The sequence below is a fragment of the Methylobacterium sp. genome (genome assembly GCF_019745455.1).
In the GTDB taxonomy this organism is placed as follows: domain Bacteria; phylum Pseudomonadota; class Alphaproteobacteria; order Rhizobiales; family Beijerinckiaceae; genus Methylobacterium.
This window is the reverse complement of record NZ_JAIETD010000050.1, coordinates 56,273-111,943: the sequence shown is the minus strand read 5'-3', so window position 1 is coordinate 111,943 and position 55,671 is coordinate 56,273. Positions and strand designations below refer to the sequence as shown.

Annotated in this window: 53 protein-coding genes (2 of these 53 only partly in view); 25 read left to right on the top strand and 28 right to left on the bottom strand. The window is 67.6% G+C overall.

What is annotated here, in order from left to right; translation table 11 throughout:
- From K2Y56_RS12560 to fliL, 6 genes are all read right to left on the bottom strand, one after another.
- On the bottom strand, positions 1-89 hold the 5' portion of the coding sequence (locus tag K2Y56_RS12560; RefSeq protein ID WP_292507719.1) for an invasion associated locus B family protein. Its footprint begins 595 nt before the window's first position; only the first 89 of its 684 coding nucleotides appear in the window; it begins with the start codon at positions 87-89; its stop codon lies off the left edge, out of view.
- A gap of 91 nt (positions 90-180) precedes the next feature.
- The gene (locus K2Y56_RS12555) at positions 181-438 is read right to left on the bottom strand and encodes a hypothetical protein (RefSeq protein WP_292507718.1); all 258 of its coding nucleotides are present in this window, start codon (positions 436-438) and stop codon (positions 181-183) included.
- A 164-nt stretch (positions 439-602) separates the two neighbouring features.
- The gene (locus K2Y56_RS12550) at positions 603-1,412 is read right to left on the bottom strand and encodes a hypothetical protein (protein WP_292507717.1); all 810 of its coding nucleotides are present in this window, start codon (positions 1,410-1,412) and stop codon (positions 603-605) included.
- Entirely contained in the window at positions 1,409-1,960 is a 552-nt protein-coding gene (locus K2Y56_RS12545) for a DUF6468 domain-containing protein (RefSeq protein ID WP_292507716.1), read from the bottom strand. The genes K2Y56_RS12550 and K2Y56_RS12545 overlap by 4 nt, the downstream gene beginning before the upstream one ends.
- 22 nt (positions 1,961-1,982) lie before the next feature.
- Positions 1,983-3,200 carry a flagellar motor switch protein FliM gene (fliM, locus tag K2Y56_RS12540; protein ID WP_292507715.1) on the bottom strand — a complete coding sequence of 406 codons (1,218 nt, stop codon included), beginning with the start codon at positions 3,198-3,200 and terminating at the stop codon, positions 1,983-1,985.
- Between the two features lie 95 nt (positions 3,201-3,295).
- Positions 3,296-3,799 carry a flagellar basal body-associated protein FliL gene (gene fliL / locus K2Y56_RS12535; protein WP_292507714.1) on the bottom strand — a complete coding sequence of 168 codons (504 nt, stop codon included), beginning with the start codon at positions 3,797-3,799 and terminating at the stop codon, positions 3,296-3,298.
- A 295-nt stretch (positions 3,800-4,094) separates the two neighbouring features.
- On the opposite strand from fliL, the gene flgF reads away from it, so the two are divergent.
- Genes flgF through flgH form a run of 4 tightly spaced genes read left to right on the top strand, consistent with a single transcriptional unit; the run spans position 4,095 to position 7,488 of the window.
- Positions 4,095-4,835 (top strand): flagellar basal-body rod protein FlgF, encoded by a 741-nt coding sequence (gene flgF, locus K2Y56_RS12530; RefSeq protein WP_292507713.1) that lies wholly within the window; start codon positions 4,095-4,097, stop codon positions 4,833-4,835.
- Positions 4,836-4,847: 12 nt separating this feature from the next.
- Positions 4,848-5,639: a flagellar basal-body rod protein FlgG gene (gene flgG, locus K2Y56_RS12525; RefSeq protein WP_292507712.1), complete on the top strand. Its 792-nt coding sequence runs from the start codon at positions 4,848-4,850 to the stop codon at positions 5,637-5,639.
- 23 nt (positions 5,640-5,662) lie between these two features.
- Complete coding sequence (gene flgA, locus K2Y56_RS12520) at positions 5,663-6,706, top strand: flagellar basal body P-ring formation chaperone FlgA (RefSeq protein ID WP_292507711.1); 1,044 nt, start codon at positions 5,663-5,665, stop codon at positions 6,704-6,706.
- A gap of 32 nt (positions 6,707-6,738) precedes the next feature.
- Positions 6,739-7,488 carry a flagellar basal body L-ring protein FlgH gene (gene flgH, locus K2Y56_RS12515; RefSeq protein WP_292507710.1) on the top strand — a complete coding sequence of 250 codons (750 nt, stop codon included), beginning with the start codon at positions 6,739-6,741 and terminating at the stop codon, positions 7,486-7,488.
- Between the two features lie 107 nt (positions 7,489-7,595).
- Here the strand turns inward: flgH and K2Y56_RS12510 are convergent, their stop codons facing one another.
- From K2Y56_RS12510 to K2Y56_RS12490, 5 genes are all read right to left on the bottom strand, one after another.
- The gene (locus K2Y56_RS12510; RefSeq protein ID WP_292507709.1) at positions 7,596-7,772 is read right to left on the bottom strand and encodes a hypothetical protein; all 177 of its coding nucleotides are present in this window, start codon (positions 7,770-7,772) and stop codon (positions 7,596-7,598) included.
- A gap of 186 nt (positions 7,773-7,958) precedes the next feature.
- The gene (gene dksA, locus K2Y56_RS12505; RefSeq protein WP_292507708.1) at positions 7,959-8,378 is read right to left on the bottom strand and encodes an RNA polymerase-binding protein DksA; all 420 of its coding nucleotides are present in this window, start codon (positions 8,376-8,378) and stop codon (positions 7,959-7,961) included.
- A 233-nt stretch (positions 8,379-8,611) separates the two neighbouring features.
- Positions 8,612-9,607, bottom strand: a complete 996-nt coding sequence (locus K2Y56_RS12500) for a hypothetical protein (RefSeq protein ID WP_292507707.1) — start codon at positions 9,605-9,607, stop codon at positions 8,612-8,614.
- Between the two features lie 3 nt (positions 9,608-9,610).
- Positions 9,611-10,984, bottom strand: a complete 1,374-nt coding sequence (locus tag K2Y56_RS12495) for an MBOAT family O-acyltransferase (RefSeq protein WP_292507706.1) — start codon at positions 10,982-10,984, stop codon at positions 9,611-9,613.
- Between the two features lie 183 nt (positions 10,985-11,167).
- Positions 11,168-11,602 (bottom strand): flagellar assembly protein FliX, encoded by a 435-nt coding sequence (locus K2Y56_RS12490; RefSeq protein WP_292507705.1) that lies wholly within the window; start codon positions 11,600-11,602, stop codon positions 11,168-11,170.
- Positions 11,603-11,902: 300 nt separating this feature from the next.
- Here K2Y56_RS12490 and K2Y56_RS12485 point away from each other — a divergent pair, with 300 nt between their 5' ends.
- Genes K2Y56_RS12485 through K2Y56_RS12475 form a run of 3 tightly spaced genes read left to right on the top strand, consistent with a single transcriptional unit; the run spans position 11,903 to position 13,898 of the window.
- On the top strand, positions 11,903-12,988 hold the full coding sequence (locus K2Y56_RS12485) for a flagellar basal body P-ring protein FlgI (protein ID WP_292507704.1): 1,086 nt from the start codon (positions 11,903-11,905) through the stop codon (positions 12,986-12,988).
- 45 nt (positions 12,989-13,033) lie between these two features.
- Positions 13,034-13,423, top strand: coding sequence for a rod-binding protein (locus K2Y56_RS12480; RefSeq protein ID WP_292507703.1), 390 nt, complete (start codon positions 13,034-13,036; stop codon positions 13,421-13,423).
- Complete coding sequence (locus K2Y56_RS12475) at positions 13,413-13,898, top strand: hypothetical protein (RefSeq protein WP_292507702.1); 486 nt, start codon at positions 13,413-13,415, stop codon at positions 13,896-13,898. The genes K2Y56_RS12480 and K2Y56_RS12475 overlap by 11 nt, the downstream gene beginning before the upstream one ends.
- 12 nt (positions 13,899-13,910) lie before the next feature.
- Here the strand turns inward: K2Y56_RS12475 and K2Y56_RS12470 are convergent, their stop codons facing one another.
- From K2Y56_RS12470 to K2Y56_RS12455, 4 genes are read right to left on the bottom strand one after another with little or no spacing between them, the layout of a single operon-like run.
- Positions 13,911-14,222: a porin gene (locus tag K2Y56_RS12470; RefSeq protein WP_292507701.1), complete on the bottom strand. Its 312-nt coding sequence runs from the start codon at positions 14,220-14,222 to the stop codon at positions 13,911-13,913.
- A gap of 33 nt (positions 14,223-14,255) precedes the next feature.
- Positions 14,256-16,130: a hypothetical protein gene (locus tag K2Y56_RS12465; RefSeq protein ID WP_292507700.1), complete on the bottom strand. Its 1,875-nt coding sequence runs from the start codon at positions 16,128-16,130 to the stop codon at positions 14,256-14,258.
- Positions 16,131-16,134: 4 nt separating this feature from the next.
- Complete coding sequence (gene flgK / locus K2Y56_RS12460; protein WP_292507699.1) at positions 16,135-18,018, bottom strand: flagellar hook-associated protein FlgK; 1,884 nt, start codon at positions 18,016-18,018, stop codon at positions 16,135-16,137.
- Between the two features lie 44 nt (positions 18,019-18,062).
- On the bottom strand, positions 18,063-19,460 hold the full coding sequence (locus K2Y56_RS12455) for a flagellar hook protein FlgE (protein ID WP_292507698.1): 1,398 nt from the start codon (positions 19,458-19,460) through the stop codon (positions 18,063-18,065).
- A 262-nt stretch (positions 19,461-19,722) separates the two neighbouring features.
- Between K2Y56_RS12455 and K2Y56_RS12450 the strand changes: the two genes are divergently transcribed.
- The gene (locus K2Y56_RS12450) at positions 19,723-20,190 is read left to right on the top strand and encodes a BLUF domain-containing protein (protein WP_292507697.1); all 468 of its coding nucleotides are present in this window, start codon (positions 19,723-19,725) and stop codon (positions 20,188-20,190) included.
- Positions 20,191-20,262: 72 nt separating this feature from the next.
- Complete coding sequence (locus tag K2Y56_RS12445; protein ID WP_292507696.1) at positions 20,263-20,715, top strand: response regulator; 453 nt, start codon at positions 20,263-20,265, stop codon at positions 20,713-20,715.
- A 42-nt stretch (positions 20,716-20,757) separates the two neighbouring features.
- Here the strand turns inward: K2Y56_RS12445 and K2Y56_RS12440 are convergent, their stop codons facing one another.
- Positions 20,758-22,167: an amidase gene (locus K2Y56_RS12440; protein WP_292507695.1), complete on the bottom strand. Its 1,410-nt coding sequence runs from the start codon at positions 22,165-22,167 to the stop codon at positions 20,758-20,760.
- A 13-nt stretch (positions 22,168-22,180) separates the two neighbouring features.
- Positions 22,181-23,851 (bottom strand): ABC transporter substrate-binding protein, encoded by a 1,671-nt coding sequence (locus K2Y56_RS12435; RefSeq protein ID WP_292507792.1) that lies wholly within the window; start codon positions 23,849-23,851, stop codon positions 22,181-22,183.
- 384 nt (positions 23,852-24,235) lie between these two features.
- Between K2Y56_RS12435 and K2Y56_RS12430 the strand changes: the two genes are divergently transcribed.
- Together K2Y56_RS12430 and K2Y56_RS12425 are read left to right on the top strand one after the other, a co-directional pair.
- On the top strand, positions 24,236-24,442 hold the full coding sequence (locus K2Y56_RS12430) for a NepR family anti-sigma factor (RefSeq protein ID WP_292507694.1): 207 nt from the start codon (positions 24,236-24,238) through the stop codon (positions 24,440-24,442).
- Positions 24,439-25,005, top strand: a complete 567-nt coding sequence (locus tag K2Y56_RS12425) for a sigma-70 family RNA polymerase sigma factor (RefSeq protein ID WP_292507693.1) — start codon at positions 24,439-24,441, stop codon at positions 25,003-25,005. Before K2Y56_RS12430 ends, K2Y56_RS12425 begins: the two co-directional genes overlap by 4 nt.
- Here the strand turns inward: K2Y56_RS12425 and ada are convergent.
- The 5 genes from ada to K2Y56_RS12400 all read right to left on the bottom strand — a co-directional run bounded on the left by ada (position 24,974) and on the right by K2Y56_RS12400 (position 32,730).
- Positions 24,974-26,068 carry a bifunctional DNA-binding transcriptional regulator/O6-methylguanine-DNA methyltransferase Ada gene (gene ada, locus K2Y56_RS12420; protein ID WP_292507692.1) on the bottom strand — a complete coding sequence of 365 codons (1,095 nt, stop codon included), beginning with the start codon at positions 26,066-26,068 and terminating at the stop codon, positions 24,974-24,976. The genes K2Y56_RS12425 and ada overlap by 32 nt on opposite strands.
- A 114-nt stretch (positions 26,069-26,182) precedes the next feature.
- Entirely contained in the window at positions 26,183-28,576 is a 2,394-nt protein-coding gene (locus K2Y56_RS12415; protein WP_292507691.1) for an EAL domain-containing protein, read from the bottom strand.
- Positions 28,573-29,967, bottom strand: a complete 1,395-nt coding sequence (locus K2Y56_RS12410) for a cytochrome P450 (RefSeq protein ID WP_292507690.1) — start codon at positions 29,965-29,967, stop codon at positions 28,573-28,575. The genes K2Y56_RS12415 and K2Y56_RS12410 overlap by 4 nt, the downstream gene beginning before the upstream one ends.
- Positions 29,968-30,083: 116 nt before the next feature.
- Positions 30,084-30,755, bottom strand: coding sequence for a PilZ domain-containing protein (locus K2Y56_RS12405; RefSeq protein ID WP_292507689.1), 672 nt, complete (start codon positions 30,753-30,755; stop codon positions 30,084-30,086).
- A 103-nt stretch (positions 30,756-30,858) separates the two neighbouring features.
- Positions 30,859-32,730, bottom strand: a complete 1,872-nt coding sequence (locus K2Y56_RS12400; protein ID WP_292507688.1) for a sigma 54-interacting transcriptional regulator — start codon at positions 32,728-32,730, stop codon at positions 30,859-30,861.
- A gap of 260 nt (positions 32,731-32,990) precedes the next feature.
- Here K2Y56_RS12400 and K2Y56_RS12395 point away from each other — a divergent pair, with 260 nt between their 5' ends.
- From K2Y56_RS12395 to K2Y56_RS12375, 5 genes are all read left to right on the top strand, one after another.
- Positions 32,991-34,349, top strand: coding sequence for a CmpA/NrtA family ABC transporter substrate-binding protein (locus K2Y56_RS12395; RefSeq protein ID WP_292507687.1), 1,359 nt, complete (start codon positions 32,991-32,993; stop codon positions 34,347-34,349).
- A 178-nt stretch (positions 34,350-34,527) separates the two neighbouring features.
- Positions 34,528-35,370, top strand: coding sequence for a nitrate ABC transporter permease (gene ntrB / locus K2Y56_RS12390; protein ID WP_292507686.1), 843 nt, complete (start codon positions 34,528-34,530; stop codon positions 35,368-35,370).
- Between the two features lie 4 nt (positions 35,371-35,374).
- A complete protein-coding gene (locus tag K2Y56_RS12385; RefSeq protein WP_292507685.1) occupies positions 35,375-36,328 on the top strand; it encodes an ABC transporter ATP-binding protein in 954 nt (317 codons plus the stop codon).
- Between the two features lie 184 nt (positions 36,329-36,512).
- A complete protein-coding gene (cynS, locus tag K2Y56_RS12380) occupies positions 36,513-37,001 on the top strand; it encodes a cyanase (protein WP_292507684.1) in 489 nt (162 codons plus the stop codon).
- Between the two features lie 158 nt (positions 37,002-37,159).
- On the top strand, positions 37,160-37,567 hold the full coding sequence (locus K2Y56_RS12375; RefSeq protein WP_292507790.1) for a DoxX family protein: 408 nt from the start codon (positions 37,160-37,162) through the stop codon (positions 37,565-37,567).
- Between the two features lie 52 nt (positions 37,568-37,619).
- On the opposite strand, the gene K2Y56_RS12370 is transcribed toward K2Y56_RS12375, so the two are convergent.
- A complete protein-coding gene (locus K2Y56_RS12370; protein WP_292507683.1) occupies positions 37,620-38,918 on the bottom strand; it encodes an HlyC/CorC family transporter in 1,299 nt (432 codons plus the stop codon).
- 257 nt (positions 38,919-39,175) lie between these two features.
- Here K2Y56_RS12370 and K2Y56_RS12365 point away from each other — a divergent pair, with 257 nt between their 5' ends.
- Both K2Y56_RS12365 and K2Y56_RS12360 read left to right on the top strand, forming a co-directional pair.
- Complete coding sequence (locus tag K2Y56_RS12365) at positions 39,176-40,876, top strand: HAMP domain-containing methyl-accepting chemotaxis protein (RefSeq protein WP_292507682.1); 1,701 nt, start codon at positions 39,176-39,178, stop codon at positions 40,874-40,876.
- 392 nt (positions 40,877-41,268) lie between these two features.
- Complete coding sequence (locus K2Y56_RS12360; protein WP_292507681.1) at positions 41,269-42,174, top strand: MBL fold metallo-hydrolase; 906 nt, start codon at positions 41,269-41,271, stop codon at positions 42,172-42,174.
- A 5-nt stretch (positions 42,175-42,179) separates the two neighbouring features.
- On the opposite strand, the gene aroB is transcribed toward K2Y56_RS12360, so the two are convergent.
- Positions 42,180-43,295, bottom strand: coding sequence for a 3-dehydroquinate synthase (gene aroB, locus K2Y56_RS12355; protein ID WP_292507680.1), 1,116 nt, complete (start codon positions 43,293-43,295; stop codon positions 42,180-42,182).
- Positions 43,292-43,894, bottom strand: coding sequence for a shikimate kinase (locus K2Y56_RS12350; protein WP_292507679.1), 603 nt, complete (start codon positions 43,892-43,894; stop codon positions 43,292-43,294). Before K2Y56_RS12350 ends, aroB begins: the two co-directional genes overlap by 4 nt.
- A 256-nt stretch (positions 43,895-44,150) precedes the next feature.
- Between K2Y56_RS12350 and K2Y56_RS12345 the strand changes: the two genes are divergently transcribed.
- The 5 genes from K2Y56_RS12345 to K2Y56_RS12325 all read left to right on the top strand — a co-directional run bounded on the left by K2Y56_RS12345 (position 44,151) and on the right by K2Y56_RS12325 (position 47,259).
- Positions 44,151-44,303 carry a histidine kinase gene (locus K2Y56_RS12345; protein WP_292507678.1) on the top strand — a complete coding sequence of 51 codons (153 nt, stop codon included), beginning with the start codon at positions 44,151-44,153 and terminating at the stop codon, positions 44,301-44,303.
- Positions 44,300-45,256 carry a site-specific tyrosine recombinase XerD gene (locus tag K2Y56_RS12340; protein ID WP_292507677.1) on the top strand — a complete coding sequence of 319 codons (957 nt, stop codon included), beginning with the start codon at positions 44,300-44,302 and terminating at the stop codon, positions 45,254-45,256. Before K2Y56_RS12345 ends, K2Y56_RS12340 begins: the two co-directional genes overlap by 4 nt.
- Before the next feature lie 44 nt (positions 45,257-45,300).
- Positions 45,301-45,939 (top strand): XRE family transcriptional regulator, encoded by a 639-nt coding sequence (locus K2Y56_RS12335; RefSeq protein ID WP_292507676.1) that lies wholly within the window; start codon positions 45,301-45,303, stop codon positions 45,937-45,939.
- A gap of 10 nt (positions 45,940-45,949) precedes the next feature.
- Positions 45,950-46,990, top strand: coding sequence for a cysteine synthase A (locus K2Y56_RS12330; RefSeq protein ID WP_292507675.1), 1,041 nt, complete (start codon positions 45,950-45,952; stop codon positions 46,988-46,990).
- Between the two features lie 113 nt (positions 46,991-47,103).
- Positions 47,104-47,259 carry a hypothetical protein gene (locus tag K2Y56_RS12325; protein ID WP_018046049.1) on the top strand — a complete coding sequence of 52 codons (156 nt, stop codon included), beginning with the start codon at positions 47,104-47,106 and terminating at the stop codon, positions 47,257-47,259.
- A 6-nt stretch (positions 47,260-47,265) separates the two neighbouring features.
- Here the strand turns inward: K2Y56_RS12325 and K2Y56_RS12320 are convergent, their stop codons facing one another.
- Positions 47,266-48,711 carry a peptidoglycan-binding protein gene (locus K2Y56_RS12320; protein ID WP_292507674.1) on the bottom strand — a complete coding sequence of 482 codons (1,446 nt, stop codon included), beginning with the start codon at positions 48,709-48,711 and terminating at the stop codon, positions 47,266-47,268.
- Positions 48,712-48,919: 208 nt separating this feature from the next.
- Here K2Y56_RS12320 and K2Y56_RS12315 point away from each other — a divergent pair, with 208 nt between their 5' ends.
- Positions 48,920-49,546: a glutathione S-transferase family protein gene (locus K2Y56_RS12315; RefSeq protein WP_292507673.1), complete on the top strand. Its 627-nt coding sequence runs from the start codon at positions 48,920-48,922 to the stop codon at positions 49,544-49,546.
- A gap of 195 nt (positions 49,547-49,741) precedes the next feature.
- Complete coding sequence (locus K2Y56_RS12310) at positions 49,742-54,973, top strand: alpha-2-macroglobulin (protein ID WP_292507788.1); 5,232 nt, start codon at positions 49,742-49,744, stop codon at positions 54,971-54,973.
- A 16-nt stretch (positions 54,974-54,989) separates the two neighbouring features.
- On the opposite strand, the gene cmk is transcribed toward K2Y56_RS12310, so the two are convergent.
- Positions 54,990-55,622: a (d)CMP kinase gene (cmk, locus tag K2Y56_RS12305; protein WP_292507672.1), complete on the bottom strand. Its 633-nt coding sequence runs from the start codon at positions 55,620-55,622 to the stop codon at positions 54,990-54,992.
- Positions 55,623-55,627: 5 nt separating this feature from the next.
- Positions 55,628-55,671 carry the 3' portion of a 3-phosphoshikimate 1-carboxyvinyltransferase gene (gene aroA / locus K2Y56_RS12300; RefSeq protein WP_292507671.1) on the bottom strand. 1,306 nt of this gene lie beyond the right edge of the window, so the window shows 44 of its 1,350 coding nt (coding positions 1,307-1,350); its start codon lies beyond the right edge, outside the window; it ends in the stop codon at positions 55,628-55,630.

The window sequence follows — 55,671 nt, the reverse complement described above, 5'->3', positions numbered from 1 at the left end:
GCCTCCTGCGCGGCACCGGGCGCGGCGAGGAGGACGCCCAGAACGAGGGAGGTTGCGACGCGTGCGACGATGCGTGACGGGGCAGTCATGAAATCCCGGCGTTCTATGACGACGAGAGAGCCGCGTAGCCGGACGGGCACGACTCTGCAACCGCGCTCCGGTCCCGCAACCGGCGATAGCTTACTGTAGGACGCGGTTGAGTGAGAGAGACGAAGTCCAGGCGACGCGCGCCGTGTAGAAGATGTCGCCGCACTCGCTGATGATGTCGACGCACCAATTGGCAGTCGCGTCCTTGCAGACCTCGGAGCAGCGCCGGCAAGCCAAAGCAAGCCGGTCGGCGATCGTCACGGCCACGGCGAGATCGGTGGTCTCCAAACCATCGCCATCTGACCAGATCGTCGCCTCTGGCGAGCGGATCCGCAGGTGATAGACCGACACGCCGACGCCCCCGTCCGCTCATGACCTCATGTCATGGTGGCGATACCTAAGCGCCGTTCTAAACTAAGCCGCAAGACCCTTGGGCAAAGGCGAATTGCTTAGCCGGTATCGAGCAGCATTGGCGGTGCAGGTGTTGCAATGCGGACACGCGCGGGCCTCGGCCGTCAACGTGGGGTTGCCGGCCGGCCGGAGGGCTCGATCGCCTGGAGTTCCGTCGAGGGCAGCCCGGCCACGGGTGCCTGGATTGCGGGCGGCCGTTCGCCGCGGGCCCGAGACGCGAGCGCGACAGTGAGTTTCTCGGCAGGCTCCGACTGCATCAGGGCCAGGACCTCGGCCATCTTGCGTGGGTTCATGGCGACCACGATGGGGACCAGGACGTCGAGGTTGAGGCGATCGAAGACGCGCGCGGCATCTTTGGGCTTCATGGTCTCGTACATCGTCACGATGTTCTTCAATGCCGCGCGCTCGGCTTCGGCCCGCTGGGCGACCCCGCCCTCGCCTTTGTCCTCTCCGCGCCGGAGGTCGTTCACGCCGTCCTCGAGCTTGCGCTCGGCGGTACCGAGCAGTTGCTCGCGCAGGTCGAGGTCGTCGCTGCGCTGCTTGAGCGCATCGCGCCGGGCGCTCAGCCGTTCGAGGAGTGCCCGCTCGCTCGCCGGGATCGTCTCGGGTGGCGCGGGCGACTTGGGAGTAGGTTCAGCTTTCGCCTCCGGAGTGGCCGGGGCCTCTTTCGGCGTGACCGAGCCTGTGGTCGTGGGATCGAGGGGCTCGTAGCCGGTGCGGGCCTTCGCGAGCACCCGCGCGAAATCCGGGAGCGGCGTTCCGGGCGGAGCCGGACCTGGTCCGATATCCTCCAGGGCGATGGCGGAGAGCTTGAGCACGAGGAGGCCGATGGCCGCCAGCGTCACGGCATCCACCAGCCGCAGCCTGTAGGGCCGCGGCTGGCGAAGGGCGGCGAGGCTGAGCGGCCGTTTCATGCGGCGCGGCTGCGCAGGCGGCCGAGGGCGCGCTCGGACATGGCGAGGGCAGCCGCGGCGGCGACGCCGATGCGCTCACCGTTCGGGCTCGACGGTGGCTGGTTGGTGGGCGCCGGAGGAAGGACCGGAGTCATCGTCTTGGGGGCCCGCGCTCGGGTATTCGTCGCCGGCTCATGCTCGACCCTCGCGGGCGCAGGCGCGGCCTCGACCGGGCGGCCCGGATGGGCGTTCGAGACGATGGCCGAGATCTGCGAGATCACGGCCCGGCCCGCTTCCACATGCGAGGACAGGTCGGCGGTGTAGCGCTCGGCGGTGCCGAGTCGCTCGGCCAGCGTCCGATCGCATTCGTCGAGGGTCGCGCGCAGGCCGATGATCGCCCGCTCGGCGGTGGCGCTCGCCGTGACGAGGTCGCCGATGGTTTGGCGCAGGGCGGTCTCGTCGGCCTTCAGCTTCGCGATGCGCCGGCTCAGGCGCACCGATGAGACGATGGTGGCGACGAGCAGGACCGCGACGAGGACGTCCGCGACGAGGGTGACGAGGAGGCTCATGCGAGGAGACCCATGGCAGCGCTTACCCGTCGTTGCGGTTGTTCATGGAGGCCTCGAAGGCCTGAAGGGTCGTGCGCGAGCGCCGCAAGGGGCGCGTCACCTGCACGGCGATGTTGTCGTCGATCCGCCCGATTCGCCCTTGTGTAAGGGCCCAGTCGCCGCAGCGCACGGTGATGAGGTCGGTGGGCTTCGTGTCGAACATGATGGTGTCGCCGACCTTCAGCGACAGCACCTTCTTCAAGGGCAGCATCATCTCGTGAAGCACCGCGTCCATCTTGGCGTCCGCCTGCCAGATCTCGGTGGCGAGGTGGCTTTCCCAGACATGGTCGCGGCCGAGCTTCTCGCCCATGAAGCTCTGCATGAGCAGTTCACGGATCGGCTCGATCGTCGCGTAGGGGAACAGGATCTGGAGGCCGCCGCCGCGCCCGTCCATGTCGAGCTTGAGGCTGATCAGGATCGCGGCGTTGGCTGGCCGGGTGATGGTGGCGAAGCGCGGGTTGGTCTCGATCCGGTCGATGCCGAACCGCACAGGCGAGAGCGGCTGGAACGAGAGTTCGAGGTCGCTGAGGATGATCTCGACGAGACGGCGCACCAGCTGCATCTCGATCGTCGTGAAGGGGCGGCCGTCGAGGCGCGTCGAGGATCCGCCGCGCTTGCCGCCGAGAAGCAGGTCCATCGTCGAGTAGGCGAGGTTCGATTCCACCGTCACAAGGCCGGAATTCTCCCACGCGTCGGCGCGGAACACCCCGAGGAGCGTCGGGAGCGGGATCGAGTTCAGGTAGTCGCCGAAGCGCACCGAGGTGATGTTGTCGAGAGTGACCTCGACGTTGTCCTGGAAGAAGTTGCGCAGGCTCGTCGACAACAACCGGATCATCCGGTCGAAGACGATTTCGAGCATCGGGAGGCGTTCGTACTGGACGACGCCCGAATCGACGATGGCGCGCACGCCGCCCGCACCCGAAGCGGAAAGCTCGCGCAGGGAGAAGCCGAGTACGCCGTCGATCTCGTCCTGGTTCAGGATGCGATCGTTGCCGGCGAGCTCGGGGAGGTTGTCGGTCTCCCCGTCCTCGATCATCGTCGCCCATTCGGCGGCGACGTCTCCGGAGGTATTGGTGGTGCCCTGCTCGGCGAGGGCCGCGCCCCATTCGTCGGCGAGAGAATCGCCGCCGGCATTGTCGCCCTGCTCGATCAGAGCGGCCGCCCAGTCGTCCTCCTCGATCTCGTCTCCGGGTCCGGCCATGATGTCTCGAAGGTCTCTGCGGGCGTCAGGTCAGCGGGATGGAAAAGAGCGGTCCGGCGATCTTTGGGGACGAGCAAGGCGACCGGCGCTTAGGCTCACTGGACGATGACTTCCTTGAACAGGACCGCCTCGGCGCGGGCAGGATGGATCGCCACGTTGACGCGGCGAAGCAGCTCCTCGCGCAGGCGATAGATCCCGATCGAGCCGGCGAGATCGCTGGCGCGCAGCTCTCGCAGGTAGACCTGGAAGGTGTCTTCGATGCGCGGCATCAGCGGCTTGACCTCGCTCTCGACCTTCGCGTCCTTGAGTTCGAGGGCGATCTTGAGCTTGGCGTATTTGGATTTGTCCTGGCCGGGCTCGGCGCTGAGGTTGACCAGCATCTCTCGCACGTCGAGGAAGACCACCGGCATCTTCACCATCGCGGCCGGGTCTCCGTGACCGTCGCCCGCAGGCTTCTTCTTCATCAGGAAGTAGCCGCCACCGCCGCCGGCCAGCAGCAGCCCCGCCACCGCGATCATGATGAGCTTCTTCTTCGAGCCCGCGGGGGCTTCACCTTCCTCGCCTTCGGCCTCGGGGGCCTTCTTGGGCTTCTTGGCCATCTGAATGCGTCCCCGGCGATGACGAGCGGCATGGACGATGTCGTGCGGCCCGGTGCGGGCAGGATCGCCCGGATCGAGCCCTGACCCGAGATATCCGCCAAAGACGGTTAACGTGCCGTTAAGGCGGCAAAAGCTGCCGGGTCGGAGTTGCCGCCGGCATCGAAGAGAGGCGGCCGCGCGCATCGACGAACAGACGCAAGCTATTGGTTCGGTTTACTATTATCGAGTTTCGTCGTCTGGCACGGGCCATGCTGACCATACCCTCGTCACGGATGCGCAGAGGCTTGGCCGAGCGATGCAAAACGCCCTTTTCGTCGGAGTCTCCTCGCAGGTCGCGCTTCAGCGCGAACTCGAGGTGATCGCCAACAACATGGCGAACGTCTCCACCACCGGCTTCAAGAGCCGCAACAGCCGCTTCCAGGAATATCTGATGCCGGTGGCGAGCGCGGATTCGTTCCAGCGGCCGGACCGGCGCCTGTCCTACGTCATCGACCAGGGTACCGCCCTCGACCTCGGCCAGGGCCCGATCGAGCAGACCGGCAACCCGCTTCACGTCGCGGTGCGCGGCGAGTCCTTCCTCGTGGTTCAGACCCCGGGCGGCGACAGATTCACTCGCAACGGCGCCTTCGAGATTAACGCGCAGGGCACGATCGTCACGAGCGACGGCTACCCGGTGCAGGGGGATGGCGGCCCGATCCAGATCGGCCCGCAGGAGACCGGCCTCTCGATCGGTCCGGACGGGACGGTCTCCACCAATCTCGGCGTTCGCGGCCGCGTCCGCCTCGTCACCTTCGCGAACCCGCAGGCCCTCCGGAACGAGGGTGCCAACCTCTACGCCTCGGATGCCGCGCCGCAGCCCGCAGGCCTCGCGGGCCGCGTCGAATCCGGCGCTCTCGAACGGTCGAACGTCAAGTCGGTCGTCGAGATGACCAGGCTGATGGACGTGAACCGCACCTACACGATGGTCTCGAGCATCATCTCGCGCCTCGACGACCTGCGCGGCACGGCGATCCGCCGCCTCGCCGACGTCGCATAAGGAACCGCCAGCATGCGCGCCCTCTACGCTGCCGCCACCGGCATGGCGGCCCAGGAACTCAACGTCCAGGTCATCTCCAACAACATCGCGAACCTGCGCACCACCGGCTACAAGCGCCAGCAGCCGCATTTCCAGGACCTGCTCTACCAGAACCTGCGCCGCGCCGGCTCCTCGACCTCGGACCAGAACACCCAGCTCCCCGCCGGTCTCGCGATCGGCTCGGGCGTGAAGACCACCTCGACCGCCCGTGTGATGTCGCAGGGCACCCTGTCGAGCACCGAGAAGGAATACGACGTCGCCATCCGCGGCGAGGGTTACTTCCGGGTCACCATGCCGGACGGACGCACCGCCTACAGCCGCGATGGCTCGTTCGACCTTTCGGCGCAGGGCCAGCTCGTCACCCGCGACGGCTACCTCGTCGATCCCGGCATCACGGTGCCGAACAATGCCACCAGCGTGACGATCAGCGCTCAGGGCGCCGTTCAGGCAACCGTGCCGGGTCAGACCGCGCCGCAGGCGCTCGGCCAGTTCCAGCTCTCGCGCTTCGTCAACAAGGTCGGCCTCGAGTCGATCGGCGACAACCTCTTCATCGAGAGTGCGGCCTCCGGCCCGGCCATCACGGCCAATCCTGGCTCCGAGGGCTTTGGCAATCTGCAGCAGAGCTACCTCGAAGAGGCGAACGTCAACGCCGTCACCGAGATCTCGTCGCTGATCGCGGCGCAGCGCGCCTACGAGATGAACTCGAAGGTCGTCACCGCCGCCGACCAGATGCTCTCCACCACCTCGCAGATGTTCCGCAGCTGATCGATCGCCTGAGGGCCTCTCCCATGTACGTGCTCAAGCCGGTCCACCACGTCGCTCGGCCCCGCGTCGCTCCGCTGAGCGCCGGTGCCATCATCCGCACCCTGCTGGCCCTCGCCGTCCTCGGCATCCTGACCCTGCCGGTGCTCGCCGAGCCGACGCGGCTTCGGCTCCGCGGCGACGTCACCGCCCGTGGCGATGTGCTCACCCTCGGCGATCTCATCGAAGGGGCCGCTGCCGACGTGGCGCGCCAGGCTCTGTTTCGCTCGCCCGCCCTCGGCGCGTCCGGCACGATCCAGGCCCGTCGCATCGTCGAGGCCGTTGCGCGCCTCGGCCTCGGCGACGTCGAAACGGGCGGACGTTCCCAGGTGGCGATCATGCGCGCCGCACGCCGGGTCGGTGCGGCCGAGATCGAGGCCGCGGTCAAGCGCACGCTCGAGGCGAGCTACGGTCTCGACGGGCGCAACCTCGCCCTGCGGCTCGACGACGAGTCCCCGACGCTACTCGCTCCGGTCGACCTCGATGGGCCGGCGAATGCCGTCGATGTCACCTACGACGCGAGATCGAAGCGGGTCGCCGCCCTCGTCACGCTGGGCGATCGTCAGGCTTCGCTGCGCGTGACCGGACAAGTCGTCGAGATCCGCGAGGTCGTGGTCCTCGGCCGTGCCCTCAACCGCGGCGAGGCCCTCGTGGCCGCCGACCTGACGACCGAGCGGCGCCTGCGCGAGGCGAGCCCGGCGGACGCCCAGTCGAACAGCGCTTCTCTCGTCGGGCAGGTCGCGCAGCGCACCTTGAGCGCCGGATCGGTCCTGCGTTCGGGCGACGTCGCGCCGCCGGATCTCGTGAGCCGCGGGGAGGCCGTGACCATGGTCTTCGATTCTCCCGGCCTCAATCTGTCTCTGCGTGGCATCGCCAATGAGAGCGGCCGTGTCGGCGCGATCGTCAGCGTGACCAATCCGATCTCCAAGAAGGTGATCACCGGTACCGTGATCGGCCCCGGACGGGTTTCCGTCGGCCCGGCGGCACCGGCGCGCCAGGCGACCCTCGAATCCGCCGCGCTCGCCCGCTGAGCCGCCTCATCACGACAGCATTCGGTATCCCGATGAACGCTTCCCTCCCGCACCGTCTCGCCGCGACCCTGGTCGTCTGCCTCGGTCTCGGTGCTTGCAATACCGTCGATCGCCTCTCGCAGATCGGTGCGACGCCTGCCCTCTCGGCGATCGAGGACCCGACCGCCCAGCCCGGATACAAGCCGGTGCGGCTGCCGATGCCCGACATCCAGCCGGTCTCCTACGCGCCGAATTCGCTCTGGCGCACCGGCTCGCGTGCCTTCTTCAAGGATCAGCGCGCCGCCCGAATCGGCGATCTCGTGACCGTCAAGGTCAACGTCACGGACAGGGCCAATCTCAACAACGAAACCAAGCGCTCGCGCACCAATGCGGAGAATCTCGGGCTCCCGAATGCTTTCGGGTTGGAGACCAACAAGGCGATCCTGGCCGCTGGCGTCGATCCGGCGTCGCTGATCAAGGGGACCTCGGACACGTCGAGCGAAGGCACCGGCTCGGTTCAGCGCAACGAGACGGTGACCACGAGCGTCGCCGCCATCGTCACCCAGATCCTTCCGAACGGAAACCTCGTGGTCGAGGGCAAGCAGGAAATCCGGATCAACTTCGAGGTCCGGGAACTCATCGTGGCGGGTGTCGTCCGTCCCGAGGACATCGAGTCGGACAACACCATCGAATCGACCAAGATCGCCCAGGCCCGCATCGCCTATGGCGGGCGCGGCCAGATCACCGATGTGCAACAGCCGCGCTACGGCCAGCAGCTCGTCGACGTTCTTCTGCCGTTCTAGGGCGAAGGACGACGCGGGAACGTTCGTTACGGCCGAGTTCCGGTGGACCATCGGCGATGGGAGGCACCGGACTCACTTGCCGTCCGGTGCCGATCTTCGCGAGCCGCTTAGTGCTCGGTGCCGGGCCGGTTCGGCCGGGGCGCGCCGCCGTGATGCTCGGTGAAGGCGGAGCGCTGCGGATCGTTCTTGGCGGCGGCGACCCTGGCACGGCTCCAGAGGGCCACGCCGATGACGATGCCGAGCGTCGCCAGCGCCAGGACGAGAATCAGAACTTCGTTGTCCATGCTTGTTTCCTTGATGGAGAGTTTCCATCAGGAAGACTTGGCGGACCGGCAAGGTTCCTTTGGCCAAGCTCGCGCTCGAGGGTTGTCTTGGCAAGTGATCGCGCGAGACCTGCGCGAAAGATCAATGATCGCGCTGGACCCGTTGAGGAAATTGCTTGACTTCGCCCTTGCGAGAGGCGGGTAGGCTCAATCGTCGCGATAGACCCGCTCGCGGCGCTCGTGTCGCTCCTGCGCCTCGAGGGACAGTGTGGCGATCGGCCTTGCGTCGAGGCGTTTGAGCGAGATCGGCTCGCCGGTCTCTTCGCAATAGCCGTAGGTGCCGTCCTCGATCCGCGCGAGGGCGGCGTCGATCTTGCCGGTGAGCTTGCGCTGGCGGTCGCGGGCCCGGAGTTCGATCGCCCGATCGGTCTCGGACGAGGCACGGTCGGCGATGTCGGGATGGTTCTCGTTCTCGCTCTGAAGCGCGACCAGCGTGTCCTGCGCCTCGCGCATGATGTCGCTTTTCCAGCCGAGGAGCTTGCGGCGGAAGTACTCGCGCTGCCGCTCGTTCATGAACGGCTCGCTGTCAGTGGGTACGTATCCGTCCTCGATCGTGACCTTGGCCATCCTGACACCCTTCGCCCTACGGTCGCGGCCGGTCTGCGGCGATGTTTGGCGAGCCTATAGTCGAGCCTCGCCTTGACCACAACGCACCCTGGCTGTTCGGGACCAAGGGTCGCGCGGAACGCGTCAAGCTGCGGTAAACACGCAACGACTGATGGTCGCCGGGTGCTGGCTCTACAATTGTCGAGATCCGTACGAAAGTGTACGCCCGGATTTCATCGTCCAGCAGGCCAGGATCACCGAAGGGTCTCCAGCGCAGCGGCAATCCCATCGGCGAGCGAGTCGGCGACGGGCCGGCGGTAATGCCCCTGGTCGAAGAAAAGGCTGGGATCGGCGAGGTCCGGCCGGCGGGTCCGCCAATCGAGGACGGCGGTGCGGGGATGCCGACGGGCCGCCGCCGCGACAGCGTCCTTGCAGGCAGTCTCGGCTGCCTCCCGCACGGTGCCGGGCCGCGGCAGGGTAGCAGGCGAGATCGGCGGAAACACCACGACGAGGGCGGTGGTCGCGGGCAGGCGCGCGGCGATGTCGGCGAACCGGTCGGCGGCGGGAAACCGGGGGCCGCCACGGCCCGGATCGGGTCCGTCCGGCGCGGGCGTGTCTCGCTGGGCTGCCTGCTGCGCCGCGCCCCGCGGATCGTTCGCCGCAAGGCCGAGATAGGTGGGCTCGTAATCCGACCAGCCATCCGGCCGCGCGCGGGAGGGGTTGCGGCGTGAGGCCCGGCCGAGGCGGTTGACCACCTCCTGCGCGGCCGAGAACCGCATCAGCCCGCGCAGGTAGGCCGGCGTCGAGTCCGCCAGGAGCCAGAACGGAAAGGATTTCGGGTTCGGCAGGGCGGGATCGTCGGTGCACCAGTACTCGTCCGGGGCGATGACGATCGCCTTGGGATCGGCGTGATGACGCAGGTACCAGCCAAGGATCGCGAAGTGCTCGGCCGGGCTCGTCGCGGGCACCGAGAGCTGCACGAACGGGATGCGGGCCTTCTCGGCGAGGCGCTCGGGCGAGACGAGCTGAATGTGCGAGTTGCCGATGATCGCGCCGTCGAAGGCCGGGTCGCGCCCCCGGCTCGCCACCGCCGTACGCGGCCCCTGCGGCCGCACGCCCGTTTTCCAGCCAATGGGCGAGCGCCCGGTATCGTAGGGATCGACGAGGTAGGCGAGGGCAACGTAGCCGGCGAGGATCGCCGCCGCGGCGGCGCCGAATGAGATCGAGAATGCGCGCCAGCCCTGCCCCATCGGTCAGAACTGGAAGTAGATGAAGTCGTAGTTCGCATCGTCCCCGATCTTGAGGAGGAGGACGACGAACAGGAGGCCGCACAGGATCGCTGCGAGGCGGGAGGGCTGGACCCGCTGGACCGCGACCCAGGCGCTCGGCCCCAGCATCGCGGCGGCGGCCGCGAGCGCAAGGGTCCGCCAGCGCAATCCTCCCCCGGTGGGGGCGAGGCCGAACAGGCCCTTGTAGATCGCGATCGCGGCCTCGAAGCTGGTGGCGCGGAACAGCACCCAGGTCAGGACGACGAACACGAAGGTGAGCGCCCAGCCGAGGATCGCCGGCATCGGCAGCCCGGCCCGGCGCCAGAGAAGGCCGGCTCCGAGCCCGGCGCCATGGGCGGCGCCCCATGCGACGAAGGTCAGGCCCGCCCCGTGCCAGAGGCCGCCGAGAGTCATGGTGGCGAAGAGGGCGCCGAACTGCAGGGCGAGGCCATGCCGGTTGCCGCCGAGCGGGATGTAGAGGTAGTCCCGGAGGAACCGCGACAGCGTCATGTGCCAGCGCCGCCAGAAATCCTGCAGCGAGGCCGCGCGATACGGCACGTCGAAGTTCTGGGGCAGCACGATTCCGAGCATCAGGGCGATGCCGAGCGCCATGTCGGTGTAGCCCGAGAAGTCGAAGTAGATCTGGAAAGTGAAGCCGAAAGCCGCCTGCCAGGCCTCCGCCATGGTGACGACCTGCCCCGCGGCGGCGGCCTGGAACACCGGGTTGACGAGAGCCCCGAGGGGATCGCCGAGAAACACCTTCTTCGACAGGCCGACGCAGAGGAGGAGGATGCCGCGCCCGAAGCGCTCGGCCGCATCGGGGCGGGCATAAGGCGCCTCGTCGAACTGGTGCATGATCTCGCGCCAGCGCACGAGCGGGCCGGCCAGCACCTGCGGGAAGAACGCGATGTAGAGGGCGTAGCGCAGGAGGTCGTAGGGCGGTGCCCGGCCGGCACGCAGATCCACCAGGTACATGACATGGTGGAAGGTAAAGAACGAGATCCCGAGCGGCAGAACGAGATCGGCGTGCGGCAGGGTGAGCCCGGGCACGAGGTTGGCGAGATCGGCAAAGAAATTCAGGTACTTGAACAGGGCCAGGACGGCGAGGTTGAGGCCGATGGCGAGGGGGATCAGCCAGCCCGCGCCGCTCCTCAGGAAGAGCAACGCCACGAACCAGTTCAGCCCGATCGATCCGGCGAGCAGGGGCACGAAGCGCACGTCCCACCAGCCGTAGAACACGAAGGATAGGGCGAGGAGGACGGGAAGCCGCCAGTCCGGCCGGAAACGGGCGGCGAGCCCGTGCAGGATCAGCGCGGCCGGCAGGAAGGCGAGGAGAAAGGGAAACGAGTTGAAGAGCATCGGGGCCGGAACGCAGGCGCGACGGTCGGCCGCCGGTTCGCATCGCGGGCCTTGTCGAAGATCAGGGGCCGGGCGTCAACGCCTGCATCGGCCAACGAACGGCCTGGGCCGGACGTAGGAGGGTCAAAGCCTCTATGACGACCGCGCCTCAGTCAGCGGAAAGGTCAGGCCAGCCGCAAGAGCCTACGCTCGTCCGCCCCCCTGCCCCACCTGCAGCTTCGCCAGTTCCACCGCGGCGCGAAGCTCGATATCGGCGACGAGGCCGTCGAGCCGAGGATCGCCGCTCAGGCCGGCACGATCCGAGAGGCGGCCGGCGATGGCCTGCAGATCTCGGGTCGAGACCTTTCCCGACAGGAGGGAGGCTTTCAACCTGTCGAGGCCGTCGAGGAGCTCGTGTCCGCGCTGGGCCGATCGGCGGCGGCGCTCCTTCGGCGTCTCAGACTGCCCTTGAAGGGTGAGGATCGCGTCGAGGCCTGCGAGTGAGGCCGCCGCGGGGCTTCCGGCCGCGGCCGCCGCTGCGGAATGGTGTTCGAGGGCGAAGGCGGTGGCGGCCTCCGGCCGGCGCCCGCTCGCGGCGGGGCCCGCGGCCTGGGCGACGAAACGGGTGTCGACACGCATGGGAACCGCCGATCCTGTGGGGCGCTCGCCCCTCCGCCAGTACCATCGGGCCGACATGGTTAATCGGACGTAAACGACCCGGCAGCTTCTGCCGGGTCGGCAGGAACGGCGGGGTCATCTATCGGGCCAGCAGCGCCGCCTCTCATTAAAAATCATTCTATTTCAGTAACTTGCTGAACGCGGCCATCTGGCATGATCCTGGCTGATCGAAAGGCGATCCGCTCTCGCCCATCAGGCTCCATGTCCCTCGCGATCCGCCCCGATCGATCCCCCCTCCGCCGATTCTTCGCCGTGCCGGCGATGATGGCAGCCCTCCTCATGGGATTCATGGGCGGCGCGTCCGCCCTGTCTCGGGTGAAGGACCTCGCCTCGATCGAGGGCGTGCGCCAGAATCAGCTGGTCGGCTACGGCATCGTCGTCGGTCTCAACGGCACCGGCGACACCCTCAACAACATCCCCTTCACCAGGCAATCGCTGCAGGCGATGCTGGAGCGCCTCGGCGTCAACACCCGCGGCGCCACCATGCGCACTCAGAATCTCGCCGCCGTGATGGTGACCGCGAGCCTGCCTCCCTTCGGCACCCAAGGGAACCGCATCGACATCACCGTGTCCTCCCTTGGCGACGCCAAGTCGCTCCAGGGCGGTACGCTGCTGGTGACGCCGCTGCTGGGCGCCGACGGCGAGGTCTACGCTCTGGCGCAGGGCTCGGTGGCCATCGCCGGATTCTCGGCCGAGGGCGATGCCGCCAAGATCACCCGCGGCGTGCCCACCAACGGGCGAGTGCCCAACGGGGCGATGATCGAGCGCGAGATGGCGTTCAAGATGAACGACATGCGCTCTCTGCGCCTTTCCCTGCGCAATCCCGACTTCACCACCTCGAAGCGGATCGCCGCCGCGATCAACGACTTCATGGGCGCCGACACCGCCGAGCCCACCGATCCGGCAACGGTCACCCTGCAGATCCCGGCCCGCTACAACGGCAACATGATCCGCCTCGTCACCGAGATCGAACAGCTGAAGGTCGAGCCCGACCAGACCGCCCGGGTGGTGGTGGACGAGCGCTCCGGCATCATCGTGATGGGACGCGACGTGCGCGTCTCCACCGTCGCGATCGCGCAGGGCAACCTCACCGTCACCATCACCGAGCAGCCGCAGGTGAGCCAGCCCGCCCCGCTCAGCCAGGGCCAGACCGTGGTGGTTCCGCGTACCGGCGTCAGGGTCGATACAGGCGACGGCAACAAGCTGGCGCTGGTCAAGGAAGGCGTGACCCTCCGCGAGCTCGTCGATGGGCTCAACGCCCTCGGCGTCGGCCCGCGCGACCTCATCTCGATCCTCCAGGCCATCAAGGCCGCCGGCGCGCTCCAGGCCGATATCGAGGTGATGTGAGCCGATGCCGTCCCTCTCCTTCCCTCTCACATCGAGGTAACCGCCATGATGCTCGCTCCTTTCGCGGTCTCCGCCGCCATCGGCGTCGGGAAATCCATCGTCGGCGACATCGCCGCCGGCCTCAGCGGCAACGGCAGGACCAAGAGTCTCGCCGATACCAAGAGCCTCGCCGAGGCAGCCGACCCGAAGGCGGTCAAAGCCCGCAAGACCGCCACCGAGTTCGAGACGATGTTCCTCGAGAACAGCCTCGACAAGCTCACCGCCTCGCAAGGGACCGACGGACCCTTGGGCGAGAACGGCACCGGCGGCGGCGTCTACCGCTCGATGCTCACCAAGGAATATGCCGGCCAGATCGTGAAGAGCGGCGGCGTCGGCATCGGCGACCAGGTCTACCGCGAGATGATGCGGATGCAGGAGGCCAGCCGTGCAGCATAGCGACAGCAAGACCCTCCGCATCACCGACCGGACCGGCGCCGCCGCCCTCGTGGCGCAGGTGCTGGCGACGATGACGGCACTGGAGGCCGTGCTCGACGCCGAGAGCGGCTTCGTACGCCAGGGGCGCCTGCGCGAGGGGCTGAAGGACAGCGAGCGCAAGGCGAGCCTGATGGGCGCCTATCTGCAGGGCCTGGAGACCGCCAAGGCTAACGCGATTGCCCTCGCCCGCTTCGCGCCGGACGCGATCGAGAGCCTCAAGGCCGCGCACAAGCGCTTCGCCGGCATCGTCGAGACGAACCAGATGGTCCTCGCCACCGCCCGCTCGGTCGCCGAGAACCTGGTGAAGACCCTCGCCGACGACATGAGCCGGGCGCGCGTCCCGACGGTCTACGGCATGCCCTCGACCGCGCCCTCGCCCTACGGGCGGCCGGGAGCGGCTGGCAGCCAGCCGCTGATCCTGTCGCGTAGCCTGTAGGCCTGCAGCCTCTCAGCGACCGCCGCCGACACGCACGAAAGTCCGCACCGGGCCGTATTCGGTCTCGGTGCGGGTATCGATCGCGATCCGACCGGTGGGCGCCACGATCGGCGCCATGCGCTCGCGACGATCGCGGGCGATGAGATCCGTCGAGAGCCGGCCCGAGAGCCGGATGCAGGTCTCGCTCCCCGGAGCCTTCACGAAGCCGCCGCCGTGGCGCGGGCAAGGGCGGAGCCCCGACGTCGGGTCCCACGGGACAGGCTTCTCGGCGGCGGCGACCGGTGCGGTCAGCAGCGCGAGCCAGATGACGGACCGGATGACCATGTGCGCCCCTCTTCCCGAAGGAGGGCTCTGCCATCAGTTCATGTAGTTGACCAGCGACAGCTTCGAGAGCGTCGAGGTGACCTGGTAGCTCGCCTGGAGCTGCGTCTGGAGCGACAGGAGTGCCACCGTCACGGCGTTGGTGTCGACCGTGTCGATCCCGTCGAGGGTATTCTCCAGCACGGCCCGCGTATCGCTGTTCTGCGTCTTGGCATCGGCCATGTTCTTGGCCGCGAGGCTGAGATCGCTCGCGATGCTCTCGATGCTGTCCGCGGCGCGACTTGAGGTCAGAACCGTGCGCGTGCGCTCGGTGAGTTCCTGGTAGCGGGCGTTCTCGACGGTGCCGTTCGTGGGATCGCTGAAGCTCTCGGCGGCCAAAGCCGCGATGCCGGCGAGCACCTTCTGGATCGGAGCCTCGTTCGCCTGCGCGCCGATCCCGACCTTGCGGTTGGCATCGACCTGGACCGTCGCGGTCGTGCGCGGATCGGCCGCCGTGTCGTCGCCGGTGTACCAGATCACGGTTTTCTTGAGCTCGGAATTGTCGGGATCGGCCGGCTGGGAGACGAAGCCGCCATTGTCCTCGTCCCAACGGCGCGGCGCGAAGGCTGCCTGCTTCGAGCCCGCGAAGAAATCCTGTGACGCCAGCACGGAGGACGACGCGGCGAGCGTCGTCGTGGCGCTCTTGTCGAGGGCAGCCGCGAGCTTGCTTTGAAGGGACTTGGCGGTCTCTTGGCTTTGCTGTGCCGCCGTGAGAGCCGGATCTGTGTTGATCCGGAACTCGTTGACGCCCAGAGGGTCCGATGCCTTGGCGGTCAGAGTGATCGTCGTGGAGGTGCCGTCGCGCAGGCCGAGGGTCACCGTAACGGTATCGCCAGCTGCCGGGGGAGTCGCGGCGGAGACCGCGATAGAGTCGCTTGCCGCTGTCCCGCCGGCGAAGGCGAGGGAGATTCCCGGAGGGGTTCCGCTCTGGGCCGCCGCCACCGTCTTGCCTTTCCAATCTTTACTCAGCACCGTCGTCAAACTGGCCGCGGCTCCGGCTCCCGACGCGAACTCGTTTGGGCCGAGAGGCGACTTACTGCTCGTCTTATAATCCACGAGCTTTTGGCTGCCATCGTCCTGGTTAATGGTAACGCGAACGATGTCGCCATCTATGGGGGCGGTTTCGAAGACAGGCGTCACCGTGGGTGCCACTGCGGCCGTCGGGGTCACGGAGATTGCCGACTGATTAGAACTCACGACCTTTTGGAGGATGAATCCGAAATTGGCGCGATTGGCTTCGTTCGTCCCCTCGGACAACGAGAACGTTCCCGCGGTCGCTTGCTCGACGGTCAACCCGCCGATGACGTCATTTAAGTTTGCATCCTTGCTTCTTAGCGTCCCATCCGCGGTCTTGCGTTCCGCTATCACGGCCTTGAGGCCGTCGAGGCCGAGGCTAGGGTCACCGTTCAAAATCACGTCGCTGCTGGCCACCGGGGGCTTGTCGGTCTCGCGGCCGCCGAACAGGTAGCGCCCGGCTGCTTGCTGGTTCAGGGCGTCGAGGGCGGAGTCGAGATTGCTCCTGGCGATCTTGATGGAGTTGTCGACCGCCCCGCCGCTGCCGAAGGTGCCGGCCGAGGCCAGAGCCGAGCGGACCTCGTCGCCGAGGGTGACGACCTGGGTGATGCTGGCGCTGGCGAGATTGACGCGTACGCTCGCGCCGTTGATGGCGGCATCGTAGCCGTCGAGGGAGGAAAGCGTGGCGTGGGCGCTCAGGCTCGTGGTCCGCCCCGCGCCGAGACCGCCATAGCTGTCCGCGGTCCGCTGCGTAGCGAGCTGGGTCGAGAGCGTATCGAGCCTCGACTTCATCGAGGCGATGTTGGCCGCATTGCGGTCTGAGACGTAGGTCCCGGCGGTGAAGGGCTTGATGGCCATGGGCTTAGATCCGCATCAGGGTGTCGAGCATGTCGCGGGCGGCGGTGAGCACCCGCGCGTTGGCGCTGTAGGCCGTCTGGAGCTGGATCAGGTTCGACATCTCGTCGTCGATCTTGACGCCGGCTTCCGACGCGTAGCGGCTCCGAGCTGCTGACAAGGCGATCCCCTGGCCCTCGTCGAGATCCTGGGCATTGGCCGCAGCCGCCCCCTGGGCATCGACGATGCGCTGGGCAAATCCCTGTACGCTGTCGCTGAACCGCGCCTTTACGCCGCCGATCCCGCTCGCCGCCGAGAACGCACGGTCGGTCGCCGTGAGGGCGTCGTAGAGGAATTCGGGTCGGGTCGTGTCGCCGTTGAGGGTGCCGGGGCTAATCTTGACTAGGCTGGAAGTGTCCTTGGCCACGGTCGGATTGATCTTGATCCGCTGGGCGAAACCGGTGAGCTGCGCTGGCCCGTCGAGGGAGCCGGTAAAGAGTTTGTTCGAGGGGCCATCGACGAACAGGGCGAATTGCGGCTGGCCGGTCAGGGTCTGATTGTCAGGCGTCGGCACGGTCACACTGGCGCTGGCGCCGGTGACGGTTGCGCCGGATGTGCCCGTGATCGTCAACTGGGCTCCGCCACCCGATGCCGTGAGGGTCGGCAAAGGCAATTGGCCGTTCCCGGAAAACCGGAGCGAGACTTTATCGAGAGCGTCTTGAACGTCATTAACATCATAAGTCGGCGGATCGCCGGAAATCTTGAAAGTTTGCGTATAAATAGACGAATCTGTCGTCAGGGACGGATCGACTGGAGCGCTATCTTGATTAGAGGCGACGAGGGTAACGAAAATGTCCTTCCCGCCCACATTTACGGGAATGGTGATGGCGTTCCCGACCTGCATCCCTGAGGGGTCGAGTTCAAAACCACCGCTCGTGGTTTGCGTGCCGACGACGGTCTTGTCGGAGAACGTGCGGGCCAGTCCTGCGGCAAGGTCGTCGAGCTGGGTCTGGGCCTGCACGAGGATGGTGTCGCGCAGCTCGATGCCGGCCGCGAGGGAGCCCGAACGGATCGCATTCGTCCCGATGAGGTCGATCGTGGCCCCGCCCGGCTGGGTTGCCGTGATGGTGCCGACGCCTCGTTCCGACGGAACCTTCGAATAGACCGCGTCCGCCGCGAGCGAGGGCCGCTCGTCGAACTTCAGGGTCGTTGCGCCGCCTCGCTCGACCAGGGTCAGCCCGGAGCCGCTCACGATCGTCGCGGTGCCGTCGCGCTGCGGTATGGACTTGACGTCGAGGTAGCTCGACAGGGCCGTGACCTTCTGGTCGCGCTGGTCGAGGAGGTCGGCCTTGGCGGCATCGTCGAAGGTGGCGCTGATCTTGGTGTTGAGGGTGGCGATCGAGGACAGGATGGCGTTGGCGTCGCGGACGTCGATCGCGATCTGTTTCTCGGTCATCCCGCGCAGGGATTGCACCCCTTGCGCGATGGTACCGATCTTCGAGGCGAGGTTCGAGGCGCTGTCGACGACGGTGGAGCGGGCCGGCGGGGAGGTCGGGTCGGCAGCCAGTCCCTGAAGCGATTGCGCGAAGCTGTTGACGACGCCGTCCAAGGCAGTGGGGCTGCCCGGGTTGCCGTAGAGCTTGTCGAGCTGGCCGCGAACGTTCGCGATGAGCCCGGTATAGGAGGCTCCCGACGTCTCCAACCGCAACTGCGTCTGCGCCGCCTCGTCGAGGTTGCGGTTGATCATGCCCGTCGCGACGCTGGAATTGCCGACGCCCGTGCTCACCGTCGAGAGGGTGCGCTTGACGTAGCCCGAGGTTCCGACATTCGCGATGTTCTGCGAGACGACGCCGATCGCGGCCTGCGTGACCCGCAGGCCGGCGGTGGCGGTGTTCAGGGCATTCGATGCCATTGTCGGCTCTCCTCAATCCCTCGTTCGCGCGTCTCGGACCTACCTCACCGGATGATGTTGATCAGGGCGCTCATCATATCCTGCGCCGTGGACATGACTTTGGTGTTTGCTGAGTACGCCTGCTGGGTTACGATCATCTTAGAGAATTCGCCGGCAATGTCGGTATTCGACCGCTCGACGTTGCCGCCGATGATGGTCGTCCCCTTGAGTCCGAGGAGTGCGGGCCCGGAACCGAGGGTCTGCTCGTAATTGCCGTAGGAATCCGATTTCAGGCCGTCGGAATTGGCGAACTGGACGACGTTGATACGGGCGAGGGCGAGGGTGCTGCCGTTGCTGTAGGTGCCCGAAATGGTGCCGTCGTCGCCGACCTGGGTGCTCAGCAGAGAGCCCGAGGCATAGCCGTCCTGCTGCTGCGTATTCGTCGTCACGCGCCCATCGGCGGTGTTGTACTGGGTCAAGCCGCCGGCGCCGTAGTTCAGGGAGATAGGACCCAAATTTGCGCCATCAATGGTGACGTCAGGGATGGGGGTCGAGGTGGCAGCGGGCGATGTAAGTTGGCCGCTGGCGTTGAAGGTAAAGTCGGTTCCGGCGTTGATCCATTTGGGCACGGGCGGAGTCGTCATCGATGTAGCGGTGCTGTTAGCGAGGTAGAACAGGTTCCACACGTCGCCGGCACCAGTGGTCGCGTTGTCGACCTTGGCCCAGCGGGTCGCGAGGCTCACCGGGCCGCCGCTCGCTGAGTACAGGGTCAAGGACGGACCGAGAATGCTGTTGTCGAGGAGCAGGGATTCTTCGTTCGGCATCACCGCGGCTGGGCCAATTGGGTTTGCGCCAGGCGGGTTGTTGGCAAAGCCGGCTGTGGGAAGCAGTTCCGAGCCTGGAAGGTCGGCCGAAACGTTCGTCGTGGCCGGCGTCTTGGGTAGATTCGCCGAATAGGTGATCGAGGTCGTCGGCTTCGCGGCGAGCAGCGAGGTGGAGACCCTGACGGGACCTTCGGACGAGACTTGCCCGGTGGCTGGATTGATGGTCGTCCCCTTGAGATAGGAGCCGCCTCCATTGACGAGGTAGCCGTCCTTGTCCGGTGCGAAATCGCCGCGGCGGGTATATTTATCTCCGGTCTGGAAGGTCGGTTGGCCGGCGGCGTCGCTGGACTTGGTCTGGACCACGAAGAAGCCGTCGCCGTTCAGCGCCATGTTGGTGCCGATGTCGGTGGCATCGAAACTGCCCTGGATCGTCGTGGTCAGGCGCGAATACGCGCCGACCGAACCGGCGACCTGACGGCTCGGCGTCTGCTGCTCGGCGATGAGATCGACGAAGCTGGTGTCGATTCGCTTGTACCCGGTCGTCTGCGAGTTCGCGATGTTGCCGGAGATGTTGTCGAGGGAGAAGGATTGCGCCTTCAGACCCGAGACGGCCGTCTGCAGAGCGGTGAAGACATCCATGGCCTGATCCCTCTTGTCCCGAACCCTTCGGCGACGTGCGACGTCGACCGGGCTGTTTCCGGACAAGGGCGGCGCAAGCCGCGTGCCTGACTTAAGTCGTTGATATCGTTACGCCTCAAATGGTCGGGCCCGGCAGAAACCGTCCTGTTGTCTCGGCCTCCCGGCAGGTTTTGCCGGGAGGCCGATCGTTGGGGCGTCGTTTACGCCCCGTTATGGTCGTCGGCCTTATGGTTCATGCGGGCGAACCTGGACTCATGGTGTCATGAAGAACAAACGGACGACGCTCGTCCATCTCATCTACTTCTCGCGGCTCAACCTCGCCGCCGACGCGCCGACCCGTGCTCGGCAGCTCGGCGAAATCACGCGTCAAGCCCAGAAGAAGAACGAATTCTCGGTGATCACGAGCTTCCTGGTCGTCGACCAGAACTTCGCAGCCCAGATCATCGAGGGCGAGCGGATGTCGGTGAACGACACCTTCGGGCGCATCAGCGCCGACAGCCGGCACCGGGACGTGCAGATCGTGGAGTGGCGCGAGATCGCGAAGCGGGAGTTCGTCAACTCCTTCGCGACGGCCGTGCGCAATACCGCCAACGAGGCACTGTTTCAGAAATCCAACCTTCTGCCGATGTTCCAGCGCGGCACGCCGAGGGCGCCGGCCATCCACTCGCTCGCCGTCGCCCTGCAGACGGAGTCGATGTCCAAGCAGGGCATCGATCACCTCTTCGTATGAATCGTGACCGGTGCCAGTTCCTGATGCTCGAAGATCGAGCATGAGACCACGACGCCATTCGAGTCCCAGAACATGAGCGAGACGCCCCCTATCCTCATCGTCGACGACCAGGAGAAGCTTCTTCGCCTGGTCATCCTCCTCATGAATCGTCTCGGCTTCCCCGATGTCGAGGGGGTCACCGACGGCTTCGAGGCACTCGAGCGCCTTCGCCAGCGCAAATACGCCCTCGTCATCGCCGATCTCGACATGGAGCCGATGGACGGCCTCTCGCTCCTGCGCGAGATTCGGGCCGACGACACGCTGGTGAACACGCCCTTCATCCTGACCGAGGCATCGTTCGAGTTCGAGGACATCAATCTGGCTCACCAGGCCGGCGCCGACGCCTTCATCCTCAAGCCCTTCGACATGTCCGTGCTGAAGGCGAAGCTGAAGCAGGTCATCAACCGCAAGCCGCGCAAGCGCGAGGCGCCGCTCGCGGCGGAATCGACGCTCAGCGTGGATTTCCCGATGCTGGGCAAGTTCTGACGGACCGCTTCTACGGACGATCGGGCTTGGGCCGCCCTCGGATCACAACCCCGCCGGCACCCGACAATGCCACTCGGTCGCGCGCTGGTAGGCCTGGCCTATCCGCAGGGCCATCGCCTCGTCGTAGGGCTTGCAGACGATCTGGAGCGAGAGCGGCAGCCCCGCGGGCGTGAAGCCGTTGGGGAGGGCCAGCGCGCAAAGTTCGAGCAGGTTGCCGAAGCGGGTGAAACGCGAGGGCAGGCGGTCCTGGTCGAGGGTGTCGAGGGGGACCGCCGCGTGCTCCGTCGTCGGGGTCAGGAGGGCGTCGATGCCCGCCATCGCCGCGGCCATCTCGCGCTTCATCCGGCCCTGGGCATCGCGCGCCCGCAGATAATCCAAGGCCGAGATGCCTGCCCCGGCAAGGATGCGCTTGCGCACGGCCGGATCGAGCGGAGCCTCGGGATCCTCCGCGAGATGGCCGTTGACGTGATAGGCCTCTGCCATGTGCAGCGTCGAGGCTGTCATCAGGTCGGCGAAGCGCAGCGGCAGCGCCACCTCCACGATCTCGGCGCCGAGGTCGGCGAGGGTGTCGAGGGAGCGGTCGTAGGCCTCCAGCATCTCGGTTGAGACACCCGCCCGCTCCGCCTCCGGCATGCGCGCCAGCCTGAGCCCGCGGGCGCCGCGCTCCAGATCCGGCATGGGGTCGGCGGTCGGGATCCCGCGGGTGTTGGGGTCGAGCGGATCCGGGCCCTGGAGGACGGAATAGAGCCAGGCGACGTCGACGACGCTGCGACCCATCGGTCCGGGCGTATCGAGGCTGGCGCTGAGCGGCATGATGCCGGCCGTGCTGATGCGCCCGGTGGTGACCTTGAGGCCGGTCAGCCCGCAGAAGGAGGCCGGCATCCGGACCGAGCCGCCAGTATCGGTGCCGATCGCCCAGGGCGCCATCCGGGCCGCCACGGCGACGCCGGAACCGCTGCTCGATCCGCCCGGCGTGCGCGCCTCGGTCAGATCCCACGGGTTCCACGGCGTTCCGAGATGAGCGTTGGTGCCCCAGCCGCCAAAGGCGAACTCCACCGTATGGGTCTTGCCCAGAACGATCATGCCCTGCGCCACCATACGGCGCACGATCGTCGCCGTCGTCCTCGAGCGCCGATCGCGATGGGCAAGGGAGCCGCCGCTGGTGATGCGCCCCTCGACATCGACGAGGTCCTTCAGCGCCACCGGCACGCCGTGGAGCGGCCCGAGGGCGTGTCCGGAGCGGATCGCCCGGTCGGCGCCCTCCGCCGCGAGGCGGGCATCCGCGCCATAGACCTCGACGAAGGCGTGGAGCCGCTGGTCGAGCCTGGCGATGCGCGCGAGCAGCGCCTCGACGACCTCGACCGGCGATAATCGCCGGGCGGCGATGCGCGCGGCGAGGACGTGGGCGGGCAGCAGGGCGGGGTCTGTCCCGGCCGGGAAGTCGTCGCTCATGAGGGTGTTCCGATTACTGCAGGCTGACGCGGGTGAGGTCGACGAACCAGGATTGGGGCGAGACGAAGCCTTTGACCTTTGGCGACATCGCCCGCGGATTGAGATCGTGGACGACGAAGAGCCAGGGCGGGTTGTCCACGAGGCGCTCGTGGGCGGCGCGGGTGGCGGCGGCGATCTCGGCCGGGTCGGCGGATTCCGACAGGGTCTTGAGGGCCGCGTCGAAGGCGTCGTCCTTCCAATGCTCGAAGTTGAAGCCCTTGGGCGGAATGTTGGCGGAGGAGAAGTAGCGCGCCATCACGGAAGGGTCGGAAGAGGGCGAGCTGACATTGAGCGCCATGGCGTTCTGAAGCGAGGGTGCGTCGGGGGCCGAGCGAAGGGACGAGAACAGCACCTGCCATTCCGAGACGATGAAGGCGATGTCGACGCCGCAGGCCTGTTTGAGGTTCTCCTGCAGGAACTCGTTCATCGGCAGAGGCTGCATCTGGCCCGAGCCCGAGGTCGAGATCATCACCTTGAAGGAGAGCGGCGCCTTCGCGGTGTAGCCGGCTTCAGCCAGGAGCGCCTTGCCCTTCGCCGGATCGTAGCCGTAACGATGGGCGGGCTTACCGAAATTCGGATCGCTCGCCTTCAGCCAGCCCACGGCCGGTTCGGCGGTGCCGGCGAGGAACGCGGTCATGCCGTCGCGGTCGATGCAGTAATTGAGGGCCTGGCGCACCCGCACGTCCTTGAGGGGGCTTTGCGCCGCGCCGATATTGTAGAACCACGGCCAGACATGCGGGTAGGAGCCGGTGGTGATCGTGAAACCCGCCTGTTTCAGCGAGGCGATGCCGTCGGGCGCCGGCGCCTCGATCCAGTCGACCTGACCGGCGCGCAGGGCCGCGATCCGGGCATTGGCCTCGGGAATGGGCGAGAGGCGGACCTTGTCTACCTTCGCCCTCCGGTCCGCGTCCCAGTAGCCGTCGTGCCGGGCGAGGACCACCGATTCGCGCGGCGCGACGCGCTCGATCCGGAACGGCCCGGTCCCGGCGGCGGGCAGCATCGCCACCTTGCCCCAGTCGCGTCCTGCCTTCTCGTAGGAAGCGGGGGAGGTGAACAGGATGTAGGCGGTCATGAACGGGAAGTAGGAGGCGACCACCGAGGAGGTGACCGACACCGTGTGGTCGTCGATCCTCGCGTAGCTCTCGAGCAGCGAGGCGCGGGCGCGGGTGATGCCGGCGGCCTGGAGCTCGTAATGCGGGCTATCGGCCTTGAAGTAGCGGTCGAGGTTCCAGATCACCGCGTCGGCATCGAACGGCGTGCCGTCGTGGAACGTGACGCCGCGGCGCAGGTGGAACACCCAGGTCCGCTTGTCCTGCGCCGACTGTTCCCATCTTTCCGCGAGCCCGGGCTTGAGGCCCGCCGGAGCATCGGTGCGCGTGAGGTCCCACAGCACGAGACTCTCGAAGACCGGATAACCGAGGAAGCGCATTCCCTCGAAGCCGTTATTCGGCATCCCGGTCGTCGTCGGGATGTCGGCGGCGGTCATCGCGATGCGCAGGACGCTCTCGGCCAGAGCCGGCTGCCCCGTCTGGGCCAGGATTGTCGAGACAAGGAGGACTCCGAGTCTACGTCGCCCTCGGCGAGTGCCTGCGGCACGGCTTATCGAGGGGGAGCCGTGGACCAGGCGCATCCCAATGGCATCCATCACGTCGTTGGTCTCCGTGCAGAGGGCTGAAGGTCGTCCCGGCACGCCCGAGCGCCGCCGTGCGAGTACGGCAAGCAAGCTGGATGCCGTGTATGCACGGCCGCGTCCGTCACGTTTTCTGCACGGCGCAAGTAGTAGATCCGCCGTTCTTTCGCCGCATAGCCAAGCTGATGCTCAAGCTAACTTCTTGGATCCACAGCAAGCTTTGCAATATGAAATGGTTCGGAAACATGGATTGGCGGCTGAAAATATTATGAATGCACTCTTCAGAACGCATTAAATGCGGGTTCCTTAGCGCAGTCCCCCACAGACCGGTCGCTTCTTCCGGTGCTGACCCCGTCTCGCTGACAGGCAGCGCCACCGACCGGCGGAAATGGGATTGCCATGACAAAGGTCCGGCCAAAGCTGTCACTCGTCCCCGTGGACGAGACGCCCGTCCCGGCGGCAGCGAAGCCGATGCCGGAGGAGGCGCGGCGGCGGATCGGGCGAAACCTCCGGATGCTGTACTCGGAGATCCTGACCGAGCCGCTTCCCGAGCGGTTCGAGACGCTCCTCGCCGACCTGAGCGCACGGGGGGAGACCTCGCAATGATGACACTCTCCCCTCGGCCGGGCGCCGACGACGAGATGCGTGACCTCCTGATCGGCGCGATCCCCGCCCTCCGGGCCTTCGCCTACACCCTGACCTATGATCTCGACCGCAGCGACGACCTCGTGCAGGACACCCTCGTCAGGGCATGGACCAAGGCCGACAGCTTTCAGCGCGGCACCAACCTGACCGCGTGGCTGTTCACGATCCTGCGCAACCTGTTCTATTCCGAACAGCGCAAACGCAAGCGTGAAGTCGAGGATGCCGACGGCATCCATGCAGGCCGGCTCACCAGCCTGCCGGATCAGGAGGCCCGCCTGGAGCTGCGGGAATTCCGGGTGGCACTGGACGCCCTCCCCTTGAGCCAGCGCGAGGCCCTCGTGCTCGTCGGCGCCCAGAACTTCACCTACGAGGAGGCCGCCGCCATCAGCGGGGTCGCGGTCGGGACGGTCAAGAGCCGGGTCAGCAGGGCACGGAGCCGACTCATCATGGAACTCGGGATGACGGGCAGCGATGACATCGGCGCCGACGCCCTCACGCGGGCGGCCCTCGACGCGACGGCGTAACCGCCTCTACCTCCCGGGCGAGGAGTTCGCGCTTGCGCTCGATCCCCCAACGGTATCCCGAGAGTGAGCCGTCCGACCGCACGACCCGGTGGCATGGGATCGCCACCGCGAGGGCGTTGGCGCCGCAGGCCATGCCGACGGCGCGGACGGCGCCGGGCTGGCCGATGGCGGCGGCGATCTGCGCATAGGTGGCTGTCGACCCGGCGGGAATCCGCCGCAAGGCCTCCCAGACCCGTTGCTGGAAAGCGGTGCCCCCGATGTCGAGGGGCAGGTCGATGGCCGTCGCCGGAGCCTCGACGAGGCCCACCACCTGCGCCACCAGGGTCTCGAAACCCTTGTCGCCGCCGACGAGGTCGGCTTTCGGGAAACGGCTCTCCAGGTCCCGTAGAAGAAGGTCGGGGTCGTCCCCGAGGAGGATCGCGCAGAGCCCCGCGTCGGTCGCGGCCACCAGGATGGTACCCAGACGACAGGCGCCGGCCGCGAACCGGATCCGAACGCCGCTTGCGCCGTCGCGGTACCGCGACGGGCTCATCCCAAGCCGGGCTGGAGCCTCGGCGTAGAAGCGGCTGGCCGCATTGTAGCCGGCTTCGTAGAATGCCTCGGTCACCGTCGCGGCTTCCGGAAGTGCCGCGGCGATGCGATTGGCGCGGCAAGCGGTGGCGTAGGCCGCAGGGGTGATTCCGGCCACGCGCTTGAAGACCCTGTGGAAATGGAACGGGCTCATGCCAGCTCCTCGCGCAAGTTTGGCGAGATCAGGTATCGTCTCGGCTGACTCGATCCGCCGGCAGGCAGCCGTCACGGCCGCCGTCTGCCGCTCGGCGAGGCTGGCCTCGTTGGGCCGGCAGCGTCGGCAGGGACGGAACCCTGCCGCCTCCGCGTCCTCGCAGGTGCCGTGGAACGCCACGTTCTCGGGCCGCGGACGCCTCGCACCGCAGCTCGGCCGGCAATAGACGCCCGTGCTCCGCACCGAATAGACGAAACGCCCGTCGGCGGTAGGATCGCGAGTCGTCAGCGCCGTCCAGCGCATGGCGTCATCGGCGTCCGTGATCGGGCTGGCTGTCATCGCGTCGGGCATCCTACGGCGATACAGTCCCACGCGGCTCGCCTGATGCCCATCTCATGCTGCCGATCCACGTGGGGCGCATCCCGCCGCTTGCTGTCGAATTGAAAGCCGCCGTCAGGCTGCGGCTGCGGCTGTGGCAAAGATCCCGCGGAAGCGCTGCGGTAGCGTCTCGACCAGCCCTTCCACCTCGCTCGACGGACGGGCCGAGCTGAATAGGAAGCCCTGAATGTCGTCGCATTGCCGGGCCCGGAGCATCCGCGCTTGGTCCACGCTCTCAACGCCTTCGGCTGTCACGGTGATCGACAGCTTGCGAGCGAGGGCGAGGATGGCCTCGATGATCGCGAGGCATTCGTGGCGCGTGCTCATGTCCTTGATGAACGAGCGGTCGATCTTGATCTTGTCGACGGGGAAACGGATCAGGTAGCTCAGCGACGAGTAGCCGGTCCCGAAATCGTCGAGGGCGATGCGAACCCCGAGGGCGCGCAGGTCGCGAAGGTTCGCCGAGATAGCGGCGTTCATCTCGAAGAAGATCGATTCGGTGATCTCGAGTTCGAGCCGGTTAGGCGGGAGGCCGCTCGCGTTCAACGCGTCCGTCACGTCCTGCAGCAGGTCCGAGTTGCGGAAATGCGAGGGCGAGATGTTGACGGCGATCCGGATCGAGTCGGACCATCGTGCGGCTTCGGAGCAAGCCTGGCGAAGCACCCAGCGTCCGATGACGGAGATGAGGCCACAGGATTCCGCCACCGGCACGAAATCGGCTGGCGAGACGTTGCCGCGGGCCGGACTTTGCCAGCGAAGAAGTGCTTCGAAGGCGAGAACCTCGCCATGGGCAAGGTTCACGACCGGCTGATAATGAAGTTGGAGGTCGCCATTCGCCAGCGCGGCCTTGAGATCCAATTCGAGCTCGCGGCGTGTCCGCATGGTCTGCTCGAGACCAGGATCGAACACGGAGAACCGCCCCTTGCCGGCAGCCTTGGCGTCGTAGAGAGCCAGATCCGCCTTGCCCATCAGGCTTTCGGGGTCGATCGCGTCACGAGGCGCCATCCCGATGCCGACGCTCGCCCCGATCTCGACCTGAATGCCCTCGATGGCATAGGGCGCACTCAAGGCCTCGATCAGCGTCTCCGCGAGCGCTCTGGCTCCCGCTTCGTCGGTCTTCGGGGACAGGATCGCGAACTCGTCGCCGCCGAGGCGTCCGATGAGCGAGCCGTTGTCGACCGCGACGCGCAACCGCCGTGCGACGTTCTGAAGAAGCCGATCGCCGAAGCCGTGACCGTAGGTATCGTTGACGATCTTGAACCCGTCGAGGTCGAGATAAAGAAGGGCGCAGGTTTCGTCGAACTGCGACGCTCTCTGGCACTCGACCGTAGCCTGCAGATTGAAGAGTGTCCGGTTGGCGAGGGAAGTCAGGGCGTCGTAGCTCGCCAAGTACGCGATCTTGTCTTCCGAGCGACGAGTCTCGGTGATGTCGGACCCGACGCCCCGGAACCCCGCGAAACTCCCGTCGTGCCCATAAGTCGGCTTTCCGCTGAGCCGCCACCATCGCCGCCCGTCCGAATCCGCGGTCTCAACCACATGGTCGCGGAATGCGATCCGATCGTGCATGTATCCGGCCAGAGCCAGGACGCTCTCGCCGAGCGGTCCTGTCGGCTGAAGCAGCCGATCGAAGGGGGCGTTGTAGAGCTCGCCGACCGGGATGCCGGACACCTCGGCCATACGATCGGAAACATGCTGGAGACGCCCGGCGGCATCGGTTTCCCATAGCCAGTCGCTGGTATTCGCCTCGAAGTCGTGAAGCAGCAACGCGATGGTCTCGCTCTGGTCGCTGACGCGCAGGCGATCGGTGATGCGCTCGGTTGAGATCCGGGTCATCTGGCGGACGTTCAAGAGCACGAAGCAGGCGTAGATCACGAGGAGTATGGACAAGGTCAGGGAGACATCGCCCCCGCCAAGGCTCAGACCCGCGAAGCTGCCGACAACGACCGGTACGCAAAACAGGATCGCGATGTTCGGGATGCCGTTCAGCGTGAACGAGCTCGCGATCAGTCCTGCAGAAATCGCAACCACGAGCATGCGATGGTCCTGGTCCCCCGGCGGATACATCAGGAGCGGCATCGTGCTCCAGGCCAACCCAAGGGCGAGGGTCGCCGCGGCCACCGACCGGGTCTGGAATGCGACGGAGGGAACCCAGCCCGGCCGGTGGCGGCTGATCCAGACGCCGAGCGTCAGTAGCGTCACCGGAACCGAGACCATCAGGAACAGAACGGCCAGATAGGCGTGGGAACCGCTGTCCCAGAAGAACGCCATGACGGCGATGGCGACCGAGATGTGGGTGATGGCGAGATGAGCCGCCAGATCGAGAGTCGCCGCCAGTTGCCCGGCCATCACCTCGGCGACGTACCCGGCGGGGATCGTACCTTCGAGAGCGGCGGCGTGAGAGGGTCCGCCGCGCGGGACCGCGATAGAACCTCCGCCCGGCACAGGTGCGGGAGGTGTCGCACCGATCATCGGACGACCGCGCCGCGCGGGCTCAGCTTCAACGGCATGCCGCCATGGGGGCGGAGGGTGACCTTGAAGCGCGCTTCCGGCCGCGAGGGCGACAGGGTCTCGAAGCGGAACCGCGGCAGCAGACCCGCCAGGATGACGATGCATTCGGCCATGGCGAAGCCCATCCCGACGCAGACCTGAGGCCCGGCCCCGAAGGGCAAATAGCTGTATCGGTCGCGCTGGATCCCGGGGGCGAAGCGATCGGGATCGAAGGTCTCGGGCGAGGCCCACAGCGCCCGATGGCGATGGATCGCATAGATCGGCACGTGCAGCGAGGAGCCAGCGGGAATGGTGATCGCGCCTAGCCGGACATCCGAGATGGCCTGTCGGACCATGACGGGAGCAGGCGGATAGAGCCGCATGGCTTCCATCACGACCTGACGGGCGTAGGGCAGGTCGTCGGGGGCCGGCCGGGCCCCGGCGGCGGCGATCTCGGCACGCAGGCGCATCTCGACCCGGGGATGCTCGGCCAGCAGGCGAAAGGTCCAGGCCATGGCGAGAGCCGTGGTCTCGTGGCCGGCGGCCACGAAGGTCAGGAGGTTGTCCGCCAAGGCCTCGTCGGACATGCCGGTCGAGCCGGAGTGAGGTCCTCCTTCCGGGTCGCTCGCCTGCATCATCAGGCCGAGGAGGTCACGTCCGAACCGGCCCTCGGCGCGGCGCCCGGCAACGATGCCGGCGATCGATCCGCGAAGCCGGCGTGCGGCGCGGGCCGCGCGGATCGACCCCGGATGCGGCACCCAGCGCGGAGCCTTGAGCATCGACATCAGGATCTTCCAGCCGACGCTGTCGAGATAAGTCGAGAGCGAGCGCCCGAACTCGGCGACATCGAGGCTGGGCTCGTCCGGCAGTGTCGTCGCGCCGATGATGTCGAAGGTTGTGCGCATCATCTCGTCGAGGACGTCGACCGGTCCTTCTCCTCGGGACGACCAGCGCACCGCCGTCCGCTCCACCGCGTTGTGCATGGCGGGCACGAATGCCGCGATGGCGTCGGGCCGGAAGATCGGGGCAGCCGTGCGGCGCTGCGCCTTCCAGCGCGCGCCGTCGGATGTGAGAATGCCGCGCCCGAGCAGGGGCGAGAGCGCGGCGATCATGAAGTCCTCGCGCGCGATGCTGCCGCTCTGGTCGACGAGCAGGCTGCGTATCAGCGCGGGATCGCAAACGAAGAAGGTCCGACGCCCGATGCGCGACACCTCGACGAGCCGCCGGTCGTAGACCTCGTCCGGCCACGACTCGATCAGGTTGCGGACGATCTTGCGCAGCAAGCCGGGACAGGCGGTCGCCGCAGCAAAGCGCGACCCCGGTTCGCGAGATGCCTTGAGATCATCAATACCGGTCGTGTCGGAAATCTGCATCAGATGTCCTGCGAGTCCGGTCGCGACGGTAGTCCCTCACCGTTGACGGAAGGTGAATGAAGATGGAAGTCAGCCGCACCAGCGATTAACCTAAGGTCGCTCTGCAAGGCGCCTCGTCACAGGACCACATCCGGACCGACCTCGCTCTGTGCCAGCGGCGAGAGGAAAGCCGCCCCGATCCCATCTTCGAACGACCGGGCGACCCTCGCCTGGGTGCTTCCGATCATGACCAGCGTGCCGACTTGGATCGGCGCATCGAGCGACACGGCGGCACCGGACGTCGATATATTCAGGATCCGGCCCGGGATCATCTCGCCCAAGGGCGTGGTGACGACGACGTCGCGGTTGTTGGGCACGAGGCGCGAGGCCGTGCGCTGAGCCAGCATGCTGGGGTTCTGTTCCTGCGCAAGGCTGACGAGATTCTGTGCCACGAGCTTCAAAGGGTATTCCGCCCGCAGGACACGCACGGCGAAGCGCTGCTTCCCGACGCGGACCACTGTCGTCTCCAGGGAGCCGGCGTGACGGATGCTGCAGGTCAGCTTTTCGCCGACGCTCGGCACCAGCGAGGCCTTGAAGCGAATGCCGAAGCCGTTCAGATCTTCCGTCACGGCGTAGAAGTCGGGCCTGTACTGGCTCCAGCACAAGGCCGGCAAGACCAGTTTGATCCGTGGAATGGCGCGACGCTCGATCATCAGGTTCTCGCTCAGGAGCGAACCTGTGTAGATGAGGAGACCTTCGAGCAGGACTTCCTCTTCTGCTAGAATTTTACGGATTCGGCGATCTGCCATTCAGCCTGCGCATGACCCGTCTGTAAATTGGCGAATTGAGTGTCGAGACCGCGGAGCCGACGGTGAGACTGCGAACAGGGTTGCACTGCGCTGAGGGGGTCGCCTAGCGGCGGGAGATGCCCAGGGCCTTGATCCGAGATGCGAGGGTGGTCGGCTTCACTCCGAGGATCGCGGCTGCACCGCCCGCCCCGAAGATCCGCCCCTGGCTCAAGCCGAGGGCGGCGACGATGTCGGCCCGGTCGCGGGCGCGCCGTTCGGACTCGGTGCTCGGCGCGACGCCCGAGCGTTCGACCATCATGGGAGGCCGGGGCGGTGCGGCTTCGTCGGGCTCGGGCAGGTCGAAACGCAGGCGCCCCCGCACGCCGAGGATCGCGGCCCGCTCGATGATGTTCTCGAGTTCGCGCACGTTACCGGGCCAATCGTAGCGTGACAGGCGCCGGACATCGCCCTCGGTGAGCCTCAGATCGGGGATGTTCAGGCGCCTGACGACACCGCGCAGGAAGTGCTGAGCAATGAGAGGGATGTCCTCGCGTCGCTCGCGCAGGGGCACGACCCCGATCGGGAAGACGTTGAGGCGGAAGTAGAGATCCTCGCGAAATCGCCCTCGCTTCACCTCGGCCTTGAGGTCACGGTTCGTGGCGGCGACGAGACGAACGTCGACGGTGCGGGTGCGCTCCTCGCCGATGCGTTCGAACTGACGCTCCTGCAGCACCCGCAGGAGCTTGCCCTGGAGATCGAGGGGAATCTCGCCGACCTCGTCGAGGAACAGCGTGCCGCCATCCGCGAGTTCGAAGCGTCCGACGCGGTCGCGCACTGCGCCGGTGAAGGCGCCCTTGGCATGGCCGAAGAACTCGCTCTCGAACAACTCGCGCGGGATCGCCGCGCAGTTCACCCGAATCAGAGGCCGGTCGCGCCGTCGGCTCGCCTCGTGGATCGCCCGGGCAACGAGCTCCTTTCCGGTGCCGGATTCGCCGCTCACGAGAACGGTGGCGTCGGTACCGGCGACGAGGTCGATCTGGCGCAGGCACGCCTCGATCGCGGGGGAACGGCCAATGATGCCCTGGTGATGGCCGCCTTCCCTGATCTCCTCGCGCAGATAGGCATTTTCCAGCTCCAGGCGCTGGCGCAGGGAATCGACCTCGGCGAGGGCGTTGCGCAGGCGCTCGTCGGCCTCGCGGCGCTGGCTGATGTCGCGAAAGACGATCACGGCGCCAAGCAGCCGCCCGCGGTCGCGGATCGGCGTCGAGGTGTAGGCGACGTAGAAGGGTGTGCCGTCGCGCCGCCAGAACACCTCCGTGTCGACCTGGTGGACGGCGCCGTCACGGAACGCCGCGTAGATCGGGCAATCATGGTGCGGGTAGTGGCATCCATCCGGGTGGCTGTGGTGGACGGTGGAATGCATGTCGCGCCCCACGAGGTCGGAGGCTTGCCAGCCGAGCATCCGCTCGGCGGCCGGGTTGATGAAGGTGGTGATCCCGTCGGCGTTGACGCCGTAGATGCCCTCGCCGGCGGCACGCAGGATGAGCTGGTTCTCGCGCTCGATGTCGCGAAAGATCCGCTCCATGCGCTGCCACTCGGTGAGGCCCGCACGCATGTGGGCGTCGGCCTCGGTATCGACGAGGCGGCGGCGGCGCTCGTCGAGATCGAACAGGCTGACGAGGATCTTCGTCGGGTCGCCCGGCAGGAGCGCGCCGCTATACTCAACGTTGAGCGCATGGCCGTCGGCATGGCGTGGCGTCAGCGCGTGGGTCCAATCGCGGCCGCGCGCCTGAACCGCCTGCGTGAAAACGATCAGCGTCGGAACCTGATCTGGATGGAGCGCGGTGACGCGCATGCCCAGCAGCGTTTCGTGGTCGTAGCCGAGGAGCCGTAAAGCGCTCGGGTTGGCGTTGCAGATCGTGTCCGAGCCAGGATCGAGCACCAGCATCGCCTCCGGCGCGCCCTCGAAGGCGCGACCGAGTGCCTCTTCCCCCATGCAAGCGGGGATTTCTGAGCTCACGAATGAGTGTGGGGCAGGCTCAGGAATCATGATCTCCCGATCCGAGGCAGCGGCGCATCAGGCGGATGTCCACCCTACGAAATCTCGTATCACGAACGACGACAAATCGTAGACTACGAAAAACCGTAATCGTGCATCTTTCCGCTAAATCCTTTCTCCTCCTGGAAAAACATCCGGCACCAGGTGCTGGCACGCCGTTTGCCAAGCTCGCTCCGTCACGGGGGAAGGCATCTGCGATGGCGCTATTCGACGATCCGTTCAATTCCAAGCTGACGCTCAAGCGCGGCGGCTGCTCGTGCGGGGAGCATGGCAGCCAGGCCGAGCACGATGCGGCTCCCACTGGCGATGCCCAGATCGAGCGCGTGGTCGAGGGCGCGGTCATGCGCGCACTCTTCCCTCAGGACGCCCAGCGTCGCGCCTTCCTGAAAAGCGTTGGGGCCGCGACTGCGCTTGCCGCGGTGAGCCAGTTCTTCCCGGTCAAATTCGCCGCCGAGGCTCTGGCCCAAGCCGGCGCGCCGGAGAAGAAGGCCCTCAAGATCGGCTTCATCCCGATCACCTGCGCGACGCCGATCATCATGGCCTCGCCGATGGGCTTCTACGCCAAGCAGGGTCTCGACGTCGAAGTCGTGAAGACCGCCGGCTGGGCGGTGATCCGCGACAAGACCCTGAACAAGGAATACGACGCCGCCCACATGCTGGCGCCGATGCCGATCGCGATCTCGCTCGGTCTCGGCTCGACGCCCACCCCCTACACGATGCCGGCGGTGGAGAACGTCAACGGCCAGGCGATCACGCTGGCCATGAAGCACAAGGACCGGCGCGACCCGAAGGACTGGAAGGGCTTCAAGCTCGCCGTGCCCTTCGATTATTCGATGCACAATTACCTGCTGCGCTACTACCTCGCGGAAGCCGGGATCGACCCCGATGCCGACGTGCAGATCCGAAGCGTGCCGCCGCCCGACATGGTCGCGAACCTGCGCGCCGACAACATCGACGGCTTCCTGGCGCCCGACCCAGTCAACCAGCGCGCGGTCTATGACGGCGTCGGCTTCATCCACATCCTCTCGAAGGAGATCTGGGACCGGCACCCTTGCTGCGCCTTCGCGGCCTCGCAGGATTTCGTGACCCAGACGCCGAACACCTACGCGGCGCTCCTGCGTGCCATCATCGAGGCGACGTCCTATGCCTCGAAGGCGGAGAACCGCAAGGAAATCGCAGCAGCGATCGCCCCGGCGAACTACCTCAACCAGCCGGTGACGGTGGTGGAGCAGGTCCTCACCGGCACGTTCGCCGACGGCCTCGGCAACGTCCGCAAGGTGCCGGACCGCGTCGATTTCGACCCGTTCCCCTGGCAGTCCTTCGCCGTCTGGATCATGACCCAGATGAAGCGCTGGGGTCAGATCAAGGGCGATGTCGACTACGATGGCGTCGCCAAGCGGGTGTTCCTCGCCACCGACGCGGTCAAGCGCATGGAGCAGGACGGGATGACGCCGCCGACCTCCACCACCAAGACATTCTCGGTGATGGGCAAGGCCTTCGACCCGGCCAAGCCGAAAGAGTACCTCGACTCCTTCGCGATCAAGCGGGCGATCTGAGGGAGAATCGGATCTCCCATCTACGCACCTCATCCCGAGTTGCCCAGTGCAGCGGAGGCCTCGAATGAGGCCTCCGGAACCCAGAGCGACCTCTGGAACCCTCCTTCCAAGCCCGCCCAAGCAGGCGCTTCTGGATGATGGGGAGGGTCGGAGTTGCGTCGTGGAGCGATCGTCACCGATGCCAAGCCATTCCCTGAACCTTCGTGCGATCATCGTCTCCCTGGCGATCATGGTCCTCTTCCTGCTGGCTTGGCACATCGCAGTCAGCGGCCTGACTAAGACCCAGGCGATGGATCCGGAATACGCCGCGCTCATGGGCGCCTCGGCGACGACGGGCAAATCGGCGATGCCGGGGCCGGTCGACGTCGCCTCGACGATCTGGGGACACCTCAAGGATCCGTTCTACGACCGTGGTCCGAACGACAAAGGCATCGGCATCCAGATCCTGTACTCGATCGGCCGCGTCGCTCTCGGCTACGGCCTTGCCGTGATGGTGGCGGTTCCGCTCGGGTTCCTGATCGGGATGTCGCCGCTGATGAGCAAGGCGCTCGACCCCTACATCCAGCTCCTCAAGCCGGTCTCGCCGCTGGCCTGGATGCCGCTTGCCTTGTTCACGATCAAGGATTCGGGGCTCTCGGCGATCTTCGTGATCTTCATCTGCTCGCTCTGGCCGATGTTGATCAACACCGCCTTCGGCGTCTCGGCCACGCGGAAGGAATGGCTCAACGTGGCTCGGACCCTGGAGGTCGGACCGCTGCGCCGCGCTTTCACGGTGATCCTGCCGGCGGCGGCGCCCACCATCCTCACCGGCATGCGCATCTCCATCGGCATCGCCTGGCTGGTCATCGTGGCGGCCGAGATGCTCGTGGGCGGTACCGGCATCGGCTACTTCGTCTGGAACGAGTGGAACAACCTCTCGATCACCAACGTGATCACCTCGATCCTGCTCATCGGCCTCGTCGGCATGGTTCTCGACCAGATTCTGGCGCGAGCCCAGCGCCTCGTGACGTTCCCGGAGTGAGGCCATGAACGCGCTCACCCCTCTCGCCGAGATCCGCGCCGCCCGCCCTGCCGAGTTCCCGGAGACCAGCCGCATGCCCTCCGACAAGTTCCTCTCGATCGAGGGCATCGCCCGGCGCTACCCCTCGCCCGGCGGCAAGCAGACCACGGTGTTCGAGAACCTGTGGCTGCCGATGCGCAAGGGCGAGTTCGTCTGCATGATCGGGCATTCCGGCTGCGGCAAGACGACGGTGCTCAACATCCTGGCCGGCCTCGAGGCACCGAGCGAGGGCGTCGTCATCGCCGATGGCAAGGCGATCGAGGGGCCGAGCCTCGACCGCGCCGTGATCTTTCAGGGCCATGCCCTGCTGCCGTGGCGGACCGTGCTCGGAAACGTCGCCTACGCCGTGTCCTCCCGCTGGCGCGGCGCGGCGAAGGCCGAGATCGATGAGCGCGCGAGACGCGCCATCGCCACCGTCGGCCTTGCCGGCTCCGAAAACAAGCGCCCGGCGGAACTCTCGGGCGGCATGAAGCAGCGCGTCGGCATCGCCCGCGCCCTCGCGATAGAGCCGAAGATGCTCCTGATGGACGAGCCGTTCTCAGCCCTCGACGCGCTGACCCGCGGGACCCTGCAGGACGAGGTCCGGCGCATCTGCACCGAGACCGGCCAGACCGTCTTCATGATCACGCACGACGTCGACGAGTCGATCTATCTCGCCGACAAGATCGTGCTGATGACCAACGGCCCGCAGGCCAAGGTCGCCGAGATCGTCGAGAATCCGCTGCCCAAGGACCGCTCGCGGACCGAGCTTCACCGTCAGCCCGGCTACTACGTCCTGCGCAACCATCTCATCGACTTCCTGGTCAGCCGTTCAAAGACCCTGCGGGACGCGCCACCCGAAGGCTACGACCAGCGGCGCCCGCCCGTGGTGCGGCTGACCCTGACCGAGGCCGACGCCGCAGCGGCGACCGTGGGCTGAACGCGCTCCCCTCAGCCGAGACGAAGAACACCGTCGCCATTCCGGAGCCGCGGAGCGCAGCCCGGAATCCATCATCGCAGCGGGTAAGAACGAGACCTTCCCCCGCCTTCACCTGCCGCCGTCGGCGGCTCTGGATCCCGGGCTCGCCTACGGCGCCCCGGATGACAAACCCTGGAGAACCACCATGAAGCGCGAAGACCTCACCGAGAAGCTCCTCGACATCAAGCGCGAGAAGGGCTGGACCTGGAAATACATCACCGAAGAGATCGGCGGGATCTCGCCGATCCTGATCACCGCGGCCTGCATGGGCCAGATGAAGCTGCCCAAAGCCCAGGCCAAGAAGGCGGCCGAGCTGTTCGGCCTCACAGCGGCCGAGGAGCGGATGATCAACGAGGCACCCTATCGCGGCTCGATCCCGCAGATGCCGCCCACCGATCCGTTGATCTACCGCTTCTACGAGCTCGTCATGGTCTACGGCACCACCTTCAAGGAGCTGATCCAGGAGGATTTCGGCGACGGCATCATGTCGGCGATCGACTTCAACATGGACATGGCCCGCGAGGCCAACAACAAGGGCGACCGCGTGAAGCTGACGATGTCGGGCAAGTTCCTGCCGTACAAGTATTACGGCAACGAGGACGGCGTGCCGGATTACGGCTTCAAGGAGCCGTAGGTCCGCCATAGGTCGCGCCGGCGGCTCCCCGGGAACACCTGGGGAGCGGCTGCCGGAATGTGCCCTGCCGCACGGCGGCCTGGATCGACGCAACCCTCCGTTTCATGCTGGATGCGGTCGTGCCGTCATCGGCGGCTTTCGACGGAGACACCACCGGTATGAATTTCGACGCGATCTCGACGGCCTGGGCGCCGCGCCTCCTCAGCGTCCTGCGCATCATGACGGGGCTGATGTTCCTTCAGCACGGCACTCAGAAGATCCTCGGCTTCCCGCCGAGCGGACGGGCGGCTCCGGAGCTGCTGTCGCTGTCGGGCGTCGCCGGCATGTTCGAACTCGTCGGCGGCGTGTTGATCGTGCTCGGGCTGTTCACCCGGCCGGTGGCCTTCATCCTGTCGGGCCAGATGGCGGTGGCCTATTTCCTCGCTCACGCCTCGAGGGGTTTCTATCCGATCCTCAACGGCGGCGAACTCGCCGTCCTCTATTGCTTCACCTTCCTCTACCTCGCCGCGGCCGGACCCGGTCCGTGGAGCCTCGACGCCCAGATGCGGACGCGCCGTTATGCGTGATCGCCGAGCCGGATGTTTCCCGTGAAACATCCGGCTTGTTCGGTCTCTCGCATTACTTCTCCGGCTTCTTCGCCGGTGTCTGCGCGAGCGGCGTGATCCGCAGGGACGTGATCCGGTTCCTGGCCTTTCGAAGGACCTGGAACCGGAAGCCATGGAAGTTGAAGGCTGTGCCGGTATCGGGGATGGCCCGGGCCTCGTGGATGACGAGGCCGGCAATGATCGTCGCCTCCTCGTCGGGCAAATCCCAGTCCATCGCCCGGTTGAGGTCGCGGATCGGGACGCTGCCATCGGCATTCACCGATCCGTCCCCCTGGGGCCTGACACCAGACACGGTGACATCGTGCTCGTCTGCGATGTCGCCGACGATCTCCTCAAGGATGTCCTCGAGGGTGACCAGGCCCATCACCTCGCCGTACTCGTCGACCACCAGGGCGAAGTGGGTCTTCTTGGCGAGGAACGCCTTGAGCTGGTCGCGAAGGCTCGTCGTGTCGGGGACGAACCAGGTCTCCAGCGCGAGCGTCTCGACGTCGAGACCGGCCGCATTGCCTCCCGCTGCGTCGAGGGCCCTGAGGAGGTCCTTGGCGTGGAGCACGCCGACGATGTTCTCGGAGGTGCCGCGCCAGAGCGGCATTCGCGTGTAGGGCGAGGCCAGGACCTCGCGCACGATTTCCTCAGAGGGCAGTTCGGCGTTGATGGTGCGCATCTTGGTGCGGTGGACCATGATCTCCGAGACGGAGAGCTGATGCAGGTCGAGGAGGCCGCCGAGCATGTCGCGCTCGGCCTTGGCGACCCCACCCTCGCGGTGGAGCAGCGCCACTTGCCCGCGGATCTCCTCGGTCGGAGAGAGGATCGATCGCCGCGCGTCGATGGTGATCCCGAAAGGGCGCAGCAGCAGCCTGACCGTATGCTCGATGGCGAGGGCCAATGGTCCCAGCAGCGCGACGGCGATGGCGACCGGCCGCGACAAAAGCAGGGCGAAGCGGTCCGGTTTGTTGATTGCCAGGGTCTTCGGCAGCAGCTCGGCGAAGACGATGACGAGCACCGACATGAGGACGGTGGCGTAGAGAACGCCACTCTTGCCGAAGAGGGTGATGAGGACGCTCGTGGTGAAGGCCGAGGCCCCGATCGCCACGATGTTGTAGCCGATCAGCATCGCTCCGATGAAGCGTTCGCGGTGGGACAGGATGCGGTTGACGCGCCCGGCGCTGACGTCGCCGGCGGTCTCCAGCGAGAGCATCCGCGCCCGAGAGGCTGCAGTGTAGGCCGTTTCCGCTCCCGCGAAGAACGCCGAGAGCAGGAGCGACATGACGACGATGCTCGCCGCGAGCCAGAGGTCTGTATGGGTGTCCATAGAAGCCATGTCGGGGAATGGACGGTCGAGCGGGCAGCCTTCGTATCGTGCTGGGTCACAGCCCTCAATACACGCCACAGAGCTATAAGGCCGATCCTGCATACACCATCATGTCTTCGGGAGCTTTTGGTAAGTCTCACAGATGACGGCCGTTGCCATTTGCGCCCGTCCTCCGAATTCAATCAAGAAATTCGCGATCTTGTGTGCAAATCAATCGTTCCTTAACCGAGAAATGGTGATGTCACGACAGCGCATAGATGGGTAGGTCCGCAATGCTGTCCAACACCAAGATCCTCACCAAGATCCTTTCCGTCCTCGGATTGATCGGCGTTATCGTCGCCGGCACGGTTTGGTACGCGACCAGCCACATGACCGCGATCGATTCCGCCTACTCGGCGTTCATCGACAGGGAGGCCCGGGCGGTGTCGGAGATGAGACGCGTCAACCGACTGCTGAACGCGGCCATGTACAGGGTCATGAGGACGATCGCCGAGACCGAGGAGGGCCAGATGAAGGCCGCTGACGACGCCTTCGGTCCGATCCCCGAGATGACGCGGAAGGTTCTGACGGACATCCGCGGGTATGTCCCGGCTTTCACGGCCCGGATAGACGGACTGATCGCCAAGACCGATTCCCTTTTCGAGAACGTGACGGAAGTGCGCCGCCTAGCGCGCCTGAACCGCAATGACGAGGCACTGGTCATCCTTCACGACAAGGTCGACCCCATCCTCAATCCCCTCGCCGATGAGGTCACCCTGATGGCCGACGAGATGCAGGCGGCGGCCCTCAAGGGATCGGACGGGCTGACGGACGAGACCAACGCCACGCGGGCCACCGTCTTCACGTTGGCCGGCGGCGGCTTGCTGCTTTCGATCGCGGCGGCTTTCCTGATATCCGTCGCCGGAATAACCCGACCGTTGGCAGATCTCGTCCACGTCCTGCAGCGCATGGCGCAGGGAGACTTCGCCGCGGAGATCGCCGCCTCGAAGCGCGGAGACGAGATCGGTGCGGTCGGCCGCGCTGTGGAGGCGATCAAGGACAAGGTCGCCGAACAGGCGGCGAACGAAGCCGCCGCCAAGCAGAGCGCGGATCACGTCGCCTCGATCGAGCGGCGGAATGGCCAGCTCGCCATGGCAGACACCTTTGAGGGGGCGGTCGGCGGAATCCTCCAAGCCGTGGCCTCCTCGGCCACGCAACTCCAGGCGACGGCGCGGACCATGACGGCTAACGCCGCCGAGACCGCAGCCCAATCCTCGACAGTCGCGGCGGCTGCCGAAGAAGCGAGCACCAACGTCACGATGGTCTCGGCCGCGGCCGAGGAGCTCGGCGGTTCGGTCAGCGAGATCGGGCGGCAGGTCGGCGGCTCGGCAGACCTCGCCAGGCGTGCCGTCGACGAAGCCGCCGAGACGGCGACCCTTGTCAACGACCTCAGCGAGGCAGCCGCCCAGATCGGCAACGTCGTCGCCCTGATCTCGAACATCGCCGGTCAGACCAACCTCCTCGCGCTCAACGCCACCATCGAGGCGGCGCGTGCCGGCGAGGCGGGCCGAGGCTTCGCGGTCGTCGCCACCGAAGTGAAGGAGCTGGCGAGCCAGACAGCCAAGGCGACGGATGAGATCTCGGCTCAGATCGGCCGCATCCAGGGCTCGACCGGCCAGGCGGTCGCGGCGATCTCGGGCATCAGCGAGCGCATCCGCGAGATCAGCAGCGTGACGACGAGCATCGCCGCTGCGGTGGAGGAGCAGGGCGCTGCGACCCAGGAGATCGTCCGCAACGTCACCCAGGCAGCGATGGGTACCGGCCAGGTCACGGCCAACATCTCCGGCGTCGCCGGCGCGGCCGAGGAGACGGGTGCGGCCGCGAGCCAAGTCCTATCCTCCGCCACGGAGCTGTCGCGCCAGTCCGAGCAGCTCAGGAACGAGGTCCACAAGTTCCTTCAGACCATCCGGGCGGCCTGATCAGGGACCGGCGCGGATGCCTGCGCTCGTCCACCCTTCCCGGTGACAGGGTGTGAGAGCAGTATCGTCGCCAAGCCGTGAGGGTCTTTCGCTTGGGATCTCACGTCCTCGGCCCACCTGACGCTCTCTCCGCTTGATCACGTCGTGAGCCGCCGGCCTTTCCTCTTCCTCGTGCGGAGGGGGCAGCAGGTGGGGTCGCTGGGTGCCCCTGCTGCGCAGGCCAGCGGACCTATCCTCACCCCGACCCTCTCCCCACAAAGGGGAGGGACTGCGCCACACCGACCTGATCGGTCGTAAGCCGTATCAAGCCTCTCGGCGGCGCCGGGCAGCTGGACATCGTGATGGGCTCAGCTGAGGTTACGGCCCGATCCCGGACCAGGACCGATTCCACGATGGCCTTTCCCCTCTCCCGACGCGGCCTCCTCGGTGCCGCCGCCGCATTCCCGCTCGTCAGGACTGCCTGGGCCGATGCCGCGATCCGGGTCGGCGGCACCACGATCGAGGCGCTTCGCGACGGGTCGTTTCCGTTGGAGCCGAAGATGATCCCCGGCGCCGACAGCGACGAGGGGCGGGCCCTCCTCGGCGCCGCAGGCCTGCCGCCCGCCGGCCCGACGCCCGAACCGGTCAACGCCTTCCTGGTCAGGCGAGCCGGGCGCGCCTGGCTGATCGATGCCGGCTGCGGCGGACTGTTCGGGCCGGATTTCGGCAAGGTGCCAGCAGCCCTCGGCGCCTCGGGCATCGAGCCGGGCGCCATCGAGGCGGTCTGGCTGACGCATCTGCATATTGATCATGCTGGCGGCCTCCTCGACCCGAAGGGCGTTGCACGGTTCCCGCAGGCCGAGATCCTCGTACAGGAAGCCGAGATCGCCTATTGGTCCGACGATGCCGCCCGCTCGCGGGCCCCAGCGGAGATGGGTCCGTTCTTCGATGCGGCTCAGGCGGTACTCGCGGCCTATCGCGGCCGTGTCCGCGCGGTGTCGGGGGCGGCGGATCTGGCGCCGGGAATCGCCTTCATGCCCCTGCCCGGCCACACGCCGGGCCATTCGGGCGTGCTCGTCACCGACGGGAACGACCGCCTGCTGGTCTGGGGCGACATCGTCCATTCGCGCATCCTGCAGATGCCGCACCCCGAATGGAGCGTGATCTGGGATCTCGATCAGGCCCAGGCGCGGGCGACACGCCGCCGGATCCTCGATCAGGCCGCTGCCGATGGCCTGGTGGTGGCCGGCATGCATGTGGCGGCACGCGGACGGATCGAGCGCCGCGGCAACGGGTACGCGCTGGTCGACGCCGCCTGAACCGGTCAGCTCTCCGTGAACTCGGCCTCCAGAAACGCCTTCACCTCGGCCCGGTCGATGCCGGGCGCGATGAAGCTCTGGCCGATGCCGCGGGCGAGGATGAAGGTGAGCGCCCCGTCGCGCACCTTCTTGTCCTGAGCCATGGCCTCCAGGATCGCGTCGGCATCGCCGCTTCCGCCCGGCACCGCCTGAAGCCGGGTCGGCAGGCCGGCCAGCGCCAGGTGGTTGGCAACGCGGCCCGCCTCCTGGCCGGGGCAGAGGCCGAGCCGGGCCGAGAACCGGAAGGCGAGCGCGAGCCCGATCGCCACCGCCTCGCCATGGACGAGACGCGCGGACTCGTAGGCCGTCAGCCGTTCAAGGGCGTGGGCGAAGGTATGGCCGAGATTGAGGAGGGCCCGCTCGCCGTCCTCGCGCTCGTCGCGCACCACCACGCCGGCCTTGGCCCGGCAGCAGATCGCCACCGCCTCGTCCCGCTCCGGCCCGCCCGCGAAGATGCCGGCCCAGTTCGCCTCGCACCATTCGAAGAAGCCGGCATCGCTGATGAGGCCGTACTTCGCCACCTCGGCGTAGCCCGCCCGCATCTCGCGCTCCGACAAGGTGTCGAGGGTGGCGGTGTCGGCGACGACGAGGCGCGGCTGGTGGAAGGCGCCGATCAGGTTCTTGCCGTGGGGGGAGTTGATCCCGGTCTTGCCGCCCACGGAGGAATCGACCTGGGCCAGCAGGGTCGTTGGCGCCTGCGCGAAGCGAACGCCTCGCCGCAGGGTGGCGGCGGCGAAACCAGCGAGATCGCCGACGACTCCGCCGCCGAGCGCCACCACGATGTCGTTGCGCTCGATTCTGTGAGCGAGGAGCCCATCGCAGACCTGCGCATAGGTGGCATAGCTCTTCGAGGCTTCCCCGGGAGCCACCACGACGAGCCCCGTGCGCAGGCCCGCAGCTTCCAGGGACGCCCGAAGGCGGTCGCCGTAGAGGCCGGCCACATTCTCGTCGGTGACGATCGCCGCCGCCTTGCCGCCCAAAGCCGCGACCTCGGCACCTGCGAGATCCAGGAGGCCGCGGCCGATGCGGATGTCGTAGTCGCGGCCGCCATCGAGGGGGACATGAACGCTGAGGGACTTCACTGTGCGGCGACGCCTTGGTTCGAGGGACCGTTGAGATGAGCGTCGAGGGCCTCCATCACGTCCTGCACGACGCGGTCATGGGAGACGTCGCGCGAGAGCGCCACCACATCGGCGAGTGCATAGACGGGGTGCCTCAGAGCCATCAACTCGCGCATCGTCTCGTCCGGATCTTCGGTCTGCAGGAGCGGCCGGCCGCCGCGCTTGCGTACCCGGCGCATCAGCACGTCCAGATCCGCCTTCAGCCAGACCGAGACCCCGGCTTCCGCGATGCGAGCGCGGGTGGCCTCGCGCATGAAGGCGCCGCCGCCGGTGGCGAGGACCAGCGGGCCTTCGCGCATCAGCCGGGCGATCACCCGCTCCTCGCCCTCTCGAAAGCTCGGCTCGCCGTAGATGGAAAAGATGTCGGGGATGCTGAGATGGGCCGCAGCCTCGATCTCGGTATCGGCGTCCTTGAACATCAAGCCGAGTCGGCCCGCGAGACGGCGACCGACGGTGCTCTTGCCCGCGCCCATGAGGCCGACGAGCACGATCGAGCGGGTGCCCAGCGCACGGCGCAGACGCAGCTCGATCGGGTCGCTCTCTGGCTCTGGCTCGCTCATCAGGTGAGGTTTCGCATCGGCGCGGCGTCGGCTCGGCTCTTTTTATCGTGTCGGGCGGCTCGGTCGATGCCGGCGCCCACTTTGTCCCATCCTTACCGTGTTTCCGCATGTGGGCGAAGCGGTGGTTCTGCAACCTCAGCGAAACGTATCCCCCGCCGGCTGTGGCCGAGAAGTCCTTGCCTTCCGCTCCTCCGTAGGAGAAACCCCTGACACCGCAGCGCGATATGCCCACCCGCCCGATCGAGGTTCGCCCGACGTGCCGACCCTGTTCCGCTTCCTCGCCACCCTCGCGATCCTCGGCGGCCTCGTCTTCGCCGGCATGGTCGCGCTCGCCACCTTCGTGGTGCCGACCCCGCGCGAGATGAGCGTGACGATCCCGGCCTCCAAGCTGCAGCCGCCGCCGAGGTGACGGAACCCGCGGAGCGGCCGGCGGAGGCCTTCCTGGAGATGCTGGCGGCCGAGCGCGGCGCCGCCGCCAACACCCTCGCCGCCTATCGCCGGGATCTCGACGATTACGTCGCCGTGCTGGCCGATGACGGGATCGACCCGGCCGAGGCGGAGCCGGCGCAGGTGCGCGCCTATCTCGCCGGTCTCGAGACGCGCGGCCTCAAGGCTTCGTCGGCGGCGCGGCGTCTCTCCTGCATCCGCGGCTTCCACCGCTTCCTCTACGCCGAGGGATTTGCCACCGGCGACCCGACCGTCGCGCTCGCCGGCCCGCGCCGGGGGCGAACCCTGCCCAAGGTGCTCACCGTCGCCGAGGTCGACCGGCTGCTCGGCCTCGCCCGCGAGGCGGCATCAGTCGAAGAAGGCAGCGCCCGGAGACGGGCGATCCGCATGCATTGCCTTCTCGAACTTCTCTACGCCACGGGTCTGCGCGTCTCCGAGCTCATCGCCCTGCCGCGCAGCGCCGCGACGACGCGAGAGCGCTTCCTGATGGTGCGCGGCAAGGGCGGGCGCGAGCGGCTGGTGCCGCTCACCGACATGGCGCGCGAGGCGATGATTCTCCACCTCGCCGGGCTGCCCGGCGACGGGCAGACGGGGGAACGATCCTGGCTGTTCCCCTCCGACAGCGCCAGCGGCTACCTGACGAGGCAGGCCTTCGCCCGCGACCTCAAGCTGGCCGCCGCCGCCGCGGGCCTACGCGCGGACAAGGTCAGCCCGCACGTGCTGCGCCACGCCTTCGCGAGCCACCTCCTCCAGAACGGCGCGGATCTGCGCATCGTGCAGGAGCTCCTGGGACACGCCGACATCGCCACGACGCAGATCTACACCCACGTCCTCGATGCGCGGCTGAAGGGGATGGTGCGGGACCTGCACCCGCTGATGGACGAGTCAGAAGACGCCGCCCAGGGAAATTCCTGACGGCACCATGGCCCGCCGCCGCCGCACGGATTAGGGTCGCCGCCATGGCCTTTTCGGATCGTTCCGCCACCGACCTGACGACGGGCTCCAGCGCGCCGCCCGAGACGCCGCGCACCCTGGAGCGTGCGCTCGGCCACCAAATCCGGAGCCTTAGGCGCGAGCGCGACCTGTCGGTCTCCGATCTCGCGGCTGCCGCGGGCGTCTCGCTCGGGATGATCTCGAAGATCGAGAACGGCCAGATCTCGCCCTCGCTCTCGACGGTGAACGCCATCGCGGGGGCGCTCAACGTGCCGATCACGGCGCTCTTTGCCGCCTTCGAGGAGAAGCGCGACTGCTCGCATGTTCGCGCCGGCCAGGGCGTGATGATCGAGCGGCGCGGCACCAAGGTCGGGCACCTCTACGCGTTGCTCGGCGCGGCCCTCGGCGGCGACGTGGTGGTGGAGCCCTACCTCATCACCCTGCAGCCCGATGCCGAGCCCTATACGGGCTTTCGCCATGCCGGCATCGAGTTCCTGTACATGCTGAGCGGCGAGGTGGTGTACCGCCACGCCGACCGCTCCTACCCCCTGGCGCCGGGGGACGCCCTGCTGTTCGATTCCGGCGGCGTCCACGGCCCGGAGACATTGGTGTCATGGCCGATCACCTATCTGTCGATCATCATCTACCCGCGCCAGCCGACCTGAGACCCGACCCATGAACGCATCCCTCCACACCGACGTCCTCTCCGCCATCGGCGGGACGCCGTTGATCAGGCTGCACCGCGCATCGGAAGAGACCGGCTGCACCATTCTGGGAAAGGCCGAGTTCCTGAATCCCGGCCTCTCGGTGAAGGACCGCGCCGCCCTCTCGATCGTCCGGGACGCAGAGGCGCGTGGGCTGATCCGGCCGGGCGGCACCATCGTCGAGGGCACCGCCGGCAATACCGGCATCGGCCTCGCCCTCGTCGCCTCCGTGCGCGGCTATCGCACCGTCATCGTCATCCCCGAAACCCAGTCGGCCGAGAAGAAGGAGACGCTGCGGCTCGCCGGGGCTCGCCTCGTCGAGGTGCCGGCGGTGCCCTTCGCCAATCCCGACAACTACGTCCACGTGGCGCGACGGCTGGCGGAGAAGCTCGCCGCCACCGAACCCGCGGGCGCCTTCTTCGCCGACCAGTTCGACAACCTCGCCAACCGACAGGCCCATGTCGAGACGACGGGACCGGAGGTCTTCGAGGCGACGCAGGGACAGGTCGACGGCTTCGTCTGCGCCGCCGGCACAGGCGGCACCCTGGCGGGCACCGCGCAGGCTCTGAGGGCCTTGAAGCCCGGCGTGAAGATCGCCCTGTCGGATCCCGAAGGCTCGGCGCTCCATGCCTATTACGAGACCGGGACGCTCAAGGCCGAGGGCTCGTCGATCACGGAAGGCATCGGCCAGGGCCGGGTGACGAAGAACCTCGAGGGCTTCCGGCCGGATCATTCCTTCCGCATCCCCGATACCGAGGCGCTGGAAATCGTCTTCGGCCTGATGCGCGAGGAGGGCCTGAGTCTCGGCGGCTCGTCCGGCATCAACGTCGCCGGGGCGATCCGCCTGGGGCGCCAGCTCGGGCCGGGCCATACCGTCGTGACCATCCTCTGCGACGGCGCGGCGCGCTACGCCTCGAAGCTGTTCAACCCGGCCTTCCTGCAGGAGCGCGGCCTTCCGGTGCCGGGCTGGCTGACGGAGAAGGGCGAGTCCCTGCCGGACTGGCGGGCCTGAGAAGCGTCGAGGTCCGTTCACAAGTCCTTGAAAAACCGTTGAACGGAATCAACCGGGGGACGTTGCACTGGTCAAGCTCGGGCGCTCAAGCTCGGCCGTTTCGGAGTACCCCCATGACCTTGACCACGATTCTCCTCATCATCCTCATCCTGGCGGTGCTCGGCGGCGGCAACTTCCTCGGCGGCGGCGCCTATCGCGGCCAGAGCTTCGGCCTGGGCGGCATCCTCATCATCATTCTGATCGTGCTCCTGGTCACCGGCCGCCTCTGACGCGCGTCAGCCGCCGCAGGTGATGCCGACCACAAGCCCGCCGAGGCGGGCCGTGACGGAGCCGACCGAGCCCGGCCCGGCATCCGCGGGCGCCGGGCTCGGGGCGACCCCGTTCTCGGCGAGAAACGCCGCGACCCGCTGTGAAGAGACGAGGACGTAGCGCGTCGGCGGCATCACGCCAGCGATCAGACGGGGTGCCGTCGGAAAGGTAGAGACCAGTCCGGCGAGGCGGCCCGACCGATCGAAGACCGGCGCCCCTCCGCTTCCCGGCTGGAGCGGCGCGAAGACCCCCTCCCCGGCCATCTCTCCCGGCGCGACGACGACCGACCCTGCCGCCTCGGCGCCGAGGATCACCGCGGCGCTGCCATCGACGGCCTCGCGGGCCAAGGGCACGCCCCTGATGTCACTGCCCTTCGCAGGAAGCCCTGATCCTTCGAGGAGAGCCAAGCCACGGGCGGGATCGCTCGCGATCACACGCGACGGCTTACCCGCGATCGTCGGAGTCGCGCAGCCGGCAAGGGCGGCAGCGCTCGTCAGCACGCGTCCGGGTCCGACGGAGAGGCCCGTCGCCGCCGGGGCCGGCCTGCTTGGGGCCACCTTGGGCAGGGCCACCTTGGGCAGGGGCACCTTCGGTGATGCCACAGCCGGTGGAGTAGCCGAAGGGGCAGGCCCGGGCGCCGCCGTCTCGAACGGGGCGAAGCTGTTGGCGATGGCGATGACGAAGCGGTCGATGTCCGCTGCTCCCTGCTTTCCGTAGCCGATGGTGAAGCCGCGAATCCCGTCGGCGCCGGAGGCGTAGCGGATGTAGGACTTGCCCTGCGCCGTCTCGGCCGTGACCACGAGGAAGTCGGGCCGCTTGATCTTGTAGGTCACCTTGCGATCGGGGCTCGGGGCGGTCAGCCGGGCGAAGGTCGCATCGAGGTCGGTCTCGCCCTGCGAGAAGGACTTGGCGTCGAGGGTGATGCCGCCGTCGGCGCTCTGCCACCTGGTGCCGCCCGGAATGCTCGATCGCTTGGGGAGCATGCGCTCGGGCACGCCGAGGGTGACGCCGCTGGCGGGATCGCGTTGCACCGTGAACTTCGCCGCCTTGCGCGCAGCCTCCCCGGCCGTGAGCAGGGCCGCACGGGTCGCGGGAGCGGGAAATCCCGTCTCCTTCGCGCCGGCCCTGGCGGCATAGGCCATCAGCGCGTCGTGGGTGCGCCTGCCATAGGTGCCGGTGATCACGCTGTTGTAGTCGCCGGTCCAGACGAGCGCGTCCTGCAACGCCTTGCGATCGGGCTCGGGCAGGGACTCGTAGGCAGCCTTCGCCGCGTCGAAGACCGTATCGGGAGCTGTGGCGGGCTTCGGGGGGGCGAGCGGCCTCTGGGGGACCGGGGCCTGAGCCTGCGTTCCCGTCGCCATCAGGATGGCGGCCGCCGTTGCGGACCACCCGAATCGATCGCGACGCGCCATGGCTCGGTTCTCCGGTGGTGCAGCCGAGGTTTGGCAGAGCGCGAGCTCGATTTCCAGAGCGTACTCATCAACGTCGACCACCGTGCCGCGGCGACACTCGCAAGGCTTCGGCATCCCCCTCGCCATTTCACCCGTTCCGGGGGAGAAAATCCGGCAGCTTTCCTCGTCATGGCGATTTGAGGAGGGCTCATCATGCTAGAGCAGACTGATGATGCGCGTCCTTGGCCGTTCGACCTCCATCAACGTCCGCAAGGTTCTCTGGACCGCGGCAGAAACGGGCGTGAGCTTCGTTCACGAGAACGAATGGGCCTTGTCGAAGGACACGCGAAGCCCGGAGTTCCAGGCCTTCAATCCAAATGGTCTCGTGCCCGTTCTCATCTGCGAGGATGGAACTCTGTGGGAAAGCAACACGATCTGCAGGTATCTGGCGGCAAAATCAGAGCGGACGGATCTTCTGCCCGATACGCCGTTCGCTCGCGCGAACGTCGAGAAATGGATGGATTGGCAAGCCGCCGACCTCAACGGCGCCTGCCAAGCCGCTTTTTTGGGGCTGGTACGCCAAAACCCGGTTTACAAGGACGACCATGTTGCCATCGCCCGGAGCACGGAGCGGTGGAATGCGCTGATGCTCGTGCTGGAGAGCCACATGGCGGAAGGCGGCAGCTACGTCCTCGGCGAGTGCTTCACCTTGGCCGATGTCGTGCTCGGGCTGTCGCTCCAACGCTGGCTTCTGACGCCCATTCTTCGGCCCTCGACTCCGGCGCTCGCCGCTTACCGTCAGCGTCTGCTGTCTCGGCCGACCGTAAAGGCGTGGATTCCCGCCGACATACCCTGACCAGGGCATCGGGTGGCAGGTAGTCCTCAGGAGCGCAAGATCCGTTGCGGCCGGCCCACGACCTGCTAGGGTCCGCGCCGGCACCGGAGGGGGATCGGCGCCCTACGGCGGAGTTGAACGATGGCGGGATCGGCTGGGCTCCGGCGGCGTGCCGCCTTCCTCGCGGCTCTGATGATCGGCCTCTCCGGCCCGGCCATGGCGCAGGCGCCCGCAACGCCCGCAGCGAGGATCGCTGCCAAGCCGGCCATTCCGCAGAAGACTTTCGTTCGCGAAACCCTCGCCAGCGAAGCCGTGCGCCTGGAAGCCAGCCTCCAGGCGTCTGCCAAGACACCGGGGGCGGCCAAGCCCGCCGCGCAGGCACTGGAGGAAGGCGAGGCGCTGATCGAAGCTGAGAAGCCCGCCGAGGCCCTCAAGCTCCTGGTCTCCGCCGTCACCGGCGCGCCGGGCGACCCACTCGCCTGGATCGCCTATTCCCGCGCCGCGATCGCGGTGGCACAGGACGAGAACAACCGCGACTACAACGCCCGCAGCGTCCTGCGCGGCAATGCCAGGTCGTCCGCCTATCTCGCCTATCAGCGCGCGCCCTCCGCCGACCTCGAAGCGCAGTCGCTCGCTCAGCTCGCCGAGGTCTATGCCGCCACCTCCGATTGGCGCCCGTCGCTGGAGGCCTACCGCGCCAGCCTGGCGCTCGCCGACGAGCCGTCGGTGCGCGAAGCCTACGAATCGGTGCGGGCCGAGCACGGCTTCCGCATCCTCGACTACAAGGTCGATTCGGATGCCGCCGCCCCGCGCGTCTGCTTCCAGTTCTCCGAGAGCCTGGCTTCCAAGACCGATTTCGCGCCCTTCGTGGCCGTCTCGGGCAGCGCCAACGCCGCCGTGACGGCGAGCGGCCAGCAGCTCTGCGTCGACGGTCTGCGCCACGGGGAGCGCTATGCCTTCGTCCTGCGCCAGGGCCTGCCCTCGACCGTCGGCGAGACCCTGCTGAAAGCCGCCGATTACGAGGTCTACGTTCGGGACCGCTCGCCCCAGGTCCGCTTCACCGGCCGCAACTACGTCCTGCCGCGCACCGGCCAGGCGGGCGTGCCGATCGTCTCGGTCAACGCCGCGAAGGTGAATGTCGAGGTGCTGCGCATCGGCGACCGCAGCCTGCTCCCCTCCCTGCGCTCGGAGGAGTTCCTCGGCCAGCTCAACGGCGCCACGGCCAAGACCATCGCCGACCAGAAGGGCCGCAGCGTCTGGAAGGGCGTGCTCGACACCGCCAAGGCCGATCTGAACCAGGAGGCGATCACCGCCTTCCCGGTGCTGCAGGCGGTCGGCACCCTCGAACCCGGCCTCTACATCATGCTGGCCCAGGCCAGCGGCGTCGCCCCGGCCCAGGACGAGGAGGGGGGATACGAGGCGCAGGCGACGCAATGGTTCGTCGTCTCCGACCTCGGCCTCACCGTGTTCAAGGGCCGCGACGGCGTCCACGTCTTCGCCCGCTCGCTGGCGAGCGCGGCGGCGGTCAAGGGCGCCGAGATCCGGCTGGTGGCGCGCAACAACGAGATCCTGGCGACGGCGAAGACCGATTCGCAGGGCCATGTCGCCTTCGATCCGGGGCTTGCCCGCGGCGAGGGCGGCATCGCGCCGGGCCTCGTCGTCGCCGAGCTGGGCGGCGATTACGGCTTCCTCGACCTCAACCAATCCGCCTTCGACCTCACCGATCGCGGCGTGAAGGGCCGCCCGGCGCCGGGCGCGGTCGAGGCCTATCTGTTTCCCGAGCGCGGGGTCTATCGCTCCGGCGAGACCGTGAACCTCACCGCGCTCCTGCGCGACGCGCAAGGGGTCGCGCTGCCGAACATCCCGTTGACCCTCGTGGTCAAGCGCCCCGACGGCGTCGAATACCGCCGGGTCCAGGTGGCGGACCAGGGCGTGGGCGGGCGTAGCCTCCCGGTCGCCCTGCTGTCGGGCGCCGCCAAAGGCACCTGGCGGGTGCTGGCCTATACCGACCCCAAGGCGCCTCCGGTCGGCGAGGCGAGCTTCCTCGTCGAGGATTACGTCCCCGAGCGCCTGGAGGTGAGCCTGTCGAGCGCCGCTCCGACCCTGACCAGGGGCCAGTCGGCGCGGATTACGGTCGCCTCGCGCTACCTCTACGGCGCGCCGGGCGCCGGGCTCGAGGTCTCGGGCACGGTGCTCGTCCAGGCGGCCTCGGGTAGCGGCATCAAGGGGCTGGAGGGCTTCTCGATCGGCCTCGACGACGAGAGCGTCGAGGCGACCTCTGCCGAGATCGAGGCCCGCGCCACGACCGATTCCAAGGGTGCCGCCACCCTCGACGTGCCGATCCCGGTCCTCGCCGCCCCGCGGCCGGTGGAGGCCAAGATCACCCTGCAGGTCGGGGAGCCGGGCGGGCGGGCGCTCAGCCGGAGCCTCACCCTGCCGATCCTGCCAGAAGGGCCGGTGCTGGCGATCCGCAAGACCTTCTCGGGCGATTTGGCCGAGGGCGGCAGTGCCGGGTTCGACGTGGTGATGGCCTCGCCCGACGGCACGCGCCTTGCGCAACCCGGCACGACCTGGACGCTCTCGAAGGTCGAGAAGAGCTACCAGTGGTACCGCGAGAGCGGCCGCTGGGCCTACGAGCCGGTGACCGCGACCCGGCGCATCGCCGACGGCCGCATCGACCTGAAAGCCGATGCCCCGGCCCGCATCGCCCAGACCGTGAGCTACGGCACCTACCGCCTCGACGTTCAGGCGCCGGGCAAGCCCAGTGCCGCCGCGAGCGTGAGCTTCACCGTCGGCTGGAGCGGCGGCGAGACCGCGGACGTGCCCGACCTCCTCGACCTGCGCCTCGACAAGGCCGCCTATTCCGCCGGCGAGAGCCTGCGGGTGAAGCTGCAGCCGAAGTTCAAGGGCACCGCGACGCTCGCGGTGGTGAGCGACAAGGTCCACGCACTCCTCGACATTCCAGTCTCTGAAGGCGGCACAGAGGCCACCATCCCGGTCAAGGCCGAGTGGGGCGCCGGCGCCTATCTCGTCGCCACCGCCTACCGTCCCCTCGACCAGGCAGCCAAGCGCCTGCCGGGCCGGGCGCTGGGGGTCGCGTGGTTCTCGGTCGACCGGACCAAGCGCCAGCTTGAGGTCGCGGTCGAGGCGCCCGAGAAGACGCGGCCGCGCGAGAACCTGAACCTGCCGATCCGCCTCGCCGGTCTGGAGCCGGGCGAGGAGGCGCGCGTGACCGTGGCCCTCGTCGATGTCGGCATCCTCAACCTGACCCGCTACGAATCGCCCAATCCCGTCTCCTATTTCTTCGGCCAGAAGGCCCTGGGGCCGGAGATTCGCGACCTCTACGGATACCTGATCGATGGGATGCAGGGCACGCTCGGGGCGATCCGCTCGGGCGGTGACGGCAGCGGCAACGAACTCGCCGACGCGCCGCCGACCCAGGCCCCCCTCGCTCTCTATTCCGGCCCCGTCAGCGTCGGGCCGGACGGGCGCGCCAGCGTCACCTTCCCGCTGCCCGCCTTCAACGGCACCGGCCGGGTAATGGTGACCGCCTGGAGCAGGGCCAAGGTCGGCGCCGCCCAGGCCGACGTGATCATCCGCGATCCCGTCGTCCTCACCGGCACCCTGCCGCGCTTCCTCAATGTCGGCGACCGCTCGCGCTTCTTCGTGGCGATCGACAATGTCGAGGGCGCGGCCGGCGACTACACGGTCGACCTCGATCTCACCGGCCCCGCCTTGGTCTCGGCGCAGGCCGCGCACAGCACGGTGCGGCTCGAGGCCGGCGCCAAGGGCTCGCTGACGATCCCGATCACCGCCGCCGGGCCGGGCCTCACCCGCCTCGACGTGACGCTGACCGGCCCCGGCATTTCCGGCAGTGTCGGGCAGAGCTTCGCGCTCGCCATCGGGCCCGGCACCGGATCCCTGGTGCGCCGCACCGTGCGGCCCCTCGAACCCGGCGCCAGCCTGCAGGTCTCGAGCGCGCTGCTCGCCGATATCCTGCCCGGCACCGGCGCGATCTCGGTCACCGCCTCGTCGCTGGCCGCCCTCGACGTTCCGGCCCTGCTCCAGGCGCTCGACCACTATCCCTATGGCTGCTCGGAACAGACGGTGAGCCGGGCGATGCCGCTCCTCTACGTCAATCGCCTCGCGGCGATGGACAGGCTCGGTCTCGACGACAAGGCCGACGAGCGGGTGCGCGAGGCGATCGACCGGGTGCTGGCGCGCCAGAACTCGGCGGGCGATTTCGGCCTGTGGGGCACCGACTGGTCGAGCGACACCTGGCTCAACGCCTATGTCACCGACTTCCTGACGCGGGCCCGAGAGCGAGGCTTCTCGGTGCCGCAGGTCGCCTTCACCAGCGCCCTCGACCGCCTGCGCAACGCCGTTGCCAACACCACCGAGGTCAAGGACGGCGGCATGGACATCGCCTACGCCGCCTATGTTCTGGCCCGAAACGGCCGGCCGGTGATGGGGGATCTGCGCTACCTCGCCGACACCAAGCTTTCCGACTTCTCGACGCCGTTGGGGCGAGGCCAGATCGCAGCGGCGCTGGCGCTGCTGGGCGATCGCGGGCGGGCGGTCAAAGCGTTCGATTCGGCGGTCTCTGCCCTGAAAGCGACGGGCGAGACCGGGGTCTATCGGGCGGATTACGGCTCGCGCCTGCGCGACGGGGCCGGCCTGCTCACCCTCGCGGCAGAGGCCGGGCTGACCGCCCAGACATTGCAGCCCGTGGGCGCCGTCATCACCCAGGAGCGGGCCTCCGGCCGGCCGACCAGCACGCAGGAGAACGCCTGGATGGTGCTCGCCGCGCAGGGACTCGCCAAGGATGCGGAGGCCCTGAGCTTCCGGGTCGACGACGTTGCCCAATCCGGTGCTCTGACCCGGCTCTACAGGGCGCCCGCCCTCGATACGAAGCCGGTGACGATCACCAATGACGGGCGCAGCACCGTCCAGACCGCGATCAGCGTCACCGGCAACCCGATCAGCCCGGAGCCCGCGGAGTCGCGCGGCTACGCCATCTCCCGGACCTATCACCGGCTCGACGGCACCGCGGTCGACCTCGCCCAGGGCCTGCGCCAGAACGATCGCCTCGTGGTGGTGCTGAAGGTGACCGAGGCCAAGGCCAGCGCAGGGCGGCTCCTCCTGGTGGACCGCCTGCCGGCGGGGCTGGAGATCGACAATCCCAAGCTCCTCGACGCCGATGCCCTCACGGGCCTCGCCTTCGCCAAAAGCGAGGTGGCGCCGAGCCATACCGAGTTCCGCGACGACCGCTTCGTCGCCGCCTTCGACCGCACCCCGGAGCAATCCGCCTTCTTCGGCGCGGCCTACACCGTGCGGGTGATCTCGCCGGGCACCTACGTGCATCCCGCTGCGACGATCGAGGACATGTACCGTCCCGACCGCTTCGGCCGCACCGGGTTCGGGACCGTGGAGGTGGTGGCGAAGTAGGACCAGTTCCACCCGCTCAGTGCGAGCGCATCCGGTCCACCACGGCGCGGGCGGCCTCGAAGGCCTCGTCGGGGTCGAGTTCGGTGGTGTCGAGCACCACGGCGTCGGCGGCCGCCTTGAGCGGGGCGGTGCTGCGCGAGGCGTCGCGGGCATCGCGGGCGACGATGTCTTCCAGGATCGCCGAGAGGGAGCTCGTCTCGCCGCGCCTCATGAGTTCGAGGTGGCGGCGTCGCGCCCGCTCCTCGGGGGCGGCGGTGATGAACAGTTTCACGCGGGCGTCCGGGCAGACGACGGTGCCGATGTCGCGACCGTCGAGGACGGCGCCGGCCTCGCCGCTGGCGAAGCGCTGCTGCCAGGCGAGGAGCGCGGCGCGCACGGCCGGCACCGAGGAGATTCGCGAGGCCGCATCGCCCATCGCCCGCTGACGCAGGCGCGGGTCGGCCAAACGATCCGCGATGAGCGTCGAGGCGGCTCGGGCGGCAGCGTTTCGGTCGTCCAGGTCGTAGCCGGCATCGAGCACCGTCAGGGCGACGGCGCGGTAGAGCAGGCCCGTGTCGAGGTGCGGCAGCCCGTAATGGGCAGCGAGCCGCTTGGCGAGGGTGCCCTTGCCGGAGGCGGCAGGTCCGTCGATCGCGATGACCATCGGCATGCCGCTCACCCTGCGATCGCGCCGCCCAGCCCCTGCATCGTCGGCAGGA

Excerpts from the sequence above, each read along its gene's own strand:
- K2Y56_RS12500 (WP_292507707.1), bottom strand. The coding sequence starts at position 9,607 with ATGGGGCAGGGCTGGCGCGCATTCTCGATCTCATTCGGCGCCGCCGCG.
- fliM (WP_292507715.1), bottom strand. The coding sequence starts at position 3,200 with ATGGCCGGACCCGGAGACGAGATCGAGGAGGACGACTGGGCGGCCGCT.
- K2Y56_RS12365 (WP_292507682.1), top strand. The coding sequence starts at position 39,176 with ATGGGTAGGTCCGCAATGCTGTCCAACACCAAGATCCTCACCAAGATC.
- K2Y56_RS12495 (WP_292507706.1), bottom strand. The coding sequence starts at position 10,984 with ATGCTCTTCAACTCGTTTCCCTTTCTCCTCGCCTTCCTGCCGGCCGCG.
- K2Y56_RS12405 (WP_292507689.1), bottom strand. The coding sequence starts at position 30,755 with ATGGCAGATCGCCGAATCCGTAAAATTCTAGCAGAAGAGGAAGTCCTG.
- K2Y56_RS12465 (WP_292507700.1), bottom strand. The coding sequence starts at position 16,130 with ATGGCCATCAAGCCCTTCACCGCCGGGACCTACGTCTCAGACCGCAAT.
- fliL (WP_292507714.1), bottom strand. The coding sequence starts at position 3,799 with ATGGCCAAGAAGCCCAAGAAGGCCCCCGAGGCCGAAGGCGAGGAAGGT.
- K2Y56_RS12445 (WP_292507696.1), top strand. The coding sequence starts at position 20,263 with ATGAGCGAGACGCCCCCTATCCTCATCGTCGACGACCAGGAGAAGCTT.
- K2Y56_RS12545 (WP_292507716.1), bottom strand. The coding sequence starts at position 1,960 with ATGAGCCTCCTCGTCACCCTCGTCGCGGACGTCCTCGTCGCGGTCCTG.
- flgH (WP_292507710.1), top strand. The coding sequence starts at position 6,739 with ATGAACGCTTCCCTCCCGCACCGTCTCGCCGCGACCCTGGTCGTCTGC.
- flgK (WP_292507699.1), bottom strand. The coding sequence starts at position 18,018 with ATGGCATCGAATGCCCTGAACACCGCCACCGCCGGCCTGCGGGTCACG.
- K2Y56_RS12450 (WP_292507697.1), top strand. The coding sequence starts at position 19,723 with ATGAAGAACAAACGGACGACGCTCGTCCATCTCATCTACTTCTCGCGG.
- K2Y56_RS12360 (WP_292507681.1), top strand. The coding sequence starts at position 41,269 with ATGGCCTTTCCCCTCTCCCGACGCGGCCTCCTCGGTGCCGCCGCCGCA.
- K2Y56_RS12315 (WP_292507673.1), top strand. The coding sequence starts at position 48,920 with ATGATGCGCGTCCTTGGCCGTTCGACCTCCATCAACGTCCGCAAGGTT.
- K2Y56_RS12370 (WP_292507683.1), bottom strand. The coding sequence starts at position 38,918 with ATGGACACCCATACAGACCTCTGGCTCGCGGCGAGCATCGTCGTCATG.
- K2Y56_RS12375 (WP_292507790.1), top strand. The coding sequence starts at position 37,160 with ATGAATTTCGACGCGATCTCGACGGCCTGGGCGCCGCGCCTCCTCAGC.
- flgA (WP_292507711.1), top strand. The coding sequence starts at position 5,663 with ATGTACGTGCTCAAGCCGGTCCACCACGTCGCTCGGCCCCGCGTCGCT.
- K2Y56_RS12350 (WP_292507679.1), bottom strand. The coding sequence starts at position 43,894 with ATGAGCGAGCCAGAGCCAGAGAGCGACCCGATCGAGCTGCGTCTGCGC.
- K2Y56_RS12455 (WP_292507698.1), bottom strand. The coding sequence starts at position 19,460 with ATGGATGTCTTCACCGCTCTGCAGACGGCCGTCTCGGGTCTGAAGGCG.
- K2Y56_RS12485 (WP_292507704.1), top strand. The coding sequence starts at position 11,903 with ATGATGGCAGCCCTCCTCATGGGATTCATGGGCGGCGCGTCCGCCCTG.
- K2Y56_RS12385 (WP_292507685.1), top strand. The coding sequence starts at position 35,375 with ATGAACGCGCTCACCCCTCTCGCCGAGATCCGCGCCGCCCGCCCTGCC.
- cynS (WP_292507684.1), top strand. The coding sequence starts at position 36,513 with ATGAAGCGCGAAGACCTCACCGAGAAGCTCCTCGACATCAAGCGCGAG.
- cmk (WP_292507672.1), bottom strand. The coding sequence starts at position 55,622 with ATGCCGATGGTCATCGCGATCGACGGACCTGCCGCCTCCGGCAAGGGC.
- K2Y56_RS12410 (WP_292507690.1), bottom strand. The coding sequence starts at position 29,967 with ATGCAGATTTCCGACACGACCGGTATTGATGATCTCAAGGCATCTCGC.
- dksA (WP_292507708.1), bottom strand. The coding sequence starts at position 8,378 with ATGGCCAAGGTCACGATCGAGGACGGATACGTACCCACTGACAGCGAG.
- flgG (WP_292507712.1), top strand. The coding sequence starts at position 4,848 with ATGCGCGCCCTCTACGCTGCCGCCACCGGCATGGCGGCCCAGGAACTC.
- K2Y56_RS12325 (WP_018046049.1), top strand. The coding sequence starts at position 47,104 with ATGACCTTGACCACGATTCTCCTCATCATCCTCATCCTGGCGGTGCTC.
- K2Y56_RS12510 (WP_292507709.1), bottom strand. The coding sequence starts at position 7,772 with ATGGACAACGAAGTTCTGATTCTCGTCCTGGCGCTGGCGACGCTCGGC.
- K2Y56_RS12430 (WP_292507694.1), top strand. The coding sequence starts at position 24,236 with ATGACAAAGGTCCGGCCAAAGCTGTCACTCGTCCCCGTGGACGAGACG.
- K2Y56_RS12550 (WP_292507717.1), bottom strand. The coding sequence starts at position 1,412 with ATGAAACGGCCGCTCAGCCTCGCCGCCCTTCGCCAGCCGCGGCCCTAC.
- K2Y56_RS12335 (WP_292507676.1), top strand. The coding sequence starts at position 45,301 with ATGGCCTTTTCGGATCGTTCCGCCACCGACCTGACGACGGGCTCCAGC.
- K2Y56_RS12395 (WP_292507687.1), top strand. The coding sequence starts at position 32,991 with ATGGCGCTATTCGACGATCCGTTCAATTCCAAGCTGACGCTCAAGCGC.
- ada (WP_292507692.1), bottom strand. The coding sequence starts at position 26,068 with ATGACAGCCAGCCCGATCACGGACGCCGATGACGCCATGCGCTGGACG.
- K2Y56_RS12320 (WP_292507674.1), bottom strand. The coding sequence starts at position 48,711 with ATGGCGCGTCGCGATCGATTCGGGTGGTCCGCAACGGCGGCCGCCATC.
- K2Y56_RS12310 (WP_292507788.1), top strand. The coding sequence starts at position 49,742 with ATGGCGCAGGCGCCCGCAACGCCCGCAGCGAGGATCGCTGCCAAGCCG.
- K2Y56_RS12490 (WP_292507705.1), bottom strand. The coding sequence starts at position 11,602 with ATGCGTGTCGACACCCGTTTCGTCGCCCAGGCCGCGGGCCCCGCCGCG.
- ntrB (WP_292507686.1), top strand. The coding sequence starts at position 34,528 with ATGCCAAGCCATTCCCTGAACCTTCGTGCGATCATCGTCTCCCTGGCG.
- K2Y56_RS12330 (WP_292507675.1), top strand. The coding sequence starts at position 45,950 with ATGAACGCATCCCTCCACACCGACGTCCTCTCCGCCATCGGCGGGACG.
- K2Y56_RS12425 (WP_292507693.1), top strand. The coding sequence starts at position 24,439 with ATGATGACACTCTCCCCTCGGCCGGGCGCCGACGACGAGATGCGTGAC.
- K2Y56_RS12415 (WP_292507691.1), bottom strand. The coding sequence starts at position 28,576 with ATGATCGGTGCGACACCTCCCGCACCTGTGCCGGGCGGAGGTTCTATC.
- K2Y56_RS12480 (WP_292507703.1), top strand. The coding sequence starts at position 13,034 with ATGATGCTCGCTCCTTTCGCGGTCTCCGCCGCCATCGGCGTCGGGAAA.
- flgF (WP_292507713.1), top strand. The coding sequence starts at position 4,095 with ATGCAAAACGCCCTTTTCGTCGGAGTCTCCTCGCAGGTCGCGCTTCAG.
- K2Y56_RS12435 (WP_292507792.1), bottom strand. The coding sequence starts at position 23,851 with ATGGATGCCATTGGGATGCGCCTGGTCCACGGCTCCCCCTCGATAAGC.
- K2Y56_RS12440 (WP_292507695.1), bottom strand. The coding sequence starts at position 22,167 with ATGAGCGACGACTTCCCGGCCGGGACAGACCCCGCCCTGCTGCCCGCC.
- K2Y56_RS12400 (WP_292507688.1), bottom strand. The coding sequence starts at position 32,730 with ATGGGGGAAGAGGCACTCGGTCGCGCCTTCGAGGGCGCGCCGGAGGCG.
- K2Y56_RS12470 (WP_292507701.1), bottom strand. The coding sequence starts at position 14,222 with ATGGTCATCCGGTCCGTCATCTGGCTCGCGCTGCTGACCGCACCGGTC.